61 protein-coding genes, 3 tRNA genes, 1 pseudogene and 1 riboswitch (1 of these 66 only partly in view) are annotated in these 54,687 nt (G+C 67.8%); of the genes and pseudogenes, 40 read left to right on the top strand and 25 right to left on the bottom strand.

What is annotated here, in order from left to right; translation table 11 throughout:
* Positions 1 to 661, bottom strand: partial view of a phospholipase D-like domain-containing protein gene (locus ACYVII_RS16870; protein WP_460537243.1) — the 5' portion only. It extends 1,001 nt beyond the left edge of the window; the window shows 661 of its 1,662 coding nt (coding positions 1-661); the start codon lies at positions 659 to 661; its stop codon lies beyond the left edge, outside the window.
* A gap of 113 nt (positions 662 to 774) precedes the next feature.
* Here ACYVII_RS16870 and ACYVII_RS16865 point away from each other — a divergent pair, with 113 nt between their 5' ends.
* On the top strand, positions 775 to 1,671 hold the full coding sequence (locus tag ACYVII_RS16865) for an SDR family oxidoreductase (protein ID WP_460537241.1): 897 nt from the start codon (positions 775 to 777) through the stop codon (positions 1,669 to 1,671).
* 13 nt (positions 1,672 to 1,684) lie between these two features.
* Here the strand turns inward: ACYVII_RS16865 and ACYVII_RS16860 are convergent, their stop codons facing one another.
* Positions 1,685 to 2,473: a winged helix-turn-helix domain-containing protein gene (locus ACYVII_RS16860; protein ID WP_460537302.1), complete on the bottom strand. Its 789-nt coding sequence runs from the start codon at positions 2,471 to 2,473 to the stop codon at positions 1,685 to 1,687.
* A 621-nt stretch (positions 2,474 to 3,094) separates the two neighbouring features.
* The gene (gene upp, locus ACYVII_RS16855; protein ID WP_460537238.1) at positions 3,095 to 3,727 is read right to left on the bottom strand and encodes a uracil phosphoribosyltransferase; all 633 of its coding nucleotides are present in this window, start codon (positions 3,725 to 3,727) and stop codon (positions 3,095 to 3,097) included.
* 110 nt (positions 3,728 to 3,837) lie between these two features.
* Between upp and tadA the strand changes: the two genes are divergently transcribed.
* Positions 3,838 to 4,272, top strand: coding sequence for a nucleoside deaminase (tadA, locus tag ACYVII_RS16850; protein WP_460537236.1), 435 nt, complete (start codon positions 3,838 to 3,840; stop codon positions 4,270 to 4,272).
* 3 nt (positions 4,273 to 4,275) lie between these two features.
* Here the strand turns inward: tadA and ACYVII_RS16845 are convergent, their stop codons facing one another.
* A complete protein-coding gene (locus ACYVII_RS16845; protein ID WP_460537234.1) occupies positions 4,276 to 5,235 on the bottom strand; it encodes a cation diffusion facilitator family transporter in 960 nt (319 codons plus the stop codon).
* A 179-nt stretch (positions 5,236 to 5,414) separates the two neighbouring features.
* Between ACYVII_RS16845 and proC the strand changes: the two genes are divergently transcribed.
* Positions 5,415 to 6,272: a pyrroline-5-carboxylate reductase family protein gene (proC, locus tag ACYVII_RS16840; protein WP_460537231.1), complete on the top strand. Its 858-nt coding sequence runs from the start codon at positions 5,415 to 5,417 to the stop codon at positions 6,270 to 6,272.
* A gap of 5 nt (positions 6,273 to 6,277) precedes the next feature.
* Here proC and ACYVII_RS16835 read toward each other — a convergent pair whose 3' ends face one another.
* Together ACYVII_RS16835 and ACYVII_RS16830 are read right to left on the bottom strand one after the other, a co-directional pair.
* The gene (locus tag ACYVII_RS16835; protein WP_460537229.1) at positions 6,278 to 6,946 is read right to left on the bottom strand and encodes a potassium channel family protein; all 669 of its coding nucleotides are present in this window, start codon (positions 6,944 to 6,946) and stop codon (positions 6,278 to 6,280) included.
* Positions 6,939 to 8,387 (bottom strand): TrkH family potassium uptake protein, encoded by a 1,449-nt coding sequence (locus ACYVII_RS16830; RefSeq protein WP_460537226.1) that lies wholly within the window; start codon positions 8,385 to 8,387, stop codon positions 6,939 to 6,941. Before ACYVII_RS16830 ends, ACYVII_RS16835 begins: the two co-directional genes overlap by 8 nt.
* A gap of 183 nt (positions 8,388 to 8,570) precedes the next feature.
* Between ACYVII_RS16830 and ACYVII_RS16825 the strand changes: the two genes are divergently transcribed.
* From ACYVII_RS16825 to ACYVII_RS16810, 4 genes are all read left to right on the top strand, one after another.
* Positions 8,571 to 9,002 (top strand): ArsR/SmtB family transcription factor, encoded by a 432-nt coding sequence (locus tag ACYVII_RS16825; protein ID WP_460537224.1) that lies wholly within the window; start codon positions 8,571 to 8,573, stop codon positions 9,000 to 9,002.
* Between the two features lie 100 nt (positions 9,003 to 9,102).
* Positions 9,103 to 9,201, top strand: a complete 99-nt coding sequence (locus ACYVII_RS16820) for a 30S ribosomal protein bS22 (protein WP_003792170.1) — start codon at positions 9,103 to 9,105, stop codon at positions 9,199 to 9,201.
* A 68-nt stretch (positions 9,202 to 9,269) separates the two neighbouring features.
* Complete coding sequence (locus ACYVII_RS16815; RefSeq protein WP_460537221.1) at positions 9,270 to 9,533, top strand: glutaredoxin family protein; 264 nt, start codon at positions 9,270 to 9,272, stop codon at positions 9,531 to 9,533.
* A gap of 40 nt (positions 9,534 to 9,573) precedes the next feature.
* On the top strand, positions 9,574 to 9,876 hold the full coding sequence (locus ACYVII_RS16810) for a Dabb family protein (RefSeq protein ID WP_460537219.1): 303 nt from the start codon (positions 9,574 to 9,576) through the stop codon (positions 9,874 to 9,876).
* 15 nt (positions 9,877 to 9,891) lie between these two features.
* On the opposite strand, the gene aspS is transcribed toward ACYVII_RS16810, so the two are convergent.
* Entirely contained in the window at positions 9,892 to 11,256 is a 1,365-nt protein-coding gene (gene aspS / locus ACYVII_RS16805) for an aspartate--tRNA ligase (protein ID WP_460537217.1), read from the bottom strand.
* A 149-nt stretch (positions 11,257 to 11,405) separates the two neighbouring features.
* On the opposite strand from aspS, the gene ACYVII_RS16800 reads away from it, so the two are divergent.
* From ACYVII_RS16800 to ccsB, 6 genes are all read left to right on the top strand, one after another.
* Positions 11,406 to 12,623 (top strand): hypothetical protein, encoded by a 1,218-nt coding sequence (locus ACYVII_RS16800; protein WP_460537216.1) that lies wholly within the window; start codon positions 11,406 to 11,408, stop codon positions 12,621 to 12,623.
* A gap of 68 nt (positions 12,624 to 12,691) precedes the next feature.
* Positions 12,692 to 13,354: a histidine phosphatase family protein gene (locus ACYVII_RS16795; protein ID WP_460537214.1), complete on the top strand. Its 663-nt coding sequence runs from the start codon at positions 12,692 to 12,694 to the stop codon at positions 13,352 to 13,354.
* Positions 13,351 to 13,968: a TlpA family protein disulfide reductase gene (locus ACYVII_RS16790; RefSeq protein WP_460537212.1), complete on the top strand. Its 618-nt coding sequence runs from the start codon at positions 13,351 to 13,353 to the stop codon at positions 13,966 to 13,968. Before ACYVII_RS16795 ends, ACYVII_RS16790 begins: the two co-directional genes overlap by 4 nt.
* The gene (locus ACYVII_RS16785) at positions 13,968 to 14,810 is read left to right on the top strand and encodes a cytochrome c biogenesis CcdA family protein (protein WP_460537210.1); all 843 of its coding nucleotides are present in this window, start codon (positions 13,968 to 13,970) and stop codon (positions 14,808 to 14,810) included. Before ACYVII_RS16790 ends, ACYVII_RS16785 begins: the two co-directional genes overlap by 1 nt.
* Before the next feature lie 157 nt (positions 14,811 to 14,967).
* Positions 14,968 to 16,575 carry a cytochrome c biogenesis protein ResB gene (gene resB, locus ACYVII_RS16780; protein WP_460537300.1) on the top strand — a complete coding sequence of 536 codons (1,608 nt, stop codon included), beginning with the start codon at positions 14,968 to 14,970 and terminating at the stop codon, positions 16,573 to 16,575.
* A gap of 52 nt (positions 16,576 to 16,627) precedes the next feature.
* A complete protein-coding gene (ccsB, locus tag ACYVII_RS16775) occupies positions 16,628 to 17,707 on the top strand; it encodes a c-type cytochrome biogenesis protein CcsB (RefSeq protein ID WP_460537298.1) in 1,080 nt (359 codons plus the stop codon).
* A gap of 8 nt (positions 17,708 to 17,715) precedes the next feature.
* Here the strand turns inward: ccsB and ACYVII_RS16770 are convergent, their stop codons facing one another.
* Entirely contained in the window at positions 17,716 to 18,738 is a 1,023-nt protein-coding gene (locus tag ACYVII_RS16770) for an o-succinylbenzoate synthase (protein ID WP_460537208.1), read from the bottom strand.
* Positions 18,739 to 18,779: 41 nt separating this feature from the next.
* On the bottom strand, positions 18,780 to 19,160 hold the full coding sequence (locus tag ACYVII_RS16765) for a hypothetical protein (protein ID WP_460537206.1): 381 nt from the start codon (positions 19,158 to 19,160) through the stop codon (positions 18,780 to 18,782).
* Between the two features lie 208 nt (positions 19,161 to 19,368).
* Here ACYVII_RS16765 and ACYVII_RS16760 point away from each other — a divergent pair, with 208 nt between their 5' ends.
* From ACYVII_RS16760 to ACYVII_RS16745, 4 genes are read left to right on the top strand one after another with little or no spacing between them, the layout of a single operon-like run.
* A complete protein-coding gene (locus tag ACYVII_RS16760) occupies positions 19,369 to 20,610 on the top strand; it encodes a zinc-binding metallopeptidase family protein (RefSeq protein ID WP_460537204.1) in 1,242 nt (413 codons plus the stop codon).
* A 9-nt stretch (positions 20,611 to 20,619) separates the two neighbouring features.
* Complete coding sequence (locus ACYVII_RS16755; protein WP_460537202.1) at positions 20,620 to 21,552, top strand: 1,4-dihydroxy-2-naphthoyl-CoA synthase; 933 nt, start codon at positions 20,620 to 20,622, stop codon at positions 21,550 to 21,552.
* A 38-nt stretch (positions 21,553 to 21,590) separates the two neighbouring features.
* Positions 21,591 to 22,802 carry an AMP-binding protein gene (locus tag ACYVII_RS16750; protein WP_460537200.1) on the top strand — a complete coding sequence of 404 codons (1,212 nt, stop codon included), beginning with the start codon at positions 21,591 to 21,593 and terminating at the stop codon, positions 22,800 to 22,802.
* A gap of 24 nt (positions 22,803 to 22,826) precedes the next feature.
* A complete protein-coding gene (locus tag ACYVII_RS16745; RefSeq protein ID WP_460537198.1) occupies positions 22,827 to 23,792 on the top strand; it encodes a prenyltransferase in 966 nt (321 codons plus the stop codon).
* A gap of 90 nt (positions 23,793 to 23,882) precedes the next feature.
* Here the strand turns inward: ACYVII_RS16745 and ACYVII_RS16740 are convergent, their stop codons facing one another.
* Positions 23,883 to 24,182, bottom strand: coding sequence for a DUF4229 domain-containing protein (locus ACYVII_RS16740; protein WP_460537196.1), 300 nt, complete (start codon positions 24,180 to 24,182; stop codon positions 23,883 to 23,885).
* 115 nt (positions 24,183 to 24,297) lie between these two features.
* On the opposite strand from ACYVII_RS16740, the gene ACYVII_RS16735 reads away from it, so the two are divergent.
* Entirely contained in the window at positions 24,298 to 24,660 is a 363-nt protein-coding gene (locus ACYVII_RS16735) for a PLDc N-terminal domain-containing protein (protein ID WP_460537194.1), read from the top strand.
* A 34-nt stretch (positions 24,661 to 24,694) separates the two neighbouring features.
* The gene (gene menD, locus ACYVII_RS16730; protein WP_460537296.1) at positions 24,695 to 26,470 is read left to right on the top strand and encodes a 2-succinyl-5-enolpyruvyl-6-hydroxy-3-cyclohexene-1-carboxylic-acid synthase; all 1,776 of its coding nucleotides are present in this window, start codon (positions 24,695 to 24,697) and stop codon (positions 26,468 to 26,470) included.
* 2 nt (positions 26,471 to 26,472) lie between these two features.
* Here the strand turns inward: menD and ACYVII_RS16725 are convergent, their stop codons facing one another.
* Complete coding sequence (locus tag ACYVII_RS16725) at positions 26,473 to 27,720, bottom strand: isochorismate synthase (RefSeq protein WP_460537192.1); 1,248 nt, start codon at positions 27,718 to 27,720, stop codon at positions 26,473 to 26,475.
* Between the two features lie 136 nt (positions 27,721 to 27,856).
* Between ACYVII_RS16725 and ACYVII_RS16720 the strand changes: the two genes are divergently transcribed.
* From ACYVII_RS16720 to ACYVII_RS16695, 6 genes are all read left to right on the top strand, one after another.
* A complete protein-coding gene (locus ACYVII_RS16720; RefSeq protein ID WP_460537190.1) occupies positions 27,857 to 28,576 on the top strand; it encodes a class I SAM-dependent methyltransferase in 720 nt (239 codons plus the stop codon).
* Positions 28,576 to 29,637 carry a polyprenyl synthetase family protein gene (locus tag ACYVII_RS16715; protein ID WP_460537188.1) on the top strand — a complete coding sequence of 354 codons (1,062 nt, stop codon included), beginning with the start codon at positions 28,576 to 28,578 and terminating at the stop codon, positions 29,635 to 29,637. Before ACYVII_RS16720 ends, ACYVII_RS16715 begins: the two co-directional genes overlap by 1 nt.
* A gap of 95 nt (positions 29,638 to 29,732) precedes the next feature.
* Entirely contained in the window at positions 29,733 to 31,097 is a 1,365-nt protein-coding gene (locus ACYVII_RS16710) for an FAD-dependent oxidoreductase (protein WP_460537186.1), read from the top strand.
* Between the two features lie 211 nt (positions 31,098 to 31,308).
* Positions 31,309 to 31,908, top strand: a complete 600-nt coding sequence (locus ACYVII_RS16705) for a SipW-dependent-type signal peptide-containing protein (protein ID WP_460537184.1) — start codon at positions 31,309 to 31,311, stop codon at positions 31,906 to 31,908.
* Positions 31,909 to 31,930: 22 nt separating this feature from the next.
* Positions 31,931 to 32,506: a signal peptidase I gene (locus tag ACYVII_RS16700; protein WP_460537182.1), complete on the top strand. Its 576-nt coding sequence runs from the start codon at positions 31,931 to 31,933 to the stop codon at positions 32,504 to 32,506.
* Positions 32,507 to 32,731: 225 nt separating this feature from the next.
* Positions 32,732 to 33,274 (top strand): hypothetical protein, encoded by a 543-nt coding sequence (locus tag ACYVII_RS16695; protein ID WP_460537180.1) that lies wholly within the window; start codon positions 32,732 to 32,734, stop codon positions 33,272 to 33,274.
* A gap of 33 nt (positions 33,275 to 33,307) precedes the next feature.
* Here ACYVII_RS16695 and ACYVII_RS16690 read toward each other — a convergent pair whose 3' ends face one another.
* Both ACYVII_RS16690 and ACYVII_RS16685 read right to left on the bottom strand, forming a co-directional pair.
* Complete coding sequence (locus ACYVII_RS16690; protein ID WP_460537178.1) at positions 33,308 to 34,222, bottom strand: metal-dependent hydrolase; 915 nt, start codon at positions 34,220 to 34,222, stop codon at positions 33,308 to 33,310.
* Positions 34,223 to 34,233: 11 nt separating this feature from the next.
* Positions 34,234 to 34,722: a YajQ family nucleotide-binding protein gene (locus tag ACYVII_RS16685; protein WP_460537176.1), complete on the bottom strand. Its 489-nt coding sequence runs from the start codon at positions 34,720 to 34,722 to the stop codon at positions 34,234 to 34,236.
* Between the two features lie 130 nt (positions 34,723 to 34,852).
* Here ACYVII_RS16685 and ACYVII_RS16680 point away from each other — a divergent pair, with 130 nt between their 5' ends.
* Both ACYVII_RS16680 and ACYVII_RS16675 read left to right on the top strand, forming a co-directional pair.
* On the top strand, positions 34,853 to 35,266 hold the full coding sequence (locus tag ACYVII_RS16680; protein ID WP_460537173.1) for an LPXTG cell wall anchor domain-containing protein: 414 nt from the start codon (positions 34,853 to 34,855) through the stop codon (positions 35,264 to 35,266).
* A 210-nt stretch (positions 35,267 to 35,476) separates the two neighbouring features.
* A tRNA-Tyr gene (locus tag ACYVII_RS16675) sits at positions 35,477 to 35,558 on the top strand.
* A 74-nt stretch (positions 35,559 to 35,632) separates the two neighbouring features.
* On the opposite strand, the gene ACYVII_RS16670 is transcribed toward ACYVII_RS16675, so the two are convergent.
* Together ACYVII_RS16670 and ACYVII_RS16665 are read right to left on the bottom strand one after the other, a co-directional pair.
* Positions 35,633 to 36,013, bottom strand: a complete 381-nt coding sequence (locus tag ACYVII_RS16670) for a hypothetical protein (protein ID WP_460537171.1) — start codon at positions 36,011 to 36,013, stop codon at positions 35,633 to 35,635.
* Positions 36,010 to 36,867: a serine hydrolase domain-containing protein gene (locus ACYVII_RS16665; RefSeq protein ID WP_460537169.1), complete on the bottom strand. Its 858-nt coding sequence runs from the start codon at positions 36,865 to 36,867 to the stop codon at positions 36,010 to 36,012. The genes ACYVII_RS16670 and ACYVII_RS16665 overlap by 4 nt, the downstream gene beginning before the upstream one ends.
* Before the next feature lie 233 nt (positions 36,868 to 37,100).
* Here ACYVII_RS16665 and panD point away from each other — a divergent pair, with 233 nt between their 5' ends.
* The gene (gene panD, locus ACYVII_RS16660) at positions 37,101 to 37,478 is read left to right on the top strand and encodes an aspartate 1-decarboxylase (protein WP_460537294.1); all 378 of its coding nucleotides are present in this window, start codon (positions 37,101 to 37,103) and stop codon (positions 37,476 to 37,478) included.
* A gap of 72 nt (positions 37,479 to 37,550) precedes the next feature.
* On the top strand, positions 37,551 to 37,859 hold the full coding sequence (locus ACYVII_RS16655) for a DUF3467 domain-containing protein (RefSeq protein ID WP_460537167.1): 309 nt from the start codon (positions 37,551 to 37,553) through the stop codon (positions 37,857 to 37,859).
* Between the two features lie 78 nt (positions 37,860 to 37,937).
* Here ACYVII_RS16655 and ACYVII_RS16650 read toward each other — a convergent pair whose 3' ends face one another.
* Both ACYVII_RS16650 and ACYVII_RS16645 read right to left on the bottom strand, forming a co-directional pair.
* A complete protein-coding gene (locus tag ACYVII_RS16650; protein ID WP_460537165.1) occupies positions 37,938 to 38,420 on the bottom strand; it encodes a DUF805 domain-containing protein in 483 nt (160 codons plus the stop codon).
* A gap of 21 nt (positions 38,421 to 38,441) precedes the next feature.
* Complete coding sequence (locus ACYVII_RS16645) at positions 38,442 to 38,720, bottom strand: DUF6504 family protein (protein ID WP_460537163.1); 279 nt, start codon at positions 38,718 to 38,720, stop codon at positions 38,442 to 38,444.
* Between the two features lie 111 nt (positions 38,721 to 38,831).
* Here ACYVII_RS16645 and ACYVII_RS16640 point away from each other — a divergent pair, with 111 nt between their 5' ends.
* A complete protein-coding gene (locus ACYVII_RS16640; protein ID WP_460537161.1) occupies positions 38,832 to 39,647 on the top strand; it encodes an inositol monophosphatase family protein in 816 nt (271 codons plus the stop codon).
* Between the two features lie 7 nt (positions 39,648 to 39,654).
* Here the strand turns inward: ACYVII_RS16640 and ACYVII_RS16635 are convergent, their stop codons facing one another.
* Positions 39,655 to 41,382: a glycoside hydrolase family 13 protein gene (locus ACYVII_RS16635; RefSeq protein ID WP_460537159.1), complete on the bottom strand. Its 1,728-nt coding sequence runs from the start codon at positions 41,380 to 41,382 to the stop codon at positions 39,655 to 39,657.
* Positions 41,383 to 41,530: 148 nt separating this feature from the next.
* Positions 41,531 to 41,637: riboswitch (TPP riboswitch) on the top strand.
* Here ACYVII_RS16635 and thiC point away from each other — a divergent pair.
* Positions 41,634 to 43,355 carry a phosphomethylpyrimidine synthase ThiC gene (thiC, locus tag ACYVII_RS16630; RefSeq protein WP_460537158.1) on the top strand — a complete coding sequence of 574 codons (1,722 nt, stop codon included), beginning with the start codon at positions 41,634 to 41,636 and terminating at the stop codon, positions 43,353 to 43,355. (Overlaps the previous riboswitch by 4 nt.)
* Positions 43,356 to 43,411: 56 nt before the next feature.
* Here thiC and thiE read toward each other — a convergent pair whose 3' ends face one another.
* The gene (gene thiE, locus ACYVII_RS16625; RefSeq protein WP_460537156.1) at positions 43,412 to 44,062 is read right to left on the bottom strand and encodes a thiamine phosphate synthase; all 651 of its coding nucleotides are present in this window, start codon (positions 44,060 to 44,062) and stop codon (positions 43,412 to 43,414) included.
* 24 nt (positions 44,063 to 44,086) lie between these two features.
* Between thiE and thiO the strand changes: the two genes are divergently transcribed.
* Genes thiO through thiD form a run of 5 tightly spaced genes read left to right on the top strand, consistent with a single transcriptional unit; the run spans position 44,087 to position 48,477 of the window.
* Entirely contained in the window at positions 44,087 to 45,358 is a 1,272-nt protein-coding gene (gene thiO, locus ACYVII_RS16620; RefSeq protein ID WP_460537154.1) for a glycine oxidase ThiO, read from the top strand.
* Positions 45,355 to 45,612 (top strand): sulfur carrier protein ThiS, encoded by a 258-nt coding sequence (thiS, locus tag ACYVII_RS16615; protein WP_460537151.1) that lies wholly within the window; start codon positions 45,355 to 45,357, stop codon positions 45,610 to 45,612. The genes thiO and thiS overlap by 4 nt, the downstream gene beginning before the upstream one ends.
* Before the next feature lie 2 nt (positions 45,613 to 45,614).
* Positions 45,615 to 46,388, top strand: coding sequence for a thiazole synthase (locus ACYVII_RS16610; RefSeq protein ID WP_460537148.1), 774 nt, complete (start codon positions 45,615 to 45,617; stop codon positions 46,386 to 46,388).
* Positions 46,388 to 47,566: a ThiF family adenylyltransferase gene (locus ACYVII_RS16605; protein ID WP_460537292.1), complete on the top strand. Its 1,179-nt coding sequence runs from the start codon at positions 46,388 to 46,390 to the stop codon at positions 47,564 to 47,566. Before ACYVII_RS16610 ends, ACYVII_RS16605 begins: the two co-directional genes overlap by 1 nt.
* Positions 47,563 to 48,477: a bifunctional hydroxymethylpyrimidine kinase/phosphomethylpyrimidine kinase gene (thiD, locus tag ACYVII_RS16600; RefSeq protein ID WP_460537146.1), complete on the top strand. Its 915-nt coding sequence runs from the start codon at positions 47,563 to 47,565 to the stop codon at positions 48,475 to 48,477. The genes ACYVII_RS16605 and thiD overlap by 4 nt, the downstream gene beginning before the upstream one ends.
* On the opposite strand, the gene ACYVII_RS16595 is transcribed toward thiD, so the two are convergent.
* A complete protein-coding gene (locus ACYVII_RS16595) occupies positions 48,455 to 49,777 on the bottom strand; it encodes an ABC transporter substrate-binding protein (protein WP_460537144.1) in 1,323 nt (440 codons plus the stop codon). The two genes, thiD and ACYVII_RS16595, sit on opposite strands and share 23 nt — an antisense overlap.
* 183 nt (positions 49,778 to 49,960) lie before the next feature.
* On the opposite strand from ACYVII_RS16595, the gene ACYVII_RS16590 reads away from it, so the two are divergent.
* Positions 49,961 to 51,010, top strand: a complete 1,050-nt coding sequence (locus ACYVII_RS16590; RefSeq protein WP_460537142.1) for a LacI family DNA-binding transcriptional regulator — start codon at positions 49,961 to 49,963, stop codon at positions 51,008 to 51,010.
* Between the two features lie 86 nt (positions 51,011 to 51,096).
* Here ACYVII_RS16590 and ACYVII_RS16585 read toward each other — a convergent pair whose 3' ends face one another.
* Positions 51,097 to 51,339 carry a hypothetical protein gene (locus ACYVII_RS16585; RefSeq protein ID WP_460537140.1) on the bottom strand — a complete coding sequence of 81 codons (243 nt, stop codon included), beginning with the start codon at positions 51,337 to 51,339 and terminating at the stop codon, positions 51,097 to 51,099.
* 59 nt (positions 51,340 to 51,398) lie between these two features.
* Between ACYVII_RS16585 and ACYVII_RS16580 the strand changes: the two genes are divergently transcribed.
* From ACYVII_RS16580 to ACYVII_RS16570, 3 genes are all read left to right on the top strand, one after another.
* A complete protein-coding gene (locus ACYVII_RS16580) occupies positions 51,399 to 51,932 on the top strand; it encodes a MarR family winged helix-turn-helix transcriptional regulator (protein WP_460537137.1) in 534 nt (177 codons plus the stop codon).
* A 46-nt stretch (positions 51,933 to 51,978) separates the two neighbouring features.
* Positions 51,979 to 52,053: transfer RNA gene (locus tag ACYVII_RS16575), tRNA-Thr, on the top strand.
* 39 nt (positions 52,054 to 52,092) lie between these two features.
* A tRNA-Met gene (locus tag ACYVII_RS16570) sits at positions 52,093 to 52,166 on the top strand.
* 168 nt (positions 52,167 to 52,334) lie between these two features.
* Here ACYVII_RS16570 and ACYVII_RS16565 read toward each other — a convergent pair.
* The 4 genes and pseudogenes from ACYVII_RS16565 to ACYVII_RS16550 all read right to left on the bottom strand — a co-directional run.
* Positions 52,335 to 52,657, bottom strand: a pseudogene (locus ACYVII_RS16565) (recombinase family protein); the annotation flags it as partial.
* A gap of 68 nt (positions 52,658 to 52,725) precedes the next feature.
* Positions 52,726 to 52,986, bottom strand: coding sequence for a type II toxin-antitoxin system RelE family toxin (locus ACYVII_RS16560; RefSeq protein WP_460537135.1), 261 nt, complete (start codon positions 52,984 to 52,986; stop codon positions 52,726 to 52,728).
* Positions 52,983 to 53,246 carry a type II toxin-antitoxin system Phd/YefM family antitoxin gene (locus ACYVII_RS16555; protein WP_460537133.1) on the bottom strand — a complete coding sequence of 88 codons (264 nt, stop codon included), beginning with the start codon at positions 53,244 to 53,246 and terminating at the stop codon, positions 52,983 to 52,985. The genes ACYVII_RS16560 and ACYVII_RS16555 overlap by 4 nt, the downstream gene beginning before the upstream one ends.
* A 146-nt stretch (positions 53,247 to 53,392) precedes the next feature.
* On the bottom strand, positions 53,393 to 53,704 hold the full coding sequence (locus tag ACYVII_RS16550; protein ID WP_460537131.1) for a hypothetical protein: 312 nt from the start codon (positions 53,702 to 53,704) through the stop codon (positions 53,393 to 53,395).
* Positions 53,705 to 54,687 lie beyond the last annotated feature (983 nt).

The following is a 54,687-nucleotide window of genomic DNA, read 5'->3' as shown; positions in this document are numbered from 1 at the left end:
ACCTCTCGAGCACGTGGGCGGACGTGAAGTCGTAGAGCCCGACAGTCAGCGTCTTCTGTGTACCGGCCAGGAAGGCCGAGAGCACCGGCCAGCCGGAATCCGGACTCGCGCTCAGCTCGAGCTCGATCTCGCCACTCACGGGGGCGAGCGGCACACCGGGTGGCGGTGTGTAGGCGAGCTGCTCCTTGGCCGGCTTCGCCGCCTCGACGGCCGCACCCTCGACGGCCGCACCCTCGACGGCCGCACCCTCGAGCGCCGAATCCTCGAGCGCCGTCGTTTCGAGGGAACGCGCATGCCTGAGCGCGGACTCGTCGGCGAGAACGCGTTCGTCGGAGAAGACCGGAACGCCGCCACGATCCGGCGCAGGCGTTGTCTGCTCGCGCACCTCGGCATGCGAGCCGTGCGCCGTCAGTCCGGCGAGCTGGGCGATCTTCGCCGGCGACGTGACCCGCACGTCGAGCGGTACACCATCGAGTGTTCCGGGGAGTCCGGATGCCCCGGCGTCCGTTCCCGCTGCGACAGTCACGACGATCGCGCGCTCGTCGGTGATCCAGCCATCGCGCATCCGGAATCCCGGCCGCACGCTCAGCACGCCTGGCACACGGAGCCGGTCGAGGTTTCCGTCGATGATGCCCCGAACTTGCTCCTGCGTCGTCGCCATAGCCCCCCCCGTTCGGCGATTCAGCCGCACGTGCGGCTCCGGTCTCGACGCTACGCCTCCGCCGCCCGCTCAGAACCTGTCGGGGCCGCGATGCGGCATTAGGCTCGATCGTCATGGCCGACAATGCCGTTCCGGGTCCATCGCTGGCTGGTCACGCCGCCGTCGTGACCGGCGTCTCGCGTCGCCGCGGTATCGGGTACGGCATCGCCCGTCGGCTGGCCGAACTGGGTGCGAGCGTCTTCGTGCAGCATCACGCGGAACACGATGCCGGCCAGCCATGGGGCAGCGACGACCTGGATGCCGTGCGTGCGGACATCCGCGAACGGCTCGCACCCGACGCGCGTTTCGGCGACGTCGCAGCGGACCTGTCCGACGCGGATGCCCCCGAGCGCGTCATCGAGGCGGCTCGCTCCGCGATCGGCCGCCTGGACATCCTGGTCTGCAACCACGCGCGCTCGGGTGGCGACGGCTCGATCTTCGACATGACGGCCAAGAAGCTGTCGGGACACTACGACGTCAACACCCGGTCGACGCTGCTGCTGACGCGGTACTTCGCCGAGCAGTTCGGTGGCGAGACGGGGGAAACGTCGCTCTCTGGCGCGCGACCGGGCGACAGGGAGGGTCTGAACGCGCCCCTCGACGAGTTCGCGACCGCGCGGGTCATCTGGATGACGTCGGGCCAGCAGTCAGGACCGATGCGCGGAGAGGTGGCCTATGCGGCGAGCAAGGCGGCGCTCGCCGGGGTGACGCCGACGGTGGCCGCTGAGCTGCTGCCACGAGGCATCCTGCTCAACACCGTCAATCCCGGGCCGGTGAACACCGGATATCTGGACGCCGCCACCAGCGACCGCTCGCCCGAGACCGTCGCCGACGTGCTCGCCTCGATGCCGTTCGGCAGGTTCGGGCATCCGGATGACATGGCACGCCTGATCGGATGGCTCGCCTCATCGGAGGGCCGCTGGGTGGTCGGCCAGGTGCTCACCTCCGACGGAGGCTTCACGCTCAGCTGACGACGCTCATTGACTAGAACAGGTCGGGGGAGGGTGCTCCCGCGTGGCGGATGGTGACGTCCGCGTGGCGGTCGAAGCGGTATCCGACGCCGCGCACCGTGCGCACGATGTCTTCGTATCGTCCGAGTTTGGAGCGCAGTCGCCGGATGTGCACGTCGATCGTGCGCTCGTTCGGCACGTCGTCCTCGCCGGCCCGCCAGAGCGAGGAGATGAGCTCCGCCCGGTCGATCGTGCGACCTTCGCGCAGCACGAGATACTGCAGGAGCTCGAACTCCTTGTACGTGAGGCCGACCGCGTCGTTGTCGAGGAGCAGTCGCTTGCGCGAGATGTCGACGACCACGCCGGTCACACGGTCCTGCACCGGATCCGCGGACTGGCGGTTGCGGGCGACGGCTGCGGGGTCTTGCAGCGCGAGGCGCACCACGTCGATGTCGCGTCCGCCCGCGGCCTCCGGGGCGAGCGCGACGGCGGCGTACGTCTCCGAGCCGGGCGCGATCTCGCCCGCCAGGCGTTTGAGGGCCTCCACGACGTGGCCGAGATCCGTACCGGCGGCGTCGGCCTTGTCTTCGTCGAACCCGACGTACAGGGCGAAGCCGCGGGCGCGGGTTCCGTTCGGCACCGCACGGATGCGCACCGGCGCCGGCGCGTCCTGCACCGGTGCGGTCGCGGGCACGGCGCGCTGCTGTGCGGGGAGCGGCTGCACCGGCTGCGGTGCCCCGGCCTCCACGCGGCGCGGATGCGCGGTGCGAGCGGGAGCGGATGCTGCGTTCGCCGGAGCCTGCGCGACCGGGGCGGCCGGAATGCTCGACGGGACGGTGTGAGGGGCAGGCCTTCGCACAGGAGCGGGCCGCCTCTCGAGAGTGGTCGTGTCGTTCAGCGGGGTGGCGGTGGCAAGAGACATGGGAGTGAAGTCCTCGAGGCGATGATGCGGGTGAGCCCGGTCACTGCGCGTGGTGCGCGGTTCTCGAACCGGGTTCGATGATGAGCTGGGCCGCCTGGCGGCCGGGGCGGAAGCTCCTGCGAGATGAGGGCTTCCGGGAAGCGTCGCTATGAGAGACGGATGTCTCGCGAAGGGCTGCGAAATCGGGTCGATCAGCGGCAGGCTACGCCTGCGCTTCGGCTCGATCAGCCGGCGACGGCGGGGCGAAAGGTCGTCGGATCAGCGACACATTCGACAGCACATGACGGCAGCGCGGCCGGGCATCATCATGCCGGCGTGCCCAAGGGCCTCGAAGGAGGTCAGGGTGCGCGTGGGTGCAGTCATGTGTGCAAGTAAAGCGGATGCCTACCGCTCCTGTCAAAGCGAACGGGGTTGCGGGACCTATGGGACGCTCTACGAGGCGGCGGCTTGTACGCCGCCGAAACCATCCATATCGGAGCGCCGACCGCGGTGCGCCGGGCGGGGACCGGCGCACCAAACAACTCAGACCAGTCCGTAGAGCCGATCGCCGGCGTCGCCGAGCCCCGGCACGATGTAGCCGTGCTCGTTCAGGTGATCGTCGACGGCGCCGACGACGAGTGTCACGTCGCGGCCCTCGGTGAGGCGCTCCACGGCGGCGATGCCCTCCGGAGCGGCGAGGATGCAGATGGCCGTGACATCCACTGCACCGCGCTTGAACAGGAACTCGATCGCCGCGCTCAGCGAACCACCGGTGGCGAGCATCGGGTCGAGCACGAAGCACTGCCGGTTGGAGAGGTCGTCGGGGAGCCGCTCGGCGTACGTCGCCGGCTGCAGCGTCTCCTCGTTGCGCACCATGCCGAGGAATCCGACCTCGGCCGACGGCACGAGCTTGACCATTCCCTCGAGCATGCCGAGGCCGGCACGCAGGATGGGCACGACCAGGGGCTTCGGTTCGGCGAGCGTGACGCCGGTCGTGCGTGCGACGGGCGTCTCGATCTCGATCGGGGCGACGCGGACGCCGCGGGTGGCCTCATAGGCGAGCAGCGTCACCAGTTCTTCGACGAGTGCGCGGAAGGTCACCGCTGGTGTCTCGCGGTTGCGCAGCACGGTCAGCTTGTGGGTGACCAGGGGATGATCGGCAACGTGCACTCGCATAGGCTCAAATCTAGGGGTCGTCATCGACCAGCCGCGAACATCCTCCTGAGGTGGCGGTGACGCGGTCGAGAGACGGGAGCGTGGTGCCGGGCATCGATCGAGTTGACTGGATGCGCCGAGCCATCGCCGACGCCCGCCTCGCCCTCGACACCGGCGACGTCCCGGTCGCTGCGATCGTGCTCGATGCGCACGGACGCGTGCTCGGGACGGGACGCAACGAGCGAGAGGCGCGGCAGGACCCGACGGCGCACGCGGAGATCCTCGCGCTGCGCCGGGCATCCGAGCGCACCGGCGACTGGCACCTCACGGATGCCACGCTCATCGTCACGCTCGAACCCTGCGTGATGTGCGCGGGTGCGATCCTCTCCGCCCGCATCCCCGCTGTCGTCTTCGGCGCCTGGGATGAGAAAGCGGGCGCCGCGGGCAGTGTCTACGACGTGCTCCGCGACCGTCGGCTGAACCATCGCGTCGAGGTGTACGGCGGTGTCGAGGCGGATGCCTGCGCCGCCCTCCTCGACGAGTTCTTCGCCACCCGTCGCGGCTGAGACTCAACCACCGGAGAGTGTCGCATCGTCGCTGCGCAGCACGTCCGGTTCGATATAGATCACTCCCGCGATCGGTACGGCATCCCGGATGCGCTCCTCGATCGCGTCGATCGATGCCGCCACCTCCTCGAGCCGCCGACCTCCCGGCTGGGCGATCTTCGCGGCGACCAGGAGTTCCTCGGGCCCCAGGTACAGCGTCTTCAGGTGGATGACGCGATCGGTCTCGCCCCCGGAGAGGATCGCGTGCTCGATGGCAGCGGCGTCCGCCTCGCTCGCGCCCTCTCCCACCAGCAGGCTCTTCGTCTCGATGCCGAGCACGACGGCGACGGCCACCAGCAGGGCGCCGATGCAAATCGTGCCGATGCCGTCCCAGACGCCGTCGCCGGTGAGGATCGTGAGGCCGACACCGAGCAGCGCGAACGTGAGGCCGGTGAGCGCAGCGACGTCTTCGAGGAGCACCACGGGCAGCTCCGGCGCCTTCGCCCGGCGGATGAACCGCACCCACGATCCCGCGCCCTTGTGCGGCCGCGACTCGCGGATGCCCGTACGCAGCGAGAATCCCTCGAGAACCATCGAGATCACGAGCACCGCCAGCGGCAGCCACCACACCTCGAGCGGGTGCGGGTGCAGCAGCTTCTCGATGCCTTCGTACACCGAGAAGACGCCGCCGACCGAGAACAGGATGATCGACACGACGAACGCGTACACGTACCGCTCCCGGCCGTGACCGAACGGATGCTCGCGGTCTGGGCTTCGCTTCGCGCGCCGTCCGCCCACCATCAGCAGGATCTGGTTGCACGAGTCCGCAAGCGAGTGCACGCTCTCGGCCAGCATCGACGACGAGCCGGAGAAGATCCACGCGATGAATTTGGTCAGCGCGATGCCGAGGTTGGCGGCCAGCGCCGCGACGATCGCCCTGGTGCTGCCCTCGTGACCGGCGGCCCCGCCATCCGCGTCGCTCATGCGGAACATCCTATGGGCGGCCCGTGTCGCACCCCGTTTCCGTGAGCCACTCTGAATCTGCCGGGCCACCCGGAAAATTGCGTGAATTAGAGGGTGCGTGAATTAGAGGGTGGCTGGGCGACTTGCGGGTGGTTCGGCGTCATCCATGTCGCGCACGCCGCGGCCCTACGCTGGGGCGCATGACCGAGAGCGTTGTGAGCGAGAGCGTTGTGGAACTGCCGAAGATCGCGATCCTGGGTGCGGGGTCGATGGGCAGGGCGATCCTGAGCGGGCTGCTGAAGCCCGGGGTGCACGTCGACGGCGGCATCGTCGTGACCAACAGGAGCGCGCGCTCGGCAGCATCCCTCACCGGACAGGGCGTGACGTCGCTGGCCACCGACGACGATCCCGACGCCAACCGCAAAGCCGTCGCGGGAGCGGGCATCGTTCTCGTCGCGGTCAAGCCCGCGATAGTGCCAGACCTGCTCGCCGGGATCGCCAATGCGCTCGACCCGAACGCGATCGTCGTCAGCGTCGCAGCGGGAGTCCCGGTGACGCGCTTCGAGGAGCTGCTGCCGGCATCCGTCGCGGTGGTGCGGTCCATGCCCAACACCCCGGCCATCGTCGGCAAGGCCGTCACCGGAGTGAGCGCAGGCAGCCGTTCGACGCCCGAGCAGATCGCGCTCGTTCGCGAGCTGTTCGAGACCGTGGGAACCGTCGTCGAGGTGCCCGAGTCGCAGCTGGATGCCCTGAGCACGATCTCCGGCTCGGGCCCGGCTTACGTGTACTTCCTCATCGAGCAGCTCACGGCGACGGCGGTATCGAAGGGGTTCTCACCCGAGCAGGCAGCCGAACTGGTGAACGGCACGTTCATCGGTGCCGCCGCGCTGCTCGACGCGTCGGATGCGACGCCGGAGCAGCTGCGCATCCAGGTCACGAGCCCGAAGGGCACTACCGAGCGTGCCGTCACCGTGCTGCAGGATGCCGACCTGAAGTCGGTCTTCGACCGCGCGACGGATGCCGCGCTTGTTCGCGCGCGGGAGCTCGCCGCCGGCTGACCGCCTCATTCCAGGGCCGCGAAGCGCTCCACGTCGGAGCTCGCCCCCGACACGATGATGAGATCGTGGTCGGAGACGACGGTGTCCATGGTCGCGTAGGTGAACGGCTTGCCCGGCGTCTTCACGCCGACGACCGTGATGTCGTACTTGCGCCGCACCTCCGACTGCGCGAGCGTGATGCCGCGGATCACCTTCGGCGGGTACATCTTCACCAGCACGAAGTCGTCGTCGAACTCGATGAAGTCGAGCATCCGTCCGGCGAGCAGGTGAGCGATGCGCTCGCCCGCCTCCGCCTCCGGGTAGATGACGTGGTTCGCGCCGATGCGTTCCAGGATCGTGCCGTGCGACTTCGAGATCGCCTTCGCCCAGATCTGCGGGATGCCGAGGTCCACGAGGTTGGCGGTGATCAGAACGGATGCCTCCACCGACGACCCCGTCGCGACGACGGCGATCGAGAAGTCCTGCGCGCCGATCTGGCGCAGGGCGTCGATGGAGCGGGCATCGGCCTGCACGGTGTGCGTGATGCGCTCCGACCACTTCTGAACCAGGCCGAGGTCGGTGTCGACGGCGAGCACCTCGCGGTCGAGCCGGTCCAGCTGGCCGGCCGTCGCGGCGCCGAACCTGCCCAGGCCGATGACGAGCACGGGAGCGTCGTGTCTGATGCGGTCACCCAACGATGGGCCTCTCTTCCGGATGCTGGTAGTACTGCCCGCGCTGCGACTGCGCAAGAGCGGCGGCGAGCGTCACGGTGCCCACTCGCCCGAGGAACATGGTGAACGCGAGCACGTAGACGGCGCCCGTCGGGGCGTGCTGCGTGAGACCGGTGGAGAGCCCGCAGGTGGCGAAGGCGCTGATCACGTCGAACAGCGCGTGGTCGAGGGTGTCCTTCGTGATGGCCATCACCGTCACCGTGGCCACGGCCACGATCGTGGCGCCCCACAGCACGACGCTCACCGCCACGCGGAGCACGTCGGTCGGGATGCGCCGCCGGAACGCCTCCATGGAGTCCACGCCGCGTGCCTCGGCCAGTGCGGCCAGGAACAGCACGGCGAGGGTCGTCACCTTGATGCCGCCCGCGGTGGACGCCGACCCGCCGCCCACGAACATCAGCATGTCGGTCACGAGCAGCGTCGCGTGGTGCAGGTGGTCGACGTCGACCACAGAGAAGCCTCCGGAACGGGCCATCACCGACATGAACAGCGATTGGAAGGCGGCGTCGCCCGTTCCGCCAGGGCCGAGGGTCTGCGGGTTGCCGACTTCGAGCGCGAAGTAGAGGATCCAGCCCGCCGCCATGAGCAGAGCGAACGTGACGAGCGTGAGCTTGACGTGAATCGTCCAGAACCGCCGTCTCACCCTGCGGCGCAGGTTCTGCGCGATCGCGAAGATCACCGGAAAGCCGATCGCGCCGGCGACCACCCCGACCATGAGTGCGGTCAGAAACACATAGTCGTCCGCGAACGGCGTGAGCCCGGCCTCGTTCGGGGTGAAGCCGGTGTTCGTGAAGGCCATCGCGGAGTAGTAGAGCGAGTTCAGCGCGCTGTCGTAGAGCGAGAAGCCGTGGGCGAGCATCCGTGGAAACAGAACGACCGCCACCACGAACTCGATGATCACGGCGCTCAACGCCACCGTGCGCAACAGGTTGCCGACCTCGCCGAGCCGGATGGCCTGACCCTCTGCCACCGGGCCGGCGTGCGCCCGCAGCGGGTTGCTGTCGCTGGCGGCGATGAGCTTGGCCCGCAGACCGAGCTTGCGCGAGATCACCATGCCCAGGATCGAGGCGAGCGTGAGCACGCCGACGCCGCCGATCTGCACGCCGAAGTAGATGATCACGTTGCCGAACGCCGACCAGTGCGTTGCCATGTCGACGGTGGAGAGCCCGGTGACACAGATCACCGAGACCGCCGTGAAGAACGCGTCGGCCAGCGGAGTGCCCGAACTGCCCGCTGTGGAGATCGGCAGTGTGAACAGCACGGTGAACACGAGCACCAGCGAGGCGAAGACCACGAGCGCGAACCGCGATGGGCTGGAACCGGCGAACTCGTTGACGCGCAACTGAACGCGGCCCCACCAGGTTGTGGGCACGAGATGCCGGGATGCCTGTGCCGTAGCCCGCATCGGCCGCCCCTCCTGACCGGGTGCTCGAGCGTGGTCGCCCGACTGCTCCGGCACGGTCTGCTTGCGCGCTCGATGCTATCGCGCGCCTGAGCCGTATCCCGGTTGCCCCTTCAGGCATGTACCCACGGAACGGATGCCGGTGCTGGCATGGTGTGGCAGGCATCGGGCCAGTAGCCTGGGTGGATGCCGGACATCTTTGACATCGTCGCGGATGCCACACGGCGCGACATCCTGCGCGTGCTACTCGAGGCATCCGAGAACTCGGACAGTGGCGAGATCAGCGTCTCCCAGATCGTGGGCGGTCTGGAACTGAGCCAGCCGACGGTGTCGAAGCATCTGAAGGTGCTTCGCGAAGCGGGGCTCGTGACGGTGCGTGAGGAGGGTCAGCACCGCTACTACCGCATCGACGTGCAGCCTCTCGAGGAGATCGAGGACTGGCTGATGCCGTTCGTCAGCGGCGAGTTCGACATCGCCGACATCGACGTGAGCGCCGTGGTGGCCGGGCTGAAAGACGAGACCAAGGACTTCGCGGAGCAGATGGGCAAGGTGCTCGCCGACACCAGCCACCGCGTCTCGACGGTGGTCGATCGGGTGCGCCCGAAGCGCAAGCGCTGAGCCGAAGCGCCGTAATCTCGGCCTGCTCCCGCCGGATGGTAGACTTGGCGACCGTTGCCGTACGCCGCGCAGCATCCCGATGAACTTATGTGAGGTCTTTGTGGGTTCCGTTATCAAGAAGCGCCGCAAGCGCATGGCGAAGAAGAAGCACCGCAAGCTGCTTCGCAAGACTCGCCACCAGCGTCGCAACAAGAAGTAGCGCACTGCAGAAAGCGCCGGCCTGCCCCGGCGCTTTTTTGCTGCGCGCCGGAGCTTAAGATCGCTACCGTGCCGAACATCCAGCTCACCCTCATCGGCAAGCCGGGGTGCCACCTGTGCGACGACGCACGGGAGGCGATCCGGGACGTGACGCAGGCGCTGCCGGATGCCTCGCACATCGTGCTCGAGGAGCGGAACATTCTCGACGAGCCCGAGCTGTTCGACCGCTATGCCGACGAGATCCCCGTTGTGCTCATCGACGGCAGGCAGCACACGTACTGGCGGGTGGACAAGGAGCGGCTGACCGCCGCCCTGACCGAGCGACTCGCCTGACGCATACCGATACGAATAAGACAACACAGAAGGGCGGACCATGCCGCTTCGGCACGTGGTGACGTGGAAGGTGGCCGGCAACTCCGATGAGGAGCGCGAGCGGGTGAAGGCGGAGTTCCGCGACCGGCTCGAATCGCTCCCGCCGCAGATCGACGTGATCAGGCGATTCGAGGTAGGGCTGAACAACGCGGGCGCCGCCGACAACTTCGACGTCGTGCTGGTCTCGGAGTTCGACGACGAGGATGCCCTGCAGCAGTACATCCATCACCCTGTGCACCAAGAGGTGGTCGCCTTCGTGCGGGCGAACACGGTCGGCCGCGCCGGGGCCGACGTCGTGTTCTAGCCGCCCTGGTGAGCGCTAGGGCGTGAGCCGCGTTGGGCCACGGAACAGGTACGTGGTTTCGCGGATCGACTGCTCGCCGAGCAGCAGCATGAGCAAGCGCGCGAGGCCCATGCCGAATCCGCCGTGCGGCGGGATGCCATAGCGGAAGAAGTCGAGGTAGGACTCGAGTCCTTCCAGGTCGAGTCCCTTCTGCACTGCCTGAGCCTCGAGCACGTCGATGCGGTGCTCGCGCTGGGCACCGGTGGTGATCTCGACGCCGTTGTAGATGAGGTCGTAGCTCTTCGTGAGCCCTGTCGTCTCATCGACCATGTGGTAGAACGGCCGGATGCTCAGCGGATAGTCGGTGAGGAACACGAAGTCGTGTCCGTACTTCTCCTTGACGTACGCCGAGATCTGGCGCTCGCCCTCGGGGTCCATGTCGCCGTCGGCGCGCGGCACCGTGTAGCCGCGCTCCTTCACGATCTCCAGCGCCTCGGCGAGCGGGATGCGCGGGAACGGAACCGACGGCACCTCGACCTCGACGCCGAACGCCTCCCGGATCTCGTCGCCGTGCTTCTCCTTCACCGCGGTAAGGCCCGCGACGAGCAACTGCTCCTGCATCGCCATCACGTCGTCGTGCGAGTCGATCCAGCTCATTTCGGCGTCGACGGTCGTGAACTCCGTGGCGTGCCGTGACGTGAACGACGGGTCGGCGCGGAAAACCGGAGTAATGGCGAACACCTTGCCGAATCCGGCGGCCTGCGCCATCTGCTTGAAGTGCTGCGGACTCTGCGCCAGGTACCCGGTGCCGAGGTCGAAGTACTCGAGCTGGAACAGCTCGGCACGCGACTCGGCGGGCGTGGCCATGAACGTCGGCGTGTGCACCTCGATGAAGCCGTTATCGATCCACCAGGTGCGCCAGGCGTGCTCGAGGGTGGTCTGGACGCGGAAGATCAGGTTGTTCTTCGGCTGGCGCAGGTCGATGAATCGCCAGTCGAGCCGCTTGTCCAGGCTGGAGTCCGATGCGATCGGCATCTCCGGATGCGCGTAGGTCTCGACCGTGAGCGTGTCGATCTTCACCTCGATGCCCCCGAGCTTCACGCGCTCGTCGTGCTTCAGCTGGCCGGTCACGGTCACGAACGAGCCGAGCGTGAGCGACGAGATCGTCTCGGCGACGTCATCCGTCACGCTCAGCCCGACAGGAACGTCACCGGATGCCTCCACCACCTCGGCCGCAGGCGCCGGGGTTCGTGGGTGCACCAGCTGCACGTCACCCGACTCGTCACGGAGGATGACGAACTGCACCTTCTTCTGGTCGCGCACCGTCTCGACCCATCCGGAGACGGTCACGGCGCCGTCGTCACGGGCGGCCAGGTTCTTGACGAGTACGCGGGAAGTCACCCAGAGAGTCTATGGGCGATTGAGGCTCGGCCGGGCGAGCCCGCTCGCCCGGCCGAGCCGATTGAGCCCGTGAGTGGCGGTGCCGCGATGTGGGCGATCGAGCGCGTGAGCCGCAGCGCCGCGATATGCCAGCGATCCGAATGTCATCGTTGACATCTCGCTTCCCGACCGCCAGAATCGACCGTGCCACGTTCACCGTCGACGGCGGTCCCGCGGCAAGTGAGGAGAAGTTCCACATGACCGACTTCAGCCGTAGGACCTTCGGATCTGCGCTCGTACTCGGCGCCGCGACCATCGCCGGCGTTGCTGCGGTTCCCGCCCCCGCCTCCGCAGCGTCCAGGAGGGGGGCAACGGCCGCGCCGACGCCGATCGCCAGCCCGGATGTGCGCCTGACGGAGGCGTTCCGCCGCTTCGGTGATTCGGGCGGCGGGTGGTCGAACCACCGGGGTTGGGCGGCCTCCGACGGGACTTACACCGCCGAACTACCGGGCCGCCAGATCGTCTGGCTGATGAACGACACCTTCCTGGGGCCCGTCAATGCAGACGAGAGCATGACCGCCCCCGGATTCATCCACGGCTCGATCCTGCTCGGCGGGACGGATGGCTACCCCAGGGACACGATCACGGGCGGCACGCATGACGCACCGGTGTCGATAGCCGCCCCGCCCGACGCCGTGAACGGCGACCCGTGGTACTGGAACGCCGCCGGGATCTTCGACGCCGGTCGGCTGCACGTCTTCCAGGGCCGAATCGGGCAGACGGACGGCACGCCGCCATGGAACTTCGGCTGGCTCGGATCCGACATCGTGACGTACGCGCCGGACTTCTCGGTAGAGAAGATCACCCGCACCTATGGACAGCCGGGCGGTGTGAACTGGGGCAACGAGCTCCTTCGTTCGGGCGGGTACATCTATATCTACGGCGAACTCGACAATGCGATGCACGTGGCGCGGGCCAGGGTCGGCCACCTGCTCGAGCAGGGCTGGCAGTTCTACACGGGCTCCGGGTGGTCTGTGCACGAGAGCGACTCCGCCGCAATCGTCCAAGACCTCGGAGCCTCCTACAGCGTCTCGGCGGTCGACGGCCGCTTCGTGCTTTCGGCCACTGCGTCGGCCGTTTTCCTCGACCACCAGATCTATGTTGCGACTGCCCCTACCCCGGTGGGCCCGTTCTCGCCGCGGACGGCGGTCTACACCGCGCCGGAGTCGAATACGCCGGGCATCTACACCTACAACGTCGCGGCCCACCCGCAGATCAGCGGTCCTGGCGAGCTGGTCTTGTCGTACAACGTGAACGCGCAGAACGGCAACGACATCCTGGCCGACGCGAACAACAACCGCCCGCGCTTCATCACAGTGAGGTTCTGAGAGCACAACACGGCCGACGGTGGGAGCGCTCAGCGAATTCACCACCGCCGCGTCCGTACACTGGCAGGGTGGCGGCTTCCCAGGTGCATCTCGTGCGACACGGCGAGGTGCACAATCCCGAGGGCATCCTCTATGGCAGGATGTCCGGCTTCCACCTCTCCGAACTCGGTCGCGAGATGGCGCAGGCGGCCGCCGACGACCTCGTGGCCCGTGACCGTCCGATCGTCGCCGTGATCGCATCCCCTCTGCAGCGCACGCAGGAGTCGGCCGCTCCGATCGCGCAGGCGTACGGGCTCACCACCGAGACGGATGCTCGCCTCATCGAGGGCACGAACCGGTTCGAAGGGACCGTGATGTCGCGCGCGCTGCGCAACCCGGTCAACTGGCCGTGGATGGTCAACCCGCTCCGTCCCAGCTGGGGAGAGGCGTACCGCTCGATCGAGGAGCGGATGCTCGCGGCGATCCACGACGCATTCGACAGTGCGGAGGCCGCCGCTCACAGCGCGGACTCGGCCGGTTCCGACGTGGTGCTGGTCGGCCATCAACTTCCGATCTGGGTCGCACACCTCTCGGTGGCAGGCGAACGATTCCTGCACGATCCGCGTGAGCGCCGCTGCTCGCTCTCCAGCATCACCAGCTTCGAACGCCGCGACGGCCGGTTGGTCGAGGTCGGATACTCCGACCCGGCCTCAACCCTCGCCGTCGACTCCACCGATGTGGGGGCCGTGTGAGAGACGCCATCAAGAAGGGCGGGCGCCGTCGTGCGCTCGCCGCGGTGACCGCAGCGCTCGCCGTCGGCGCGCTGCTGGCCGGCTGCAGCAACGACGAACTGGCGAAGCAGTACACGTCGGGCGAAGACAAGAACTACATCGCCGGCAGCGGCGTCACCGAGCTGAAGCCCGCCGACCGCAACGACCCGATCAACTTCTCGGGCACCACCGAAGACGGCACGACGTTCTCCTCGAAGTCCGCCCGCGGCGACGTGCTCGTCGTGAATTTCTGGTACGCAGGATGCCCGCCCTGCCGCGCCGAGGCATCCGACCTCACGAAGATCGCCGAGAAGTATCAGCCGAAGGGCGTGAAGTTCATCGGGGTGAACACGCGTGACGGTGCGGCGACCGCGAAGGCCTTCGACTCGGAGTTCAAGGTGGACTACCCCTCGATCCTCGACGTGGACGGCGGAGCGGTGCAGCTCGCGTTCAGCGGATCGATGCGCCCCAACGCCACTCCCACCACGTTCGTGATCGACAAGCAAGGCCGCATCGCCTCGCGCATCGCCGGCGACATCGCGGCACAGCCGTCCACGCTCACCACCCTGATCGACTCCGCGCTTCAGGGCCAGTGATGGGCGGCGTCGAGAACTTCGTACTGTCGGCACCGCTGTTGCTGACCGTGCCCGTGGCGCTCCTGGCCGGATTGATCTCGTTCGCGTCGCCGTGCATCCTGCCGCTCGTTCCCGGATACCTCGCCTACATCGGCGGGTTCACGGGGCAGACCACTGCGGCGGCGGCCGTTGCAGGCGCTATGAGCGGCGCACCGGCCGGCGGATCGGCCGCCACTTCGCCAGCCGGTACCGCTCCGGCGGCCACCCGCACAGCGGAGCGCCCGGCCCAGCGCCGTCTCGTGCTCGGCGTCGCGCTTTTCGTGCTCGGGTTCGCCGCCGTCTTCGTGCTGACCGGGTTCGTCTTCGGGGCACTGGGCTTCTGGATGATCCAGTGGCGCGACCTCATCACCCGCATCGCCGGCCTGATCCTGATCGTGCTCGGCCTCGTGTTCGTCGGCCAGTTCACGTTCCTTCAGCGCACGTTCAAGCCGCAGTGGCGCCCTCTCACGGGGCTTGCCGGCGCCCCGCTGCTCGGCGTCATCTTCGCGATCGGATGGAGCCCGTGCACGGGTCCGACGCTGGCGGCGATCACGACGATGAGCTACTCCAGCGGGTCCGCGTGGCAGGGGGCCGTGCTCGCACTGTTCTATGCGCTCGGCCTCGGCGTGCCGTTCGTGCTGATCGCACTCGGCCTGGGCTGGGCATCCGGCGCCGTCTCCTTCCTGCGCAGGCGCATCCGCGTGATCAACATCGTGGGCGGTGCGGTGCTCATCGCCATCGGCATCCTCATGGTCTCCGGCGTCTGGAACCAGTGGATCATCGCGCTGACGGGGGTGATCCCGAGCTTTGGAACAGCACTCTGACGGTTCAGCGAACGGCGGAACAGAGACTCTGGATGCCCCGGTAGGCGCACCCGAGACAGCCGGCGACAGCGACCAGGCCGTCGCCGACCAGCGGCAGGCCCGTCGCGACAGCCGCCCAGACGGACACGTCGACACCGACGATGCGGATGCCGGCGCCCTGAACCAGCCCAAGCTCGGCTTCGTCGGCTGGCTGCGCTGGACCTGGCGTCAGCTCACCAGCATGCGAACGGCGCTGTTCCTCCTGTTGCTGCTTGCGGTGGCCGCCGTGCCCGGATCGCTCGTGCCGCAGCACTCGTCCGACCCGAACGGCGTCGTGCAGTGGCAGCAGAACCACCCGACGCTCTACCCGATCCTGGACAAACTGCAGGTGTTCGACACGTACACCTCGGTGTGGTTCTCGGCCATCTACCTGCTGCTGTTCGTCTCCCTGGTCGGCTGCGTCGTTCCGCGCATCAAGCATCACGTTGAAGCGCTCAGGGCCAAGCCGCCTCGCACCCCCGTACGCCTGCAGCGCATGGCCGGGTTCCGGGTGCGGGTACTGAAGGGGACCGCCTCCGACGGCACGGCCGCGGATGCCGCGACCGCACGGCAGGCGGCGGTGACGTCCGCGCAGAAGCTGCTCAAGGCATCCGGCTACCGCACGGTCGTGCTGGAGACGGCTAGGGATGCGTCGGTATCGGCCGAGCGCGGATACCTGCGCGAGACCGGGAACATCGTCTTCCACGCGGCGCTGGTGGGCATCCTCCTCGCGGTCGGTGTGGGCGGCGGTTTCGGCTACACCGGGCAGCGCGTTGTCGTCGATGGCCAGAGCTTCGTGAACACGCTCGTCAACTACGACTCGTTCAACCCCGGCCGGTTCCTGAACACGGGAACGATGGCGCCGTATTCGCTGAAGGTCACCGGACTCGACGTGAAGTACGACACCACGAACAAGAACGCACTGGGCGCACCGCTGGACTACACCGCCCACGTCGAGGCGACCGAGAACGGCAAGACCACCAAGCGCACCATCAAGGTGAACGAGCCGCTGGGCATCGGCGGAACGGATGTCTACCTGCTCGGCAACGGCTACGCTCCCGAGATCACCGTGCGCGACCCGAGCGGCAAGGCCGTGTTCCACGACGTCGTCCCGTTCCCTGAGCAATCGGCGAACATGACGTCGCAGGGCGTCGTCAAGGTGCCCGACGGCCTGAAGCAGCAGCTCGGCATGATCGGACTGTTCTATCCGACGGCCGAGAAGCTGCCGAGCGGTGCATACACGTCGAGCTTCCCGGATGTGCGCAAGCCCATGCTCGACCTGTCCGTGTACCAGGGGAACCTCGGACTCGACAAGGGCGTCCCGGTGTCGGTGTACGCCCTCGACATCGACAAGCTGAAGGAGATCGCGGGCCCGGGGGCGGCGACCAAGGGTCTCCAGCTCACGCCGGGTCAGACCGTGTCGCTGCCGAACGGACTCGGCACGCTGACGTTCGACGGCGTCAAGCGGTTCGTCAGTCTCGACATCCATCACGACCCGACCGAGGGCTGGGTGCTGCTGTTCGCCGCTCTCGTGCTCGGCGGGCTCCTCACCTCGCTCTTCGTGCCGCGCCGCAGGCTCTGGATGAAGGCCATCACGCTCGAGGACGGCTCGCTCCGGCTCGAGTACGCGGGCCTGGCCAGGGGTGAGGACCCCCGGCTCGACGACGCCGTCGCTTCTCTCGCCGATCGTCACGTCGCCCAGTTGACCGGCCGTTCCACTGTCCGGGCGAGCCGCCAACAGACGTAGGATTCATCACATCGTGCTCGATACGTTCTCACAGATCTTCATCCATGTGGCCATGGGCCTCTATGTCGTCGCGTTCATCGCGTTCGCGCTCGACCTGGCGAGACGGAGCGCGCGTGCCACCATTCCCGGCGCAGTTCGCAGCGCGGCATCCCGTCGCGCCGCCCCAGCAGAAGACCTCGTGTTCGTCGAGGCCGGGGGAGCGCAGAGCGACGTTGCGTCGGGTTCAGGCGTGGCCGCCGCCGGGCAGGCGACGGCCGTTGCGACCGCTGTCGCGCCCGTTGCGACGAGCACTGGAGGCGGTGGGGGCGGCACGGGACCGGTCGCGCGGCTGACCTCACGACTCGAGGACGACACCCATCACGGGCGAGTGAAGTCGACGAGCCTTCGCGTGGCGATGGTCGTCACCATCATCGCCTGGGCGCTTCACCTGTGCGCCGACGTGCTGCGGGGTCTCGCCGCCGGGCGCGTGCCGTGGGCGAACATGTGGGAGTTCTCGATGACGGCGACGCTGATCATCGTGGGCATCTTCCTCGTCGTGAACCTCTGGTCGGACCTGCGCTATCTCGGCACGTTCGTGCTCGGCTTCGTCTGCCTGGTGCTCATGCTCGCCACGACCGTGTACTACGTGCCCGTCGTACCGCTTCCGCCGGCCCTTCAGTCGTACTGGCTGGTCATCCACATCCTGGTCGCGATGCTCGGCACGTCGTTCTTCGCGCTCAGCTTCGGTCTCTCAGTGGCGCAGCTGTTGCAGGTGCGACGCGAGCACCGGGTGCAACAGGAGATGCCGACGAACCTGCGCTTCCTGGGCACGCTACCCGGCTCGGGGACGCTGGAGAACCTGGCCTACCGCGTGACGATCGTCGGCTTCATCTGCTGGACGTTCACCTTGATCGCCGGTGCGATCTGGGCCGAGAAGGCCTGGGGAGCGTACTGGACCTGGGACACCAAAGAGGTCTGGACGTTCATCGTCTGGGTCATCTACGCCGGCTACATTCACGCGAGGGCGACACGCGGCTGGCGCGGTACGCGGTCGTCGTGGCTGGCCATCATCGGCTTCAGCGCCGTGATGTTCAACTTCGGTGTGGTGAACGTGTTCTTCCACGGCCTGCACTCGTACAGCGGCCTGTCTTAAGGACCGCTCTACGACGCTCTCGCCTTCAGTCGGGAGTAGCAGCGCTCGACGCGGGTGAACCACCAGTCGCGCCTGTCGGCATCCGCAGAATGCTCCTCGAGCAGCGCCTCATCAGCTGCCACCCGGCGCACCGGGATCGCGCCGGCGACCGGTGAGAGCGGCTCGGGCGTGACGTCCGCTTTCAGAAGCGCCGCCGTGCCGAGGCCGCAGTCGTAATCCAGGTGCGGAACGGATGCCGCAAGCATCGCTCCCATGGCGAGCCCCACCGAGGTGTCGATCGCGCTCGACACCACGACGGGAAGCCCGGCGAGGCGGATGATCTCCTGCGCCGCCCGGATGCCGCCGAGCGGCTGCGCCTTCACGATCAGCACATCCGCCGCTCCCGCCCGCGCCACGGCGAGCGGGTCGGACGCCTTGCGCACGCTCTCGTCCGCTGCGATCGGGATGCCCATGTACTTGACGCGACGCCGCACCTCGGCGAGTTCCTCGACGCTCGCACACGGCTGCTCGACGTACTCGAGGTCGTACGGCGCGAACGCGTGGATGGCGTGCTCGGCCTCGTCCACGTTCCACAGGCCGTTCGCGTCGACCCGGATGCGGCCTTCCGCACCCAGCGACTCACGAACTGCCGCGACGCGTGCGACGTCGTCCGCGAGCCGTTGCCCCGGCTCGGCGACCTTCACCTTGGCGGTGCGACACCCCGGAAATCGGGCGAGCACGGATGCCACGTCATCCGCGGCCACGGCGGGCACGGTGGCGTTGACGCGCACGGAGTCGCGCACCGGTTCTGCGTCTTCGCCCCAGCCGAAGTCGATCGCCGCGGCCAGCCACGCGGCCGCCTCCTCGTCGCCGTACTCCGCGAACGGCGAGAACTCGGTCCAGCCGCGTGGTCCCCGCGTGAGAAGCGCCTCGCGCACGGTGATGCCGCGGAACCGCGTGACCATCGGAAGCGCGACGACCCGGGCATCCGCCAGCACGTCGTCCAGCGGTGGAAGATCGGCGGCGGGCAACAGCGAGTGATGGTCTGCCATGCTCACCAGTGTGTCAGCGCGCAGGCAAGCACGTCAGTGTGTCAGCGGGGTGAGATGAGGTGCGGTCGCGGGCCCTCGAGCCGCGCCACCGCGATCTTGACCTCCGTGATCTCGCGGCCCATCGCTTCGATCTTGTCGCCGAGATCGGTTCTGACACCGTCGATCTTGTCTCCGAGCCGATGGTCCACTTCGTCGATCTTGTCGGCGAGGAGTCGGCCTTGTTCGTCGATCTTGTCGTTGAGAAGTCGGCCTTGTTCGTCGATCTTGTCGTTGAGAAGCCGGCCTTGCTGATCGATCCTGTCGTCGAGCCGCTGGGACATCGCGTCCATTCGCCTGATCATCCAGCCGAATCCGCCCGCGAGCGCGACCAAGAGGCCGGCGAAGCTGATCACCGTCGCCAAGGCATCGATCGACACGAACATGCCTCCATTCTCTGCGTGAATTCCCTGATCTGCCAGCGACGGTATCGCCTGTCCTGGAGCTGGACATCGCCGAACGGAATCGGTGTGGACAAGAGCCGAGGCACAACAGCTGGGGAGGGACGCCTCTTCGTCGGCACCGGTTTCCCGGTGCAGACTTGCTCCGTGCGGCATCGCCGCGACGTCGGCGCCGAAGACGAGAGGACTTTCGATGGCGATAGATCTCGAAGAGACATACAAGGACCTCCACAGGCATCCTGAGTTGTCGTACCAGGAGCACCGGACCGCGAAGATCGCTGCCGACGGACTTCGCGGTCTCGGCATCGAGGTCATCGAGGGTGTCGGCCGTACCGGGGTCGTCGGCGTGCTGCAGAACGGCGATGGACCTGTGGTGCTGCTGCGTGCAGACATGGATGCACTCCCGGTCGCCGAGGAGACCGGGCTGGACTATGCGAGCACCGAGCGTGGCGTCGACCCCGACGGCAACGATGTCGCCGTGATGCACGCGTGCGGCCACGACGTGCACGTCACGTGCCTGCTCGGCGCCGCCGAGGCGCTCGTCGGTTCGCGGCCGGAGTGGCGCGGCACGGTCGTCTTCCTCTTCCAGCCCGCCGAGGAGCACGGATCCGGCGCGCTCGAGATGATCGGGGACGGTCTGTACGACCGTGTGCCTAAGCCCGACATCGTGCTCGGCCAGCACGTCGCGCCTGCACCTGCGGGGATGGTCGGTGCGCACGCCGGCCCCGCGTTCGCCGCGACCGACGGCCTGTTCGTCACCCTGCACGGCGAGGGCGGCCACGGCTCGCGGCCCGAGGCGACCGTCGACCCGGTCGTGATGGCGGCGGCCACCGTGATGCGGCTCCAGACCATCGTCTCGCGGGAGATCGCAGGCGGAGAGACCGCGGTCGTCACGGTCGGCACGATGCACGCCGGCACGAAGTCGAACATCATCCCGCCCGATGCGACGCTCGGCATCAACATCCGCACGTACGACACCGAGGTGCGCGACCGGGTGGTCGCAGCGGTGACACGCATCGCGGAGGCGGAGGCTGCGGCATCGGGTGCCAAGCGCAAACCCGATGTCGCCGTCACCGAATCCTTCCCCGTGCTGCACAACGACGAGGAGGCGACTGCACGCACCATGGCCGCGTTCCGCGACGTACTCGGAGCCGGGCGCGTGCTGGACCCTGGGGCAGTGACGGGGAGCGAGGATGTCGGCGCGCTCGCGACTGCCGCCGACGCGCCGATCGTGTACTGGCTGCTCGGCGGCCTGGACCCCCGGCTCTTCGCGACGGCGCCGGCGAACGGGACGACGGATGCCGACGTGCCCTCGAATCATTCACCGCACTTCGCCCCGCTCATCCACCCGACGCTCGAGACAGGCGTTCAGGCGCTCGTCGTCGCGGCCAAGGAGTGGCTGGGCAAGGGGTCAGCAGAACCCGCGCGTCCCTAGGCTGGAGGAATGAGCCAAGAGATCTCGGAGCTGTTCGACGCGGGGGAGTGGGTGCAGGCATCCGTCGGCGAGCACTTCACCGATATCACTTACCACCTCTCGAACGACGGGCGAATCGCGCGCATCGCCTTCGACCGGCCTGAAGTGCGCAATGCGTTTCGTCCACATACCGTGGACGAGCTCTACACGGCTCTGGACGACGCACGGCAGAACCCCCGGGTGGGTGTGGTGCTGCTGACCGGCAACGGCCCGAGCCCGAAAGACGGCGGCTGGGCGTTCTGCTCGGGTGGCGACCAGCGCATACGCGGCCGCGACGGGTACAAGTACAGCGATTCCGAGACGGCGGTCGTCGACGGAGCGGCGGGGAACGCGGGAAGTCACGGGGCGGTGGGACGCCTGCACATCCTCGAGGTGCAGCGGCTTATCCGGTTCATGCCCAAGGTGGTCATCGCCGTCGTGCCCGGCTGGGCGGCGGGCGGCGGGCATTCGCTGCACGCGGTGTGCGACCTCACGATCGCAAGCGCCGAGCACGGACGGTTCAAGCAGACGGATGCCGACGTCGGCTCCTTCGACGCCGGCTACGGCAGCGCCTACTACGCCAGGCAGATCGGGCAGAAGCTCGCGCGTGAGGTGTTCTTCCTCGCCCAGGAGTATTCGGCGCAGCGTGCGTATGAGATGGGAGCCGTCAACGCAGTCGTGCCGCATGCGGAGCTCGAGAGCACGGCCATCGAGTGGGCGCGGGTCGTTCTCGGCAAGTCGCCGACGAGCATCCGCATGCTCAAGTTCGCGTTCAACGCCGTCGACGACGGACTCGTCGGGCAGCAGGTCTTCGCCGGCGAGGCGACGCGGCTCGCCTACGGCACGGACGAGGCGGTTGAGGGGCGCGACGCCTTCCTGCAGAAGCGCGATCCCGACTGGTCGCCGTTCCCCTGGCAGTTCTGAGGCTCCGTGCCGGCAGTTCACGCGGGTAGCGTGGAGGCGTGAGTCGCCCGCTGATCGTCATCGATGCCGGCGACCCGCAGGCTGTGCACCTCGCCTTGCGCGACGCTCTGACCGGAGATGGTCCGGCCGTGCTTCCGCGGCAGCACGCGAGCGGGACCGCCGCGGATGCCGGCGTCGCCGCCAGTCCGGGTTGCGTCCCCCGCAACGTCGCTCTCGTCGTCGAGACATCCGGGTCGACCGGTGCGCCGAAGCGCGTGGCGCTCAGTGCGGATGCCTTGCTGGCCAGCGCCGGCGCATCCGCGGGTGCGATCGGAGGTCAGGAGCCGGGCGTCGCACGCTGGGTGCTGGCACTGCCCGCGCACTACATCGCCGGCGTCAACGTGCTGGTGCGCTCGATCGCGGCCGGAACAGAGCCGGTCATCCTTCCCCCCGGCCACTTCGACCCGGTCGCCTTCTGCGCTGCGGCCGGCCGGCTGGACTCCGACCAGCGCTTCTCATCGCTCGTTCCGGTGCAGCTGGCCCGGCTGCTGGACGCCGCGACAGATGCCGCCTCCCGTGGCGACCACGCCATGCTCACCACGCTGCGCCGCTTCGACGCGCTCCTCATCGGCGGCCAGGCGCTGCAGCCGGAGCTGCGGCGCCGCGCCCTGGACGCCGGGCTGCACATCGTGCGCACGTACGGCTCGAGCGAGACCGGCGGCGGATGCGTGTACGACGGCGTCCCGATCGGCACCGTGCGCGCCCGCGCGGTGGATGGCCGCGTCGAGCTGAGCGGACCCGTACTCGCCGAGGGCTACCTTGACGACACGGGCGCGATCGATCGGGAGCGTACGGATGCCGCGTTCCATGCCGCGGACGGCATCCGCTGGTATCGCACAGGCGACCTCGGAGCTGTCGACGCAGACGGAAGGCTCACTGTGACGGGCCGGGCGGACAACGTGATCATCTCCGGCGGCGAGAAGGTCTCGCTGGATGCCGTCGAGCGCGTCGTGCGCCGCCGCATCGGATTCGAGGAGGCCGTGGTGGTCGCCGCGGCAAGTACGGAGTGGGGTCAGGTGCCCGCGGTCGCCGTGGCGGGGCATCCGCAGACCGAACTCGTGGAGTTGCGCGCGCTCGTGCAGTCCGAGCTCGGGCACGCGGCCGCGCCGGCGCACCTCGTGCTGCTCGAACGAATGCCGCTGCTCGCCTCGGGCAAGCCCGACCGCCTCGGGATCGCCGAGCTCGTCGCCTCCCGCATCGAAGGTGCATAGGCCTTCCCATTAAGATTCCCCGTTGTGAGTAGCAGTGCGCGGAACAAGCCGAAATCGAAGCGCAAGGGCGGGCATCCGGCCGGCAAGCGGGGTGCGGTAGCACCGGCGACGTTCCGCGACTGGGTCGGCGGGGCACGGCTCCGCACGCTGCCGCTGGCGATCGCGCCCGTACTCGTCGGCACCGGAGCCGCCGTGGATGCCAGCAATCCCGGCGTCTTCCACTGGGTTCGCGCCCTGCTCTGCCTCGCCGTCGCGCTCTGCCTGCAGATCGGCGTCAACTACGCCAACGACTACTCCGACGGCGTTCGCGGAACGGATGCCTACCGAGTCGGCCCGAGCCGCCTCACGGGGTCAGGAAAGGCGAGCCCGCGCGCCGTGCTCGTCGTCGCGCTGGTGTTCTTCGGACTGGCCGCGGTCGCCGGGCTGCTGCTCGTGATCGCCTCGCACCAGTGGTGGTTGCTCATCGTCGGTGCTGCCGCGATCGTGGCGGCCTGGTTCTATACCGGTGGCAAGCATCCGTACGGCTACTACGGCCTCGGCGAGGTGTTCGTCTTCGTGTTCTTCGGGCTCGTGGCCACCGCGGGCACGATGTTCGTGCAGGTGCTGAACGTGTCGCAGGTGGCGTGGTTGGGTGCCGTAGCGGTCGGCTTACTCGCCTGCGCGGTGCTCGTGGTGAACAATCTGCGCGACATCGACGTGGACAGGCAGGCCGGCAAGCGGACCCTGTCGGTGCTGATCGGCCGGGTGTGGTCGCGCGTGCTCTACGCGGTCTTCGTGCTGGTGCCGTTCGGCATCCTGGCGATGATCAGCATCTTGTACACGCTCGGATGGCTGGGCTTCTTCACGCTGATCGCCGCGCTGCCCGCAGTGATCATCACACTCTTCGGTCGCACTCCGCGGGAACTCATCACCGCGCTTCAACTCACGTCGATCAGCGCACTCGTCTACGCGGCGTTCCTCGCGGCGGCGCTCGCCTGGTCACCTCTGTGAGTCTTGCGCGCCGCGCCAGCGGCGGCGCAGGTGCAACGCTTGCGCGCTGCGCGAGCGGCGGCGCGCAAGCCACCGCCTTGCGCAGTTGCTTTAGTCGCGATTGCGCGGAGCGTCCTCGGCCGCGTCGACCGCGGCGTCTTCGACCTCGTCATCGGCACTGGGCTTCGCCAGGCGCCGATCCCGCTTTCCGACGGTGGCGAGTTGCCCGGCGACGGCCTGCCGAGGGCCACGCAGAAGGAGGTACGACAGGCAGAAGCCGATGACGACGGCGGCCACCGCCGAGATGTACCAGAGGTCGATCGGCAGCAGGAGAAGCAGCACCGCCAGCGGAACGGCGACGAACAGGAGCCGCAGCACGGTGTAGGTCAGCCATGCCGGAATGTGTTTCACCGTTCAAGTGTAGGGATCGTCGCACAGTGAACGCCCTGGGAGCCCGCCGGTGCCCCCTCCTTCTCGGCGGGACCTCTCAGGGTCGCCCCCGAGGCGCGCGGGTTAACATGGCCACATGATTCGCGTATGGCTCGTCGTCGGAGTCATCGCCGCGTTGTTCTACATCTATTCGATCGTGGATTGCGCGATGGCTGAGCGGGAGCGTGTGCGCGGAGTGCCGAAGGCGGCATGGATTGTGATCGTCGTCGTGTTCGCCGTGATCGGCGGCGTGCTGTGGTTCGCGGTCGGCCGACCGCGGCGCGGGAACGCCGGGCGCGTGCGTACGATCGCGCCCGACGATGACCCCGAGTTCCTCAGGAACCTGGAGCGCGACCGTCGTCAGCAGGAACGCATCCGCCGCCTGGAGCAGGAGCTCTCCGACCTCGACGACACGCCGAAGAAGAAGTCCGGCGACACCGACGGCCGCCGGGATGCCTGAGCCCGCGGATCGCCGCGGGTCCCGGCCCCAGGGCATGACTTCGTTCGCGCCCGAGGGCGTCGCGGAGGAGGCGCTGCCGCGCACAGGCAATCCCGCCACCGATGCCGCGCTCGTCCTGCTGACCCAGCTCGTGCGCGAGGGGCTCAGGCACATCGTGCTCAGCCCGGGCTCGCGGTCGCAGGCGCTAGCGCTGGTCGCCGCCGAGCTGGAACGCGTGGGCGCGATCGAACTGCACGTGCGCATCGACGAGCGGGTGGGCGGATTCCTCGCCCTGGGCATCGCCGCCGAGACGGGGCATCCGGCAGCGATCGTCACCACCAGCGGCACGGCCACGGCGAATCTGCTTCCCGCCGTTCTCGAAGCTCATCACTCCAATCTGCCCATGCTCGTGCTCACCGCGGACCGCCCGAGCGAGCTGCGCGGCATCCGCTCGAACCAGACGACGGTGCAGGCCGGCATGTACGGCGCTGCCGTGCGTCGCGCGCTCGACGTGGGAGCACCGACCGGGGCCGCGGGCGAGACGGATGCCTACACGCACCTCACGCGCCAGGCGTGGTCGGCGGCGCTGGATGAGACCGGGCCGGTGCACCTGAACCTCGCGTTCCGAGAGCCGCTGTCCGTGGCCGTGCCCGACCTCTCTGCCTTCGCATCCGAGCTGCGCAGTGAGGGTGAGGGCGTCGAGCCGCCCAGCGGCCCGCGTCCCCACCCCGCCGCCCTCGGCCGCCCGCACCTCGCGCTGACCACGGGTCCACGCACCATCGTGATCGCAGGCAACGCCGCTGGCCCCGCCGCCGAAGAGCTGGCACGCGCCGGCGGCTGGCCCCTGATCGCAGAGGCGTCGAGCGGGTCCCGCTTCGGCCCGAACCTCGTCGTGGCCTACCGCCGCCTGCTGCGCGACCCCGAGTTCGGCGGGCGGGTGCAGCGAGCTGTCGTGTTCGGACATCCGACGCTCAGCCGCGAGGTGCCGGCGATCCTGAAGCGTGACGAGCTGGAGGTCGTCGTGGTCGCACCCGTGGGCGAGGAGGTGTACGACCCGGCGCGATCGGCGCGCATTGCGGCATCCGCCGAGGCAGCCTCGAGCGACGAGGATGCCCGTGCCTGGGTCGGGCGGTGGGTGTTCGCGAGCCGCGCGCTGCTCGAGGAGGATGCTCAGGCATCCGCCGATCACGTCGCTCCTGACGTCGAAGCCGGCCGTTCGCACTCGCCGGAGCAACGGCTCGCGTTCGCCAAGACGGAACTGGCCGCGGTGCGCGCACCCGTCACCCGGCGGATGCTCGTCGAGGCGCTGTGGCGGTTCACCTGGCCGCACGATCGGCTCATGCTCGGCGCTTCGCGCTTGATCCGCGATCTGGATGCCGTCGTGCCCGGCAAGAAGATCCGCGTGCATGCCAACCGCGGGCTGGCTGGAATCGACGGCACGATCGCGACCGCGCTCGGCATCGCGCTAGCGGCCGAGCGGGCGAGCGGCGGGCAGGCGACAGGTGCGACCCGGGTGCTGCTCGGCGATCTGGCGCTGCTGCACGATGTCGGATCGCTGCTGTTCGGCGATGGGGAGCGGCGCCCCACCGTGCAGGTCGTCGTCGGCAACGACGGCGGCGGCACCATCTTCGACTCCCTCGAGGTCGCCGCAACCGCTCCCGCTGACGCGATGCGGCGCGTGCTCACGACCCCGCAGCCTGTCAGCGTGGCGGCGCTCGCCGAGGCATACGGCTGGGGCTATCGACTGGTGCAGACCCGCGGCGAACTGGATCAGGCGCTGTCGGCGCCACCCACGGGAACAAGCATCGTGGAGGTTCCGCTGCCCCGCTGAAGTTACTGGAACGCTTCCGTGATGGGGCGGAACTTCATGCTCGTCTCGGCCAGCTCACGTTCCGGAACCGAGTCCGCCATGATGCCGCAACCGGCATATGCGGTGATGTCGCCCGACGGCGCGACCTGCGCGCCACGCAGCGCGATCGCCCACTCGCCGTCGCCGTCCGCGCCGATCCAGCCGACCGGCCCGGCGTAACGTTCGCGATCGAAGGGCTCGAGCTCGCGGATGAGTCGCAGCGCCGCATCGGTCGGTGTTCCCGCTACCGCGGCGGTCGGATGCAACGCCGCCACGAGATCGAGCGCACCGGAGCCGTCGCTGAGCGTGCCGGAGACGTCCGTGGCGAGATGCCAGAGGTTCGGGAGCTTCAGCGGGAACGGCTCGCTGCTCGTCTCGAGCGTGGAAGTGTGCGGGGCCAGGGCCTGCGTGACGCTGCGCACGGCGACCGCGTGCTCCTGCACATCCTTCGCGCTGGCGAGCAGCCCGGTGGCCGAGTCGTGGTCCGATTCCGCGTCGCGCCCGCGACCGCTGGTGCCGGCCAGCACCCTGGCGTCGAGCGTGCCGTGGTGCACCCGCACCAGGGTCTCGGGGCTCGAACCGAGCATACCGTCGACGGCATATGTCCAGCATTGCGGGTAGCCGAGCGCCAGCTCGACGAGGGCGCGGCGCACATCCGACTCGACCGGCAGGTGCGCCCGGATGTCGCGCGCGAGCACGACCTTCTCGACGTCGCCGCGGTGGATGCGCTCGACGGCGATGCCGACCGCGCGCTTGTACGCCTCGCGGGTCAATTCGCCAGGAAGCATGGTGAGCCGGTATTCGGCGCCGAACGGCTGCGGATGAGGCGCCGCGGGCATCGCGTGCTCGTCGGAGTGACGGATGCGCGTAATCCAGGAACGTCCATCCCGTCGCCCGATGATCACCTCGGGCACCACCAGCACGCTGGTCGCCGTGCTGTCGTCGTCGAACGCGAACGTGCCGAACGCGACGAGGCCGGTCCCGGGCATCTGCACGGAATCGCTGACCGACGAGAGCGACGCGACCTGCTTCCACGCCGCCGACGCCTGCGCGATGCGGTCGGGACCGCGGAACTCGAGTCGCAGCGCCTCGCCGACGCCGGCGATCCCCTCTCCCTTGCGCAGCCACACGAGCGGGGCATGCGAGTCGGTGAAGGGGATGATGTGTCTGACGTCGTCGAGTGGGGTGGTCTCGACCGTCAACGCCTCTACTCGGGTCGCGATTGCGGTCACCGCTCTAGCGTACGTCGGCGCCCTTGGCGCTGGAGCTAGGAGCAAAGGCCCGGTGGGCCTTTGCCGCGACGCCAGCGCCGAGTCAGCTGCGCTGGCTCGGTTAGTGGTGCAACGCCGCACAACTAAGCTTGACCGAGTGAGTAGGGCCGACCTGAGCAAGCAGCCGTCGGACGTCGCGGCGATGTTCGATGAGGTCTCGGTCGGCTACGACCGCATGAACACCGTGTCGACGGTGGGCATCGATGCGCTGTGGCGCATCGCCACCACGCGAGCCGTCGATCCGCGACCCGGACAGCTCGTGCTCGACGTCGCCGCCGGCACCGGAACATCCAGTGCAGCACTCGCCCGATCCGGTGCGCGCGTGGTCGCTGCGGACTTCTCGCCTGGCATGATCGCGGTCGGAGAACGTCGCCACGCAGGCAACCCGAACATCGAATTCGTTCAGGCGGATGCCACTGGACTGCCGTTCGACGACGACAGCTTCGACGCCGTGACCATCTCGTTCGGGCTGCGGAACATCGTCGATCCGGATGCCGCGCTGCGCGAGTTCTTCCGGGTGACGAAGCCGGGCGGCAGGCTCGTCGTCTGCGAGTTCTCGCGGCCGCCGGCATCCGTGATCCGGGGCGCGTACTACGCCTACCTCGAGTATGGGATGCCCGTGTTCGCACGGCTGGCGTCATCCAATCCCGTCGCGTACGCCTACCTGATGGAATCGATCCGGGACTGGCCCCCGCAGCAGGAGCTGGCGCACCGGATCAGCCGCGCGGGCTTCGAGCGCGTCGCGTACCGCAACCTCACGTTCGGCATCGTCGCGCTGCACCGCGGCTTCGTGGGCGAGTCGAAGGGTGACCTCTAGTGCCATCGTTGCCGCTCGCGCGCCGCGGGACCACACTGACCAGTCAGCTCGGGCTGAGCGACCGCATCTTCGCCTCCGGCACCGACAAGCGCTTCGCCGCTCGCATCGACGACGGGCTGGAGCTCGTCGAGCAGGGGCTGCGCGAGCAGGTGCGCTACGCGGACGAGATCGCCGACGTCACGGCCCGCTACCTGCTGAACGCCGGCGGCAAGCGCGTGCGGCCGATGCTCACGCTGCTCACCGCACAACTCGGCGAGGGCGCCACGCGCGAAGTGATCATCGCCGCTCAGGCGGTCGAGATCACGCACCTCGCGTCGCTCTACCACGACGACGTGATGGACGAGGCGCAGACGAGGCGCGGGGTGCCCAGCGCCCAGCACGTGTGGGGCAACTCGGTGGCCGTGCTCACCGGCGACCTGTTGTTCGCCCGTGCCAGCCAGCTCGTGGCGAGTCTCGGCGAGGGTGCGATCCGGCTGCAGGCCGACACGTTCGAGCGGCTCTGCCTCGGCCAGTTGCACGAGACCATCGGCCCGAACGAGGGTGACGATGCGGTGGAGCACTACATCCAGGTGCTGGCAGACAAGACCGGCTCACTCATCGCCGCTGCCGCACAGATGGGCGTCATGTTCTCCGGCGCGTCCGAGGAGTACATCGCCCCGGTCATGGCGTTCGGCGAGAAGGTCGGGGTCGGCTTCCAACTCATCGACGACGTCATCGACCTCTCCAGCAAGGGTGACGAGACGGGCAAGACGCCCGGAACCGACCTGCGAGCGGGGGTCGCCACGTTGCCGCTCTTGAAGCTGCGGGCGCTGGCGCAGACGGATGCCGCGGCATCCGCTCTGCTCGAACGTCTCGACACCGAGGTGCTCGGCGCGCCCGAGACGAAGGATGTGGGCGAGGCGGTCGCGGCCCTCCGTGAACATCCGGTGACACAGGAGACGCTCGACGAGGCGCACCGCTGGGCGCGGGAGGCGGTCGAGGCGATCGCCCAGCTGCCACAGGGCCCGGTGAAACGGGCGCTCACCCGCTTCGCCGATACGATCGTCGAGCGGTCCAGCTAGGGCCACGCGCGCCCTCACCGGAACGGATGCGTCCCATGCACGCCAGCAGCGCCCTCCACGCGGACAAGTTCCGTAAGGCAGAAAGGGAACCCTCCATGACCAAACTCCGCCTGGCGATCGTCGGCGCGGGACCGGCCGGAATCTACGCCGCCGACATCCTGCTGAAGGCGGAGCGCGAGTTCGACGTGTCGATCGACCTGTTCGACCAGCTACCGGCACCGTACGGCCTGGTGCGCTACGGCGTCGCTCCCGACCATCCGCGCATCAAGGGCATCATCACGGCGCTGCGGGAGGTTTTGGACCGCGGCGACATCCGCATCTTCGGCAACGTGCGGTTCGGCACCGACATCACGCTCGACGACCTCAAGCAGCACTACAACGCCGTCATCTTCGCCACCGGCGCGGTGCGCGATGCGGACCTGAACATCCCGGGGATCGAGCTCGAGGGGTCGTTCGGTGCTGCCGACTTCGTGAGCTGGTACGACGGGCATCCGGACTACCCGCGCACCTGGCCCTTGGACGCCCAGTCGGTCGCCGTGATCGGCAACGGCAACGTGGCTCTGGATGTCTCGCGCATCCTCGCGAAGCACGCCGACGACCTGCTCCCCACCGAGATCCCGGCCAACGTGTACGACGGGCTGAAGGCATCCCCCGTGACCGACGTGCACGTCTTCGGGCGCCGCGGGCCCACCTCGGTGAAGTTCACGCCGCTGGAGCTGCGGGAACTCGGCGAGCTGCGCGACGTCGACATGATCCTGTACGACGAGGACTTCCACTACGACGACCACGACCGCGAGGTGATCGCCGGTAACAAGCAGGTGCTCGTGATCGACCGGGTCCTGCAGCAGTGGCGGCAGCGCGAGGTGGGGCAGGCATCCAGGCGCCTGCACCTGCACTTCTACGCCCGGCCGGTCGCGCTCGTCGACGACGGCAACGGACACGTGTCGGCCATCCGGTACGAGCGCACCGCACCGGACGGTCAGGGGGGCGTCGTCGGCACGGGTGAGCTTCGCGAGGTGCCGGTGCAGGCGGCGTACCGCGCGGTCGGATACTTCGGCTCGCCGCTACCCGGCGTGCCGTTCGACAAGCGGCACGGCGTGATCCCGAACCACGAGGGCCAGGTGCTGCACGCGAAGGACAACACCCAGTTCTACGGCGTCTATGCCACCGGCTGGATCAAGCGTGGACCGGTCGGCCTCATCGGGCACACCAAGTCGGATGCCATGGAGACCGTGTCGCACCTCATCAACGACCTCGGCAACTGGTGGACGCCCGTCGACCCGTCCGAGGAGTCGATCGTCGAACTGCTCAGCTCGCGCGGCGTCGAGTTCACGAACCTCGACGGCTGGCACAACCTCGACGCGTTCGAGCAGGCGCTCGGCGCACCCCAGGGTCGCGCGCGCATCAAGGTCGTCCCGCGCGAGGAGATGGTGCGGGTCTCAAACCGGGCCGAGCATTAATCCGACGTCGTGGGGTGCGGGGAGCCGGATGTTCTCGGCCGACCACGTAGTTGACAGAACCTCATTTTTGCCTGGTCAGCCGAGAAAAATGCGACCGTAATGAGGGGTACAGGTCTGTCTATAGCTCTGCTTGACTGACCGTGGCCGTATCGGGCGGCCGCGAGAGTCAGAGAAGCCTCTCGTAAGGCATCGGTTGAAAGTGGTGCACGTCGTGTCTGTTACACGCAATCGCAAGGGAATCGTCCGAGCGATCCTTGCCGGAGGCATCGTTCTCGGCGTCGGTGCCGCGATCACGCTCGCTGCCTGGAATTCCTCCGATTTCGCGACCGGAACGTTCACAGCGGGAACGTTCGCGATCGAGGGGTCTACCGACGGCAGCCAGTATTCCAATCACGCTTCGACAGGTGCGGCCAGTCTCACGTTCGACGTCGCCGCGACGAACCTTTCTCCGAATGTGACGACCTATGCTCCATACGCGGTCCGGTTGACCGCCGCTACGACGTCGAACGGCACCGTGACGTTACAGCAAGGCACTACTACCGGTAACCTCACGGGTTTGTCGTACACCATCGTCGAGACCACGTCGATGACCTGTGATGCTGCCGCGGTGACCGCGGGCACCGCGCTTGTGCCGGCCAGTACGGCCCTCGGCACCGTGCCAGGGACGCCGACGTTTCCCCTCACCATGGGCAGCCCGAGCGGAACTGCCGGAAGCCCGCAATACCTGTGCGTTGCCGTGACGGCAGGCTCAAGCCTTACCCAGGCACAGAGCGCGACGGCGACGTGGCAGTTCACCGCCACGTCGAGCTAAACGAACGCCAATGGGGTCGGCGGTGAGCTCGATCGCGGAGCAAGGGCAGCATGTCCGCGGCTCTCGCACGCCTTGGGCACGAATCGAACCGGTTCTGCGCACGGCGCTTCTCGATATCGCGGCGGTACTCGGAACGATCTGCATCGTGCTCGTCGTCCTAGCACTCGTTTTCCACATCACGCTCATCATGTTCAAGACCGGGTCGATGACGCCCACCATCCCGACTGGATCCCTTGCCGTCGTAAAGCAGATCCCGGCGTCCGAGGCACGCGTCGGCGACGTCGTCACCGTGGACCGGCCAGGGCAGCTCCCGATCACGCACCGTGTGGTGGAGACGAATCCTGCAGCAGACGGTGCGACCAAGCTGGTGCTCAAAGGCGACGCGAACGCTGCGATCGATCCCGCGCCATACACGGTGCGCACGGTGCGACTCGTGCTGTGGTCGGCTCCCGGGCTCGCGTACTTCGTGGTGTGGCTGGGCAACCCGTTCGTGCTGGGCGGACTCACGCTGAGCGTCGCCGCGCTGGTGATCTGGGTGCTCTGGCCGCGGGGCGACAAGGCGGTCCGATCCGGGCGGCACAGGCGAGACAGGGTATGAGTGTGGTGCGCGTTCGACTGATCCGCAGGGCGGGAGCACCCACTTCTCACTGTGGTGCTGGCGCTCACCAGGCTCGGTACGATGCGGCTCGCGGTCGACGCCTCCGGGGAGGACGAGCCCGCTACGAGTCCGTGGCTCGCCGCGACGAGCTCGACGCCACTGGGTGCAGCACTACTGGAGCTTGCAGCGGTTTCACTGTTGTCGCGCGGGCGAGGATACGACGACGTGACTGAGCAGAAGCGGGCGAGCCGGTGGCGGGCGCGAGCCCTCGCCGGCTGTGTTGCGGTTGCCGCGGTGCTGGCCGGCCTTGCCTTCGAGCCCGCGGAGACGGATGCGAGTTGGCGGGCTTCCGAGTACGGAGGCGCGACCTTCACGGCGATGACGCTGCAGCAGCCCACGATCACGAAGTGCACGTACGTGACCGGGGCGCTGGGAGTGACACCGGTCGCAACACTGACCTGGTCGTTCCCCGGGATGTCCCCGGCCCTGGTAATGCCGAGCAACGCGGGCTTCGCATCAGCGGCGGGAATGGTGCCGGCCACCTCGCTGAACGGCCTGGCGACCGGAACGGCTGTGAGCACCACGCCGTCCAGCGGCGCTGCCGCGTCCTACACAACGACGATGACGCTGCCTCTCCTGGGCGGCACACTCTCCGCGAGCTACACCATCGGCATTCGCACCGCATGGAAGGGCTGGACATCGACGTATGCGAGCGCCGTGGCTTCCAGCACACTCGCCGGCCTGAACCCGACGTGCGCAATCCGCTGATGTGGCCGGGTCAGCGTCTTATCGCCGCCCCGCTCACCGAGGTTGCGCGGTGCACCGCATGGTCAGCGTCGGCGTACCCGCGTCGTCGCCGAACTCAAGCACGACGGATGCCTCGCCCAGCTGCCCGAGTGAGCTCACGTGAGTGCCACCGCAGGCGATCCGGGCGGAGGCCGCGGGCCCCGCGACGGGTCCGTCCGAGACCTCCGGCAAGTCGCACACCCAGAATCGCGGGTCGCCGAGACCGTCGCCGTCGCGCTCGATGTGCACGGGCGCATCCGTCGCTATCCAGGTCCGAAGCGCCTTCGAAGCAGCCGCAGCCACCGCCCCGAGCGCATCCGCGAGCCCGTCGGTGGTGAATCCCTTGCGCCGCAGCGACTTGTTGAGCCGGAAGACGTCGACGGATCCGTTGGGCACAATCGTGGAGGACTGGATCGCCTCGTGGTCGAAGTCCGGCCAACCAAGCGCATCCTCTCTCACGGGTTTCGTCCATCGGTCCGCGAGCGCTTCATTGAGCGCAAGGGATGCCAGGTGGCACAGCGTGTGGCCGACGGAGAGCTCGCGGCGGTGCGCGGCATCAACGCTCACGACGACGTCGTCACCGACCGCGATGCGGCTCGGCGCCTGAAGCACGTGCGCGACGACGAACGCCCATCCCTCGGTGCCGCGACGCACCGGAACATCGTCGCCGACGAACAGGTTCGTTCCGTCAGTCGCGCCGACGACGACGTCGATCATCGGCACCTCCCGCCCATCCACGAGGATCGATCCGGTGTCCGGTCCCTGATCGGGCCAAGCGCGGTCGACGGGATGTGCTGGGGTGCGATCCAGCAGAACGAGCTCCTGCCGATCGCCGTACGGCTGAAGGTGCAGCACGACGGCTTCGGCGCGCAGTGCCTCGGGCCCCGCGGAGGCGTAGAGAACGGTGGTGTCCGTAGAAGGCAGCGGCATGGATGCCCGTCTCAGCGGAAGTTCACGAACTGCAGGTCGACGTCGACGTCGGCCTTCTTGAGCAGCGCGATCGTGGCCTGCAGATCGTCCCGGCTCTTCGACGAGACGCGCACCTCGTCGCCCTGGATCTGGCTCTTCACCGACTTCGGCGCCTCATCGCGGATCAGCTTGTTGATCTTCTTGCCGGCTTCCTGATCGATGCCCTGTTTGAGCGCCACCTCGAGCCGGAACTCCTTGCCGCTGGCGTACGGCTCACCGGCATCCAGGCTCTTCAGCGAGACGCCGCGCTTGATGAACTTCGACTCGAGCACGTCGAGGATGGCCTTGACCCGCTCCTCCGAGTTGGCCTTGAGCAGGATCTTCTCGCCGCTCCACTCGACCGATGCCCCCACGTTCTTGAAGTCGTAGCGCTGGTCGACCTCTTTGCGCGCCTGGTTGACGGCGTTGTCGGCCTCCATCTTGTCGACTTTGCTGACGACGTCGAACGACGAATCTGCCATGACTCAAGCTCCTCACGCGATCGATTCCGTATCCCTGCGAGTTTAAGGGGCGCACCGAAGGCTGGTGACGCGCGGCAATTCGGCCACCTGTCGCGGCTTTTCGGCCCAGAGGCTCCTCTATGCTTGCCGCGTGACCGAACACTTCGGCGGCCTCGCCGCAACCGGATCCGACGTGACGCCCTGGCTGATCGTCGCCGGCATCATCGTGCTGCTGGGTGTGATCGCGCTCATCATCGCCGGTGCGGTGCGCTCGCGGCGCGCCGAGCGCCAGGTCGAAGACGCGGCGGAAGCGGTAGCGGATGCCGGCGGCACGCTTCCGGAACCCGACCCGGAAGCATCCGGCTCGGCTGAGACGGTCATCGAGGAGGCGTCCGAGCTGGGCGCGACGGATGCCCGCACGGCGCCACCCGCGTCGCCGTCGCCGCCGGAATCGCCCGCTCCGGGGTCGCCCGCGCCGGGATCGCCCGCGCCGGGGTCGCCCACCCCCGGTGGGCCCGCGGACGGTGGAGAGGGCCTGTCGTCGGACAACTCGCCGAGGCCCTGACGCCCATCCGATCGACCTCCGGCGCGCTTCGACTCGCTGAAACCGGGGGTTCGTGCTGAGGCCCGGGCACAATGCGCCGGTTTCGGCGCGATCCGCCGGTTTCGCAGCGATCGGGCCCGGGACGGCCGACGATTTCACCGGATGCGAGAGCGTGGGTATCCTTGAGTTCGCGCCTTCGGTCAGGTGATCACACGTGGTCGGGAGCGCCTCGGCAGGTTACCCAAGCGGCCAAAGGGATCTGACTGTAAATCAGCCGGCATAGCCTTCGGGGGTTCGAATCCCTCACCTGCCACTGTGTGCGTCGAGCCCCTTCTGACCTGGTCAGGAGGGGCTCGGCAACGTACAGCCGAAGCCGCGGCCGCATCGTCACTTGCTCATCGGCGGCGCGTCGTCGGGAACGAGATATCCGCCGATCTGACGGAACAGCGTGTCGGACGAATTCGCGTAGTCGCCCTGGTCGTCGAAGGCGGCGGGAGTGAACGTGCAGGCGACGGCGATCGCGACCTTCTTGGACGGCAGATAGGCCTCCGTGGCGCTGTAGCCGCTGAGCAGAGGATTCTGCAGCATCCACGAGCCCGAGCGAACCACACCGAGGCCGTAGTTGTAGCCGGGAACCTGCGTGAAGCACGAACCGCCGCACACCGGCAGGTGGGTGCCGAAGCCGATCAGCTTCGAGTCGGTCATCGCGTGGAAACTCGCCTTCGACAGTAGCTTGCCGGTGCCGATCGCCACGGCCGTCGTCGTCATGTCGGTGATGTCGGTGGTCTCGGCCGCGCCGATCGGGGTACCCCACGCCGGGTTCCAGTACGTCGACTCCTCGTAGAACGGGCTGCCAGGGGCACGCCCAGCTGCACCCTTCGTTCGGAGCTGTATGCGTGCAGCGTCGGCCCGGGGAAGACCGCTGTCGAGTTCGCGACGGTGTTCTTCAGACCCATGGGATCGAGCACCTTCTGCTTCAGCAGCTGGTCGAGCGGCTTCTTGCCGATCATGGCGAGAATGTGACCCAGGATCATGAAGTTGGTGTGCGCGTAGCTCCAGTTCGTGCCGGGAGCGAACTCCATCGGCCGGTCGAACGCGTATTTGATGCGCTCATCGAACGTGAAGAGGTGGAACGGGTTCGTGTTGTACGCCGCCGTCCACCCCGGGTCGGTCTCGAAGTCGGGGTAGCCGGATGTCTGATTCGCGAGCATCTTGAGAGTCACCTTGTCGGCGTCCGGAAGCTCGGGCATCCACTTGTCGATCGTGTCATCGAGTGCGACCTTGTGCTCGTCCACGTACTGCAGAAGCAGGTTGCTGAGGTATTCGAAGGCGACGGCCCCGTTGCGGAACTGCATATCGGTCTTCGCCGGGACACCGGTCATCGAGTCCCCGAACGCCTGCATGGCCACGACCTTGCCGTTCACCGTCACTCGCACGATGACAGCTTTCAAGTGCTGCTGGGTCATGGCCGTGCGCACGAGCGACGCTATGCCTTCGGCCTGTTTGGAGTCCGGCGCCGATGAAGACCCGGTCGATGCCTTCGGCGCGGGCGACGCCGTGCAGGAGGTAAGCCCCGCGGCCGTCACCAGCGCGACGACAATGGCTGTTCCGATCCAGGCCATACGGGAGTGAACTCTCGCGACTGCCGGTTCTGGGTGCACCATGGCGGCTCCGCTCGTCGCAGAACGCTGCGGGAGCGGCTGCCCTTTTGACACTACGCGCCCGGACGGAGGACCGGTCGTGCGCATTCCGCTCCACAACGGGGGACACGCCTCGACGCTCGGTCGTCTCGATAAACTGTCGCAGCCCGCCCGCTTCGTCCCTTTCGCTGAGGAGTCCCTCCGTGCGCGTAACCATGCTCCGTGCCAAGATCCACCGCGCGACGGTGACCAGGGCTGACTTGCACTATGTCGGGTCCCTGACCGTGGATCGCGATCTCCTGGCCGCGTCTGGCATCCTCGTGGGAGAGAAGGTCACCGTGGTCGACATCGACAACGGTCAGCGGTTCGAAACGTATGTGATCGAGGGCGAGCCGGGCTCTGGCGTGATCGGTGCGAATGGTGCGGCCGCCCGGCTCGTCGCCCTCGGCGACCGGGTGATCATCATGGCCTACGGGTCGGTGAAGCTGTCGAAGGCATCCGGGGTGCGACCGAAGGTCATCATGGTGGATGCGCAGAACCGCGTGCAGCACACCGGCGAGGATGCCGCATTCCCCACGACGTATCCATCGTGATCGGCGACCGCGTCGATTGTGCAGCAGCTGACTCCACGCTGAGTCAGCGGATGCCCGGATAGGCTCGTCTCCATGCCCGACGAGCAGCGGAACGTGCCGACGCAGATCAACTTCGACATCCCGACGGAGGTCGAGGCGGGCAGTTTCGCGGACTTCGCCAGCATCTGGCACACCGACAGCGTGTTCGTGCTCGACTTCGCATCGTTGCGCGGTCCGGCGACCGAGACACTCGACGAAGACGGCGAACCGCAGCGCTCGGTGAACGCGAGGGTCGTGACCCGGGTGCGCATTCCGCCGGAGCAGGTGTTCGAGCTCGCGAAGGCGCTGACCCGCGAGCTCGAGCTCTGGGAGCAGCAGACCGGCAAGCGTTCGGGGCAGTAGCGCAACTGGCGGCGCCCGCTGTCAGCACCGGGGCACCCGGCCCGTCGGCTGGACCGGCGGCCCGTCAGGGGCAGTGCGTCAGGCCCGGTCGAATCGCTTTCCGTAGCCCTGCTTCGGCAGGATGCCGAAGATCACGCCGATCACCTGGCCGGCGAACGGAATGAGGGTGAGCAGGAACCACCATCCCGCCAGGTTCGCGTCGTGCAGCCGGCGCACCATCACGGCAATGGTCGGAACGATCACCGCAAGCACGTACAGCCCGAAAACGATGCCGATCACCGTGCTCCCCGTCGTCGGCCTCGGCGCGAACGGCCCCGCGAGGCCGTTCGCCATCTCGACACCGATTCCCGCGAGCAGGAACACGACGATGTTCAGCGCGTACGCCCACCAGAACTCGCTGCGACTCGCCCGACCATGGAACACGGCGTATTTCGCGAAGTACCGACCGATCGCATCCTGCGGCGTCGCTCGGTAGATCGGCTTGTCCGACGGATGCCTGCCCGCGGCGATCTCCGCCGCATCGACGGCATCCTGCGCGAAGTCGTCGGCCCCGGTGCTCACGATCACATGCTGCCACGAGCGTCAATCGATGACGCGAATCAGCTCCCACACGCCGAGGTCTGCGAGGCGCACATCGAACACGCGGGTGTCGCCGTCGTCACTCGTGCCCTGGAAGCGCCAGCCCTTCAGTGGCGTCGGCGGATGCGTGATCGCCGGACTCAGCGGAATGCCGGGCTCGGGCCCCAGCCGAGTCGGCGTATCGGTGACGCGGTAGCGACGGCCGGCCCAGAACATCCGTCTCGGAACGCCATCTTCATCGATCCAGACGGTGACGATGTCGGTGGTATGAGTGATGCTCACGGCAGACCTCCTCGCATAACAATCGAACACAACTTCGATGAAAGGAGAATAGATCGATTGCGCGCGACACGCCAAAGAGATCCTCCAGGCGGCGGCCCCTAGCATCGAGGGGTGCCTTCCACTATCGATGAGCTCCTGATCCTTGCCCGCACGATCGCCTGCGAGGCCGGCGATCTCGTGCACAGCCGGCGCGAGGAGGGTGTCGAGGTCGCGGCGACGAAGACGGCACCGGAAGACATCGTCACGGCGGCGGACCGCGAGTCCGAAGACCTCATCAGAGGACGCATCGCAGACGCCCGCCCCGGCGACGGCTTCTTCGGCGAGGAGAGCGACGCGAGCGCGAGCAGCAGCGGACTGACGTGGATCGTCGACCCGATCGACGGCACCGTCAACTACCTCTACGGCATCCCGGCGTACGCTGTCTCGATCGCCGTGGTGGAGGGCGACCCCGACCCGAACACGTGGCGCTCGCTGGCATCCGCCGTCGTCAATCCGGCCAGCGGCGAGGTGTATACGGCGAGTGCCGGCGGCGGCGCCTATCTCGGACGCAAGCGGCTGCAGGTGGCCACAGGCAAGCAGTTGTCGCTCGCCCTCGTCGGCACGGGCTTCTCGTACGACTCCCGCCGGCGCGGGCTGCAGGCCGAGGCGGTGAGCATGCTCATTCCGCGAGTGCGAGACATCCGCCGTATCGGTGCGGCCTCGCTCGACCTCTGCAATGTCGCGTCAGGGCGACTGGATGCCTACTACGAGAAGGGCCTCAAGCCCTGGGATCACGCCGGCGGCGCGCTCGTCGCCGCGGAGGCGGGCGCGAAGGTCGCCGGCCTGCACGGTGCGGAGGCGAGCCGCGCGCTGACGATCGCGGCGGAGCCGGGACTCTTCGCGCAGCTCGAGCCGATTCTGGACGAGATCGGCGTCGCCGACCGCTGAGCGGGCGTCAGCCCAGAATCCACACCGCCGTGTCTGCAGGCAGCTCGTGGTCGTCGAGGGGCTCGCTCGAGACGATCACGTCGCCCTCCGGAAGCGGAATGGATGCCCGCCCCAGGTTCGCCAGCACCGTCACGTCCCCGTTGCGGAACGCCACCACGTCGTCGCCGTAGCCCTCCAGCCACTCGAGTATCCCGCTGCCCAGCGAGCGTTCCTCTCGTTCGGCGAGCAGCAGTTTGTAGAGCGAGAGCGTCGAGTCGGGCTCGTCGCTCTCCGCGTCCCGCGCCATCGTCGCCCACTCGGCCGGCTGCGGCAGCCAGCTCTTCCCGCTGTCGCTGAACCCGTACGAGGGACCGGACGCCGTCCACGGGATCGGGACGCGGCATCCGTCGCGGCCGTAGCGTTCGCCGTGCGTGCGGAACCAGGTCGGATCTTGTCGTGCGGAGTCGGGCAGATCGATCACCTCGGGGAGCCCCAGCTCCTCGCCCTGATAAAGGTAGGCCGAGCCTGGCAGCGCGAGCATCACCGTGGTCGCGGCGCGGGCTCGCCGCAGCCCCAGCGCCTTGTTCGGGCGGTACGGCGTCTTCGGCCCGATCCCGTGGCCCTGCGGGCTCTCATCCGCGAGTCCGAAACGGGTCGGATGCCGGATCACGTCGTGGTTCGAGAGCACCCACGTGCTCGGGGCGCCGACACCGTTGAACGCGTCGAGCGATTCCTCGATGACTGCACGCAGAGCATCCGGATGCCACGGCGTCTCGAGGTAGGTGAAGTTGAACGTCTGCTGCATCTCGTCGGAGCGCACGTACCTGGCGAGCTTGGCGGGCGGGCTCACCCACGCCTCTCCGCACAGCGCTCGGTCGCCGTCGTACTCCGCCAGCACGTTGTGCCAGTCGCGGAAGATGGCGTGGCCGCCTTCCTGCGCCCACATCGGCGAGCCGGGCTCCTCATCGCTGATGTCGGGCTCGAGCGTCACGCTGGCGCCGCTCATCGAGCCGCCGCGCTGCTCGGGCGTGTAGTCCGGCAGGCCCTTCGCCTTGACCATGCCGTGCGCGACGTCGATGCGGAATCCGTCCACTCCGCGATCGAGCCAGAACCGCAGGATGCCGCGGAACTGCTCCCACACCCAGGGGCTCTCCCAGTTGAGGTCGGGCTGCGACGAGTCGAACAGGTGCAGGTACCACTGTCCAGGGGTGCCGTCCGGGTTCGTCGTGCGGCTCCAGGCGGGGCCCCCGAAGACCGACTCCCAGTTGTTCGGCGGAAGCTCGCCGTTCTCACCCTTGCCGTCGAGGAACCAGTAGTGGCTCCTCGCCTCGCTGCCCGGAGCGGATGCCAGCGCCTCTTGGAACCAGCGGTGATCGGACGACGTGTGGTTCGGCACCAGGTCGACGATGACGCGTAGCCCGAGGTCGTGGGCGGCCGCGAGCATCCGGTCGAAGTCGTCGAGCGTGCCGAACAGCGGGTCCACGTCGCAGTAGTCGGCGACGTCGTAGCCGGCGTCGCGCTGCGGCGACGTCATGAACGGGGAGAGCCAGACCGCGTCGACACCGAGGTCTTGCAGAGCGGGCAGGTGAGCGGTGATACCGGGCAGGTCGCCGAAGCCGTCGCCGTTGCTGTCCGCGAACGACCGCGGATACACCTGATAGATCACCGCTGTGCGCCACCACTCGTTGCCGGTGCTGGTCGGCGTCGCTGCGGTGTCGCTCTGCGGGCCGGTCGCTTCGTGCGGTGCCTCCGACATGGCTTCCTCCGTCGAAGGGGCCGTGTTCACCGTTGTATTCACCACTGATACGTCCTTGATTCGAGTCGTTGCATGCGTGTCCATCCATGCTCTCGCACGTGCCTGATGACCGGCGGCTGCCCTTCGGCCGGAACGTTGATAGGGTGATGGCGATCTACACGGGAGCCCTTGCAAGGGCTGAGAGGAAGCTGCCGCAGCTTCGACCGTAGAACCTGTCCGGACAATGCCGGCGAAGGAAGTAGGGCTCCTCCATGGATTCGATCCACCCATCGCACACGCTCGCCTATCTGCGCGACGACGAACACGGCATCCGTGTTCCGGTCACCTCGATCTCGCTGGGCACGACGTCGGACGAGTCGTTCGTGGCCTACCGAACGGCCGGGCCCGGCAGCGACCCGGTGCTCGGGCTCGCGCCGTTCCGTGAGGAATGGATTGCAGCGCGCGGCGACACAGAAACGTACGAAGGCCGCGGCCGCGACCTGAACGACGATGGCAGGGCCGCGCAGCGCCGAGGTGCGGCCTCCGCCGAGTGGAAGGGCGCCAAGCCGGTGCCGCGCCGGGCCCTGGACGGCCGCACGGTGACGCAGATGCACTACGCCCGGCGCGGCGTGATCACCCCGGAGATGCGCTTCGTCGCTTTGCGGGAGAACTGCGATGTCGAGCTCGTCCGCGCGGAACTCGCCGCGGGGCGGGCGATCATCCCCAGCAACATCAATCATCCGGAATCCGAGCCGATGATCATCGGCAAGGCGTTCCTGGTGAAGGTGAACGCCAACATCGGCAACTCGGCGGTGACCAGCTCCATCGCCGAGGAGGTCGACAAGCTGCAGTGGGCGGCCACCTGGGGTGCCGACACCGTGATGGACCTGTCGACCGGGGACGACATCCACACCACCCGAGAGTGGATCATCCGCAACTCACCAGTTCCGATCGGCACCGTTCCGATCTACCAAGCGCTGGAGAAGGTGGGCGGCGACGCGAACGCGTTGACATGGGAGCTCTACCGCGACACCGTCATCGAGCAGTGCGAGCAGGGTGTCGACTACATGACCGTGCACGCCGGAGTGCTCCTGCGCTATGTTCCACTCACTGCCGAAAGGGTCACCGGGATCGTCTCCCGCGGCGGATCGATCATGGCGGGATGGTGCCTTGCGCACCACGAGGAGAACTTCCTCTACACCCACTTCGACGAGCTGTGCGAGATCTTCGCTCGCTACGATGTCGCGTTCTCGCTCGGCGATGGGCTGCGGCCGGGTTCCATCGCCGACGCGAACGACGCCGCCCAGTTCGCCGAGCTCGACACGCTGGCCGAGCTGACCAGGCGGGCGTGGGAGTTCGACGTGCAGGTCATGGTGGAGGGCCCCGGGCACGTTCCGTTCCACCTCGTGCGGGAGAACGTCGAGCGTCAGCAGGAGCTCTGCGACGGTGCCCCGTTCTACACCCTCGGACCGCTGGTCACCGATATCGCGCCTGGCTACGACCACATCACCTCGGCGATCGGTGCGACCGAGATAGCCCGTTACGGCACCGCGATGCTCTGCTACGTCACGCCGAAGGAGCACCTCGGTCTTCCGAACAAGGATGACGTGAAGACGGGTGTCATCACCTACAAGATCGCCGCGCACGCCGCCGACCTGGCGAAAGGGCATCCGGGCGCCCACGAGCGGGACGACGCGCTTTCGAGAGCGCGATTCGAGTTCCGGTGGCGCGACCAGTTCGCGCTCTCCCTCGACCCGGTCACCGCGGAGGAGTTCCACGACGAGACCCTGCCCGCGGAGCCGGCCAAGACCGCGCACTTCTGCTCGATGTGCGGGCCGAAGTTCTGCTCGATGCGCATCTCTCAAGACATCCGGGACGAGTTCGGCGGACTCTCCGAGCAGCAGGTGATCGCGGGCATGAACGAACGATCCGCCCTCTTCCGCGCGTCGGGCGGACGGGTCTACCTTCCCGAGCCCGGCGTCGGCCGCCCGTAACCGTCGTGATGTCCGCCCTGATCACGAGGCCGTTCGGCGACGTCCGGACGGCCGGTTCACTGAGGATGCGCGGGGTCTTCCAGAAGGGGCAGGGCGCCGCACAGCCGGCGTGCGGCCTCCTCGGGGTCGTCGGCGTCGGTGATCGCCCGCACCACGACGACCCGCCGCGCACCGGCATCCACCACCTCGCCGATGGTGCTCGCGTCGATGCCGCCGATCGCGAACCACGGGCGCGGCGTGCTTCGTTGCGCCGCGAACCTGATCAGCTCGGTCCCCACGGCCGCGCGTCCGGGCTTCGTCGGCGTGGACCACACCGGCCCGACGCAGAAGTAGCCGAGATCGGGAGCGGCGATGGCGGCATCCACCTGTGCAGCGGTGTGGGTGGACCGGCCGATCGCCGTCTGCGCTCCGACGATCGCGCGCGCGGCGGACGGCGGCAGGTCCTTCTGTCCGAGGTGCAGCACAGGGGCACCGGCCAAGCGGGCGATGTCGGCGCGATCGTTGACCGCCCAGAGCCTGCCGTGCTGTGCAGCGACCTCGGCCAGGGCCACGAGAAGCTCGAGCTCTTCGCCGCCTTCCAGCGACTTGTCCCGCAGCTGCACGATGTCGACGCCGCCCCGATATGCGGCGGAGACGAAGTCGGGGAAGTCGCCTTGGCGGGTGCGCGCGTCTGTGCAGAGGTAGAGCCGGGCGGCATTCAGGGACACCGGTCCAGCGTAGCGAGGCAGGGAATGCGTGCGACGAACGGCCCCGAGGTGGTCGATGTCGCTGTCATCGGCGGCGGGGTCATCGGGTTGAGCATCGGGTGGATGCTCATGCAGGCCGGGTACTCCGTGCGGGTCATCGATCCCCGACCGGCAAGCGGGGCCACCTTCGCTGCGGCGGGAATGCTGACGCCCATCGGCGAATACCACTACCAGGAGGAAGCGCTTCTCGACCTTATGCTGGCTTCGGCGAACCTCTATCCGCGGTTCATCGAGTCGGTACCGGGGGCGGAGGCAGCGTACCTCGCGAATGGCACCCTTCTGGTCGGCCTCGATCGCGGTGACACGCAGGCGTTGGCTGACCTGCACGCCGCGCTTCGGCGGAGGAACCTCGTGGTCGAACCGCTGACGCGGAGCGGGGCGAGGCTTCAGGAGCCGTTCTTGGGTCCGCGGGTGTCCGCCGCCTATCGCGTGGCGGGCGACCATCAGGTCGACCCTCGTGTGCTGGCACAGGCGCTCGCCGAGGGGCTCTCCCGGGGTGCGCGGGCCGGCATCGTGCGGCAGCGCGTCGTCGCCCTGGTGCACGCGGATGCCTGCGACCCCGTTTCGCCAGTCGTGGGCGTGCAGCTCGACGACGGCACGTCCATCGCCGCTGGCGAGGTCGTCGTCGCCAACGGCGTTGCGGCATCCGGGCTCGACGGCCTTACCGGAGCAGGCATGCCGCTTCGTCCCGTGTATGGCGACATCCTGCGCCTTCGAGTGCCCGAACACCTGCGCCCGTTGCTCACCATGACCGTCCGGGCTCTCGTGCACGGAGCGCCGGTCTATCTGGTTCCTCGTGCAGACGGCACCGTCGTGCTGGGCGCGACCCAGCGGGAAGACGGCCGAAGCGGTGTCTCGGCCGGCGCCGTGCATCGCCTGCTCTCCGACGCGAAAGAAGTGCTCCCCGCTGTGGCCGAGCTCGACCTCATCGAGGCGACGACGCGAGCACGCCCCGCGACGCCGGACAACGCGCCTTTCCTGGGACGGACCGGTGCAGGTGACGGCACGGATGTGCCCGGGCTGATCATCGCCACAGGGTTCTTCCGGCACGGAGTGCTGCTGGCTCCGATCGCGGCCGAGATCTGTCTCGACCTGGTGCGCGGAAGCGAAGACTCGCGCTGGTCCCGGTTCCGTCCCGACCGGTTCGGGCCACGACCGGCCGCATTCGCACCACGAGCAGAGTTGTCCGCACCACAGGCAGAGCAATACGCACCGACGGTCGAGCCATTCGCACAGCAGGAAAGGAGCACGTCGTGATCGAGATCGTCGTGAACGGGCGACCGCGGTTCGCCGACCCCGGATGCACGGTGGCCGGGGTGCTGGCCGAAGTCCTCGCATGCTCACCGGCCGAGCCGCAGAACGCTCCACGTGATGGGAACGACGCCGAGCGGCAGCCGACGGGCCTCGCGGTCGCCCGCAACCTCGTGGTCGTGCCGCGAGCGCGATGGAACGACACGGTGCTGGCCGACGGCGATGTCGTGGAGGTTCTGACCGCGACCCAGGGAGGCTGACCGTGCTAACGGACACCCTCACTATCGACGGCGTCGAACTGGAGTCGAGGCTCATCATGGGAACGGGCGGCGCGCAGAACCACTCGGTTCTCGAAGCCGCCCTCGTCGCTTCGGGTAGCCGCCTCACCACCGTGGCGATGCGCCGGCACGTTGCCTCCGCCCAGGGGTCGCTGTTCCGGCTGATCACCGAGCTGGGCATCCGAGTGCTTCCCAACACCGCCGGGTGCCTGACCGCGCGCGAAGCCGTCGTCACGGCCGAACTCGCGCGCGAAGCGGTGGGGACAGACTGGGTCAAGCTGGAGGTCATCGCCGACGAGCGCACGCTGCTCCCCGACCCCGTCGAGCTGGCCAGCGCGACCGAGGAGCTGGTGTCGCGCGGTTTCGTCGTCTTCGCCTACACGAACGACGATCCGGCGCTGGCCCTGCGCTTGGAGGAGACAGGGGCCGCGGCCGTCATGCCGCTCGGCGCCCCGATCGGGAGCGGTCTCGGCATCCTCAACCCCCACAACATCGAAATGATCGCGGAACGCGCGTCGGTGCCAGTCGTGCTCGACGCAGGAATCGGCACGGCGTCGCACGCGGCTTTGGCCATGGAACTCGGATGTGACGCGGTGCTCCTCGCGACGGCGGTGACGAGAGCGCAGGACCCGGTGGGAATGGCCACGGCCTTCCGGCACGCCGTCATCGCCGGCCGTGCGGCTGCGGTCTCCGGGCGCATCCCGGAACGGAGGGCCGCACTTGCGTCCTCCCCGATGGAAGGGCGGCCCGACCTGTGATCGCGTCCGAGAGCACGCCGCGGCCTGCGCCCCTCGTGGAGCCCGGCCCGCCGCTGGTGGCGGATGAATTCCAGCGCTACGCCCGCCATCTCTCGTTGCCCGGATTCGGTGCGATCGGCCAGCGGCGGCTGAAGGCGGCGCGAGTGCTGGTCGTCGGAGCCGGCGGCCTCGGCTCGCCCGTCCTCGCCTATCTGGCGGCGGCGGGCGTCGGAACGCTCGGCGTGATCGACGACGACGTCGTGGAGCCGAGCAACCTGCAACGTCAGTTGATCCACAGCTCGGGCGACGTGGGCAGGCTCAAGACGGAGTCGGCTCGCGCCGCGATCGGCGCGATCAACCCGCTGGTCGAGGTGGAGACCCACGCCGTGCGACTCACCGACGACAACGCGGTCGACCTTTTCGCACGATACGACCTCGTCGTCGACGGCTCCGACAACTTCGCGACCCGCTACGTCGTCTCCGACGCCGCCGGTGTTCTCGGGATGCCGTGCGTGTGGGGCTCCATCCTGCACTACGGTGCCCAGGTCAGCGTCTTCTGGAACACCTTCGGCCCCGGCTATCGCGACCTCTACCCGGATGCCCAGGCCGAGGCGCCGACCTGCGAGTCGGCGGGCGTGCTGGGGATGCTGTGCGGAGCGGCCGGGTCGATCATGGCAGCGGAGGCGGTCAAGCTCATCACCGGTACCGGTCGTTCTCTGCTCGGCAGGCTGGTGGTCTTCGACCTCGGCGAGGCGACCTGGCGCGAGTACCGCATCGCGTGCGATCCGCCCGCAACGGGGGAGCCGGGAAGACGTACGCCGGGGGCCGCGAACCGTCTCGCGTCCGGATCCCGCCGGCCGGCCGCCGAGGTGCACGAGATGGCGCCTTCGGAACTTCGCGCGAGGCTGTGCGCTCCCGGAAACGTGGGGCTCGAACTCATCGACGTGAGGGATGCCGGGGAGTACGAGGTCGCCCACATCGAGGGGGCACGATCGCTGCCGCTGCAGCAGCTCGGAGCGGAAGGCGCGCTTCGCGACATCCCCTCCGGCCGTGCAGTACACGACACGGACGTCGTCGTGTACTGCACGGTCGGCACGCGATCCCGCGCGGCCGCAGCGATACTCAGCGACGCGGGCTTTCCACGAGTCAGCGTGCTCGCCGGGGGCATGGAGCGGTGGATGGCGGAGTCCTCTTCGTGAGCGACGCACACGGCCGCATACCGCGCGTGCTGAGCGTCGCCGGAAGCGATCCGACCGGCGGCGCGGGCATCCAGGCGGATCTGAAGAGCATCGCAGCGAACCGCGGCTACGGCATGGCCGTGGTCACGGCTCTCGTGGCGCAGAACACGCGCGGCGTGCGTGCGATGCACGTGCCCGGAGCCGGGTTCCTCACCGAACAGCTCCGGGCTGTCAGCGACGACGTCGCGATCGACGCGGTGAAGATCGGCATGCTGGCCGACGCGGAATCGGTCGGGGCTGTCGCACATTGGCTGCACACGACCCGGCCGCCGAGGGTCGTCTTGGATCCGGTTCTGCTCTCCTCGTCAGGGCACCGCCTGCTCGATGCCGCAGGAGAACGAGCACTGCCCGCACTGTTCGAGGCGGTCGACGTGATCACCCCCAACCTGGACGAATTGGCCGCGCTGACCCGTGCGCCTCGGGCCGGCACATGGCGGGACGCCCTCGAACAGGCGTCCGTGCTCTCGGCGGCGTACGACATGATCGTTCTCGTCACCGGCGGGCACGCGGAAGGCCCGGCCTCGACGGACGCGCTAGTGGATGCCGGGGGCCGGCTGGGCGAGCACGGAAGGCTCTTCGAGGCGACGAGCGCCCGCATCCAAACTCGGAACACCCATGGCACCGGATGCTCGCTGTCGTCCGCAATCGCCACCCTTCAGGTCCGCGTGAACGACTGGCCGCGGGCGCTCGTCGCCGCGAAGCAGTGGCTTCACGACAGCCTGGCGCACGCGGACGAGCTCGACGTCGGATCGGGTGCCGGTCCTCTCCACCACTTCCATGCGCTGTGGGAAGGCGTCGGAACTCGCGCGCTGCCGGGCATCCACGTTTCCGTTCAGGATGCCCGCGCGCTCACTTCTTCAGCTGTGACATGAGCGTCGACTGAAGCGTGGTGAGCGCTTCCTTCGGCGTGGACTTCTGCGAGAGAACGGACTGGGCGAACGTGGACATCGCCGGCGTGCTGTCGACGAGCGTCACGTTCGAGAACAAAGCCGTGCCGCCGGGTGCCGCCCACGTCTTGCAGATCGGCTGCCAGACATCCACCAGCTTGACGTTGGACGGGTTCGACTTGAACTCGCTGGTGTCGGCGATCGACCTCAGCGGCGGCAGGCCGATGCCGGTGTTCTGGGTCCATAGCGCCGACATGTGCTTGTAGTAGTAGGTCAGGAACGCCTCAGAGCCCTTCTGGCTGGGGGTGTTCTTGTACATCATGATGTTGTTCGGGAAGTAGAGCGCGCCCTTCTTGCCCGCCGCGCTCACCAGCGGGTCGCCGAGCACGAGTTGCTTCTGCACCGGGCCGGTCACGTTCTGCGGAAGGCCCGGCACGTCGATGCCCATCGCGCAGGTGCCCTTGCTCCACTGCGTGTTGGTGTTGGTGCTGGAGTAGCCGAGGTTGCCGGGGTCGACGTACCCCTTGCGAACCATCTCGACCACCCAGTCGAGCGCCTCGATGTTGGCGCTCGTGACCAAGTTCGGTTTCTGCTCCTCATCGAAGATGCCGCCGCCGTTGTTGATCATGACGCCCGTGAGGGTCTGGAAGCTGTTTCCGCCACTCGTATTGCTGCTCAGGCTGAACCCGTACACACCAATCTTCTTCAGCGCCGCTGCTGCATCCAGATAGCTCTGCCAGTCGGTCGGGGGCGTGGCGCCCGCCTTGTCGAGCAGCGTCTTGTTGTACCAGAGCACGCGCATGTCGAGGTTGTACGGAATCGCGACGTAGCCCTTCTCGGTCTTCATCGCGTCGAGCAGTCCTGGGAGGAAGTCGTCGTAGAGTCCGTTGGACTTCCAGCTGTCGATGAGGTGGTCGGCATACGCGATCTTGCCCTGTTTGGCGAACTGGAACGCCTGGGTGCCGCCGCCTGAGCTCACGGCAGGCCCCGTGTTCGACGCGACAGCCGACGAGAACGTCTGGTTGAAGTTCGACCACTGGATCTCCTGGTACGTAGCGGAGGGGAGGCCCTTGGCCGGCTTGTACGCGAGGGTGATCTTCTTGTCCAGCGGATTGAACTTCGTGCCGCCCCACGGCATGTTCCAGAACTTCAAGGTTCCGCCGGATGAGCCGGAGCCGCTCGAGCCGGAGCTGCAGGCCGCAAGTGCCGCGGTGGCGATGCCCGCCCCGGCCGCAGAGAGAAAAGCGCGCCGGGTGAAGGCGCTGGCGGGTGTCGATGTCGACATGGTTCCTCCTCGCGGCACGCGCCGCTTGTTCGTCGTTGAACGTTGCCGTTCCGGGTCCGGGATGTTTGCGCAATACCAGCGCGAAGTTTTCGGTGCTATCGGAAGCATGCCGCGATATGTCTGGGAGCGCAACATATTTCAGGCGATAAATAGTTTGCGCAAGCCGTGCTCTACGATGACGTGGTGCCCGCCAAGAGACCCGCTGCCGGAGAGGGTCGCGCGCGCCGCCCGACTCTGTCCGCCATCGCGGAGCGAGCGGGCACGAGCATCCCGACGGCGTCGAAGGCGCTGCGCGGCGGTACGGATGTCGCGCCCGCGACGAGGAAGCGCATTCTGCGGGTCGCGGAGGAACTCGGGTACGCACCGGCCGGCAGGGACCCCACCGCGGCATCCGGCCAGGACTCCGCGCTCGTCGACTTCGTGCTGGCGTCGGGGGAGAGCTCCTGGACGAACCGCGCGCTGACCGGCGTCGAGGCTGCGGCAGGCGAGGAAGACCTCGATGTGGTGATCACTCTGGTGCGCGACCAGTCCGACTGGGTGGACCGAGTGCTGCGCCGCCCGTCGCGCGGCGCCATCCTGGCACTGGTCGCGCCGACGCGTGACCAGTGGCGGCGGCTGTCCGATGCCGGCCGACCCGTCGTGCTGCTCGATCCGATGTCGGCGCCTCCTCCCGGCGTCGGAAGCGTCGGTGCGATGAACTGGCAGGGCGGAAGGTCCGCGGCCGAGCACCTGCTCGCGCTCGGCCACACGCGAGTCGGGGTCATCGATGTCTCCGACTCCTTCGAGTACAGCAGGGCGCGCCTCGATGGGTTCCGCTCCGTGCTGGCCGCATCCGGTCTCGACCTCGCGCCATCCCATCACACGCATGCAGGATGGCAACGCTCATCGGGTAGAGACGCCGCGCTGCGCATGCTGTCGGCATCCGACCGTCCGACGGCGCTGTTCGCCTGCACCGAGACGCTGGCGCTCGGCGTGTACGACGCGGCAGCGGAGCTGAAGCTCATGATCCCCGGCGACCTCAGCGTCGTAGGTTTCGACGACCTGCCGGAAGCGGGCTGGGCGTCTCCGCCGATGACGACGGTGCAGCAGCCGATCGCCGACATGGCGGCCTCTGCCTTGCGGATGCTGCTGAGGATCGGCCGGGCGGGCAGCGACTTCGACGACCACCCGCCGCGAGAAGAGTTGGCCACGAGGCTGATCGTGCGAGGCTCGACGGGCTCGGTGAGACCCTGATTCGATCCTCGGTCGTTTCCGCTCGTTGAGCAGCGATTCCGGCTGATGGCACAGCGACGCGAAGTGCTTCGAATCGAAACGCCGCGCTACGCCGCGCCGAGCGGGCAGACGAGGCGGCTGGCCGTGCGCTGGTCGTCCGACCGCAGAACGGTGTGCGACGTCATGGGTGCGCCGCAGAGTGGGCAGGGGTTGTCGGTGCGACGCACGTCCGGACCTTCCGGATGCCCGGCCCCGAGCTGCGCGGGACCGGTGAACGTGCGGACGATCGCGTTGAACCGCTCGTACCAGTTCCAGAACTTCCGCTGCACGACTCTCCCGCTCACTGCCACGCTAATCATTAGGGTACAAACTATTAGGGTCAGCGTAACATCGTCCCCGGAGGTGCTGCATGGCCAAGCGCGCAAACGGAGCGAGTCGCTCGACGGATGCCGAGGCATCCATCGCATCCGACGTCATCCTCGCTCCCGACGAGCTGCTCAAGCTCGGCAACCAGGTGTGCTTCGCGCTCGCCGTGGCATCCCGCAGCGTTATCGCGCTGTATCGCCCGGTGCTGGAGCCGCTCGGGCTGACGCATCCGCAGTACCTCGTCATGCTGGCGCTGTGGGAGGAGAGCCCGCGCACCGTGGCGGCGATCGGTCGTGCCTTGCAGCTGGAGCCGGCGACGTTGTCTCCGTTGCTGAAGCGGCTGGAGGCATCCGGTCTCGTCAAGCGCGAGCGCGACCAGAACGACGAGCGGATGTTGCGCGTCACCCTCACCGAGCAGGGCCTGCGCCTTCGTGAGAAGGCACTGGATGTTCCACCGCAGATCGTGGAGCGCCTCGGCATGGAACTGTCGGAACTCGAGGCTCTCCGTGGCGCGCTGCACCGTGTGATCGACGCCGCTACGACGGTCCGTCACGTGGCCGATCGGCCCGCCGGATGATGGTATTCTCGTACGGTTGCCGATCGGACCTCACGTCTTTCGGTGCGCCCCGATAGCTCAGTGGTAGAGCACTTCCATGGTAAGGAAGGGGTCGTCAGTTCAATCCTGACTCGGGGCTCCAGCTCGGTGCAGCGGCTGTCTCAGTCGGCACGGAGTCTGCGGCGGGATAGCTCAGGTGGTTAGAGCACACGGCTCATAATCGTGGTGTCGCGGGTTCAAGTCCCGCTCCCGCTACTCACCTGGAAAACAGTGGGAACGGCAGTCCTTGAAGGGCTGCCGTTCTTGTGTATCCAGGGCTGTTTGGACACACTTTGGACACCCCAGTGTCCGGTCTCGGCACTCATGTACCGCGACGATGACGCGCCCGGCCCTGAGGTGATCGCAGACGTCACCGCTGTGTCCGCGGCCGACGGGATCGGTGGAGTCGTAGAGACTCCCGCACAGACTCAGCACCACCCCCTTAGCCGTCAGCTCCGTGGCGATGTCCCGCGCATCCCGTAACGATCTCGCCAAACGATCCAGCTTGGTGACGACGAAAGTGTCGCCCGATCGAACCGATGCCAACGCCTCCCGTGAACCGGGACGGGCACGGTTCGTGCCGTCAGTCCGTGATCGACGAAGACCCGACTCTTATCCACTCCCAGCCGTACAAGAGCATCCCGCTGAGCAGTCAAGTCCTGTTCGGCAGTCGACACTCTCGCGTAGCCGACCTGTATCTCATTCATCAGAGCACCATCACGCAGAACCGAACCGTCCACAGCAGGATTGAGGATCGTGCGGGTCAATCGCGGGGTTATCGGTTGTGGACCTCGCGTCGGTGTGCAGCGCGTATGACGGTCACCCTGAGTTCTTCGTCGAAGATGTCATAGATGACCCGGTAGTCGCCGACGCGGATACGCCAGGCCGTGTCCTCCCCGACCAGCTTCTTTGCTCCGTGCGGTCGTGGGTCTTCCCCGAGATCGTCGACTGCATCCAACACGCGATCACGCGCCGGTCGGGGTAGCTTCTTCACCTGCCGTGCGGCAGCGGTGGTGAAGTCGACGCGATAACTCACGAGGAGAGGTCGCGGCGCAGCTCGTCGAGGCTGACGCGGCTGCCGTCATCGGCCGCTTTCGCCTCGCGATACGCGGCAACATCCTGCCCCATCTCGAAGGCCTCGAGTTCCTCCAGGTCCGCGACGCCGATCACCACGGCCGCGAGCTTGCCATTACGCGTGACGCCGATGCGTTCTCCGGCGTACATCGCGCGCCCCAGCACTTCCGAGAGCTGGCTACGAAGCTCCCGCGTCGAAACTTCCGTCGTCACTGTTTCCATGTGTCGATTATGGCCGCATGTTCAACTGTGTACACGATTGCGATCCTCAAACCACTGTGTGCGAAGGTGGATCCGCTTTCGTGCGAGCGATGTGGACCACTGAGTGTCGGCGGTCGCCCTTCGATGTTCGGTGTTCCGCCGACGGGTTATCCGCCCCAGTATCCGAGGGCGGTGCCGGGCGGTGCTGTTGCGCAGGTGGCGTTGCTGGGAACTTCGAGCGAATCGGCGCGGATGCCGGCCCCGTCGTTCACGGGTGTCACTTCGATGACGAGCCCGTTCTGAGCGTTGGGGCTGGCTGCGTACTCGATGATTTCTGCGTCCACGTGGACATCCCCGGCGGCGTTGCTGCTGGTCACTTCTTCCAGCGTCAGTCCTGCCGGAGAGTGCGCCTTCACGTAATCGACCACTGACTCGACCGATGCGCCGGGTACCGTCCAGTACCCGATGACGTCAGCCATGGGTTGGCACCAGAAACTCATCGCGAGGGCGGAGGCGACGCCGTCTGGTCGTGTCGGGCTAGCGGCAGCGCCGGGTGGAACGGAGACGGTGGCGAGGCGGGCTCGCGCTGTTGCCATGGAGGCGGGGTCCGCGGTCACTCCAGGTTGAGGTGACGGGAACGCTGGCCCACGAACCGGAGTTTGAGCCGGCGGGGGCGCTCCGATGTCGGTTGGAGCGGGTGGAGCTGAAACTACGGCACTGTGAGCGTCGATGCTGGCGCAACCCGACAGGGCAAAGCAGAATGCGACGGCGACAGTTCCAGCGCCGACGCTGACCCGTCCGGAGGGCCGACGTGCACGAGCACGCTTCTCGCCGATACGCTTCACGCGCGTCAGGCTACTCCCGCAAGTAGCCGACGCCGAGACGCTGCAGACGGTACCTTCATGGTGCTCGTGACAGCAGCGGCGTTTTCCTCAGCCGAGGTTCTGGAAAAGGTTCGCATCGCGTGAGGTGTGGCCGTCCCCGTTTGTCACGTAGAGCTCAAGAGTGAACTTCGGTCGCCGTGCTCGAGCGCGAAGTCGATCCACTGTTCAGGGGCGGTGATGGTGCCCCTGGAGATGATCTTGCCGTACTTACGTTCCTCGGTACTCATACTCGCGCCAGTGCGCTCAGCTGGGTCTCGCACCGGGTACCGCACGGTGTACGCCGACGAAGGCAGCGAAGCAAGGTTCGGCAGGAATCGCACGTCAGCTTTGCCGTTACCGACCGAATGCTCAGCCCATCGGTAGGTGGACATGTCCGGTGTCAAAGAGTCATTGAGATCACGGATACCCGACCGGTCGCTCTGTGGATCGATCGGCGCAGCGCTTCCACGCGGGGTGCGTCTCGTAGCGTGGTGTCACTTCCCGCGGGGTTCTCGTCGTCGTTGACGTAGGAGGGCCATCGTGGGATGACCAGTTGTTTCCGGCAAGAAGCAAAGCGAGATCCCACGATGACCGATAAC

The sequence above is a fragment of the Humibacter ginsengiterrae genome, from assembly GCF_054780115.1.
This window is presented reverse-complemented; position numbering and strand designations above follow the sequence as displayed.

Bases quoted from the DNA above. Each gene is read 5' to 3' on its own strand.
- ACYVII_RS16865 (WP_460537241.1), top strand. From the start codon at position 775: ATGGCCGACAATGCCGTTCCGGGTCCATCGCTGGCTGGTCACGCCGCC.
- upp (WP_460537238.1), bottom strand. From the start codon at position 3,727: ATGCGAGTGCACGTTGCCGATCATCCCCTGGTCACCCACAAGCTGACC.
- tadA (WP_460537236.1), top strand. From the start codon at position 3,838: ATGCGCCGAGCCATCGCCGACGCCCGCCTCGCCCTCGACACCGGCGAC.
- ACYVII_RS16845 (WP_460537234.1), bottom strand. From the start codon at position 5,235: ATGAGCGACGCGGATGGCGGGGCCGCCGGTCACGAGGGCAGCACCAGG.
- proC (WP_460537231.1), top strand. From the start codon at position 5,415: ATGACCGAGAGCGTTGTGAGCGAGAGCGTTGTGGAACTGCCGAAGATC.
- ACYVII_RS16830 (WP_460537226.1), bottom strand. From the start codon at position 8,387: ATGCGGGCTACGGCACAGGCATCCCGGCATCTCGTGCCCACAACCTGG.
- ACYVII_RS16825 (WP_460537224.1), top strand. From the start codon at position 8,571: ATGCCGGACATCTTTGACATCGTCGCGGATGCCACACGGCGCGACATC.
- ACYVII_RS16810 (WP_460537219.1), top strand. From the start codon at position 9,574: ATGCCGCTTCGGCACGTGGTGACGTGGAAGGTGGCCGGCAACTCCGAT.
- ACYVII_RS16785 (WP_460537210.1), top strand. From the start codon at position 13,968: ATGGGCGGCGTCGAGAACTTCGTACTGTCGGCACCGCTGTTGCTGACC.
- ccsB (WP_460537298.1), top strand. From the start codon at position 16,628: ATGGGCCTCTATGTCGTCGCGTTCATCGCGTTCGCGCTCGACCTGGCG.
- ACYVII_RS16770 (WP_460537208.1), bottom strand. From the start codon at position 18,738: ATGGCAGACCATCACTCGCTGTTGCCCGCCGCCGATCTTCCACCGCTG.
- ACYVII_RS16765 (WP_460537206.1), bottom strand. From the start codon at position 19,160: ATGTTCGTGTCGATCGATGCCTTGGCGACGGTGATCAGCTTCGCCGGC.
- ACYVII_RS16760 (WP_460537204.1), top strand. From the start codon at position 19,369: ATGGCGATAGATCTCGAAGAGACATACAAGGACCTCCACAGGCATCCT.
- ACYVII_RS16755 (WP_460537202.1), top strand. From the start codon at position 20,620: ATGAGCCAAGAGATCTCGGAGCTGTTCGACGCGGGGGAGTGGGTGCAG.
- ACYVII_RS16735 (WP_460537194.1), top strand. From the start codon at position 24,298: ATGATTCGCGTATGGCTCGTCGTCGGAGTCATCGCCGCGTTGTTCTAC.
- menD (WP_460537296.1), top strand. From the start codon at position 24,695: ATGACTTCGTTCGCGCCCGAGGGCGTCGCGGAGGAGGCGCTGCCGCGC.
- ACYVII_RS16710 (WP_460537186.1), top strand. From the start codon at position 29,733: ATGACCAAACTCCGCCTGGCGATCGTCGGCGCGGGACCGGCCGGAATC.
- ACYVII_RS16690 (WP_460537178.1), bottom strand. From the start codon at position 34,222: ATGCCGCTGCCTTCTACGGACACCACCGTTCTCTACGCCTCCGCGGGG.
- ACYVII_RS16685 (WP_460537176.1), bottom strand. From the start codon at position 34,722: ATGGCAGATTCGTCGTTCGACGTCGTCAGCAAAGTCGACAAGATGGAG.
- ACYVII_RS16670 (WP_460537171.1), bottom strand. From the start codon at position 36,013: ATGACGACGACGGCCGTGGCGATCGGCACCGGCAAGCTACTGTCGAAG.
- ACYVII_RS16665 (WP_460537169.1), bottom strand. From the start codon at position 36,867: ATGGCCTGGATCGGAACAGCCATTGTCGTCGCGCTGGTGACGGCCGCG.
- panD (WP_460537294.1), top strand. From the start codon at position 37,101: ATGCTCCGTGCCAAGATCCACCGCGCGACGGTGACCAGGGCTGACTTG.
- ACYVII_RS16655 (WP_460537167.1), top strand. From the start codon at position 37,551: ATGCCCGACGAGCAGCGGAACGTGCCGACGCAGATCAACTTCGACATC.
- ACYVII_RS16635 (WP_460537159.1), bottom strand. From the start codon at position 41,382: ATGTCGGAGGCACCGCACGAAGCGACCGGCCCGCAGAGCGACACCGCA.
- thiC (WP_460537158.1), top strand. From the start codon at position 41,634: ATGGATTCGATCCACCCATCGCACACGCTCGCCTATCTGCGCGACGAC.
- thiO (WP_460537154.1), top strand. From the start codon at position 44,087: ATGCGTGCGACGAACGGCCCCGAGGTGGTCGATGTCGCTGTCATCGGC.
- ACYVII_RS16595 (WP_460537144.1), bottom strand. From the start codon at position 49,777: ATGTCGACATCGACACCCGCCAGCGCCTTCACCCGGCGCGCTTTTCTC.
- ACYVII_RS16580 (WP_460537137.1), top strand. From the start codon at position 51,399: ATGGCCAAGCGCGCAAACGGAGCGAGTCGCTCGACGGATGCCGAGGCA.
- ACYVII_RS16555 (WP_460537133.1), bottom strand. From the start codon at position 53,246: ATGGAAACAGTGACGACGGAAGTTTCGACGCGGGAGCTTCGTAGCCAG.
- ACYVII_RS16550 (WP_460537131.1), bottom strand. From the start codon at position 53,704: ATGGCTGACGTCATCGGGTACTGGACGGTACCCGGCGCATCGGTCGAG.